The sequence below is a fragment of the Flavobacterium faecale genome (assembly GCF_048320115.1).
GTDB lineage: Bacteria > Bacteroidota > Bacteroidia > Flavobacteriales > Flavobacteriaceae > Flavobacterium > Flavobacterium faecale_A.
The window spans coordinates 749,728-807,398 of sequence record NZ_CP182943.1; the positions used below are offsets into that span (position 1 = coordinate 749,728).

The 57,671-nt window shown below is 34.9% G+C and carries 48 protein-coding genes, 1 pseudogene and 1 riboswitch (2 of these 50 only partly in view); of the genes and pseudogenes, 11 read left to right on the forward strand and 38 right to left on the reverse strand.

The genetic code is table 11. The annotated features are described in order from the left end of the window. Positions 1-373: the start of a MotA/TolQ/ExbB proton channel family protein gene (locus ACNH59_RS03175; RefSeq protein WP_418263988.1), read on the reverse strand. 455 nt of this gene lie to the left of the window's left edge; 373 of the gene's 828 nt are visible here — the first part of the coding sequence; it begins with the start codon at positions 371-373; its stop codon lies off the left edge, out of view. A gap of 372 nt (positions 374-745) precedes the next feature. Here ACNH59_RS03175 and ACNH59_RS03180 point away from each other — a divergent pair, with 372 nt between their 5' ends. Continuing rightward, on the forward strand, positions 746-2,269 hold the full coding sequence (locus ACNH59_RS03180; protein WP_418263989.1) for a helicase HerA-like domain-containing protein: 1,524 nt from the start codon (positions 746-748) through the stop codon (positions 2,267-2,269). A gap of 70 nt (positions 2,270-2,339) precedes the next feature. Here the strand turns inward: ACNH59_RS03180 and ACNH59_RS03185 are convergent, their stop codons facing one another. The 14 genes from ACNH59_RS03185 to ACNH59_RS03250 all read right to left on the reverse strand — a co-directional run bounded on the left by ACNH59_RS03185 (position 2,340) and on the right by ACNH59_RS03250 (position 16,370). Further along, positions 2,340-3,677 carry an FAD-dependent oxidoreductase gene (locus ACNH59_RS03185; protein WP_418264870.1) on the reverse strand — a complete coding sequence of 446 codons (1,338 nt, stop codon included), beginning with the start codon at positions 3,675-3,677 and terminating at the stop codon, positions 2,340-2,342. 138 nt (positions 3,678-3,815) lie between these two features. Beyond that, complete coding sequence (locus tag ACNH59_RS03190; protein ID WP_418263990.1) at positions 3,816-4,229, reverse strand: YMGG-like glycine zipper-containing protein; 414 nt, start codon at positions 4,227-4,229, stop codon at positions 3,816-3,818. Positions 4,230-4,330: 101 nt separating this feature from the next. Beyond that, complete coding sequence (gene kynU / locus ACNH59_RS03195) at positions 4,331-5,605, reverse strand: kynureninase (protein ID WP_418264871.1); 1,275 nt, start codon at positions 5,603-5,605, stop codon at positions 4,331-4,333. A 320-nt stretch (positions 5,606-5,925) separates the two neighbouring features. Next, entirely contained in the window at positions 5,926-6,975 is a 1,050-nt protein-coding gene (queA, locus tag ACNH59_RS03200; RefSeq protein ID WP_418263991.1) for a tRNA preQ1(34) S-adenosylmethionine ribosyltransferase-isomerase QueA, read from the reverse strand. Positions 6,976-7,164: 189 nt separating this feature from the next. Continuing rightward, positions 7,165-8,388 carry a 3-phosphoshikimate 1-carboxyvinyltransferase gene (gene aroA / locus ACNH59_RS03205; protein ID WP_418263992.1) on the reverse strand — a complete coding sequence of 408 codons (1,224 nt, stop codon included), beginning with the start codon at positions 8,386-8,388 and terminating at the stop codon, positions 7,165-7,167. A 151-nt stretch (positions 8,389-8,539) separates the two neighbouring features. After that, positions 8,540-8,866, reverse strand: a complete 327-nt coding sequence (locus ACNH59_RS03210; protein ID WP_012022600.1) for a nucleotide pyrophosphohydrolase — start codon at positions 8,864-8,866, stop codon at positions 8,540-8,542. Between the two features lie 145 nt (positions 8,867-9,011). Further along, positions 9,012-10,070 carry a sensor histidine kinase gene (locus ACNH59_RS03215; RefSeq protein WP_418263993.1) on the reverse strand — a complete coding sequence of 353 codons (1,059 nt, stop codon included), beginning with the start codon at positions 10,068-10,070 and terminating at the stop codon, positions 9,012-9,014. A gap of 226 nt (positions 10,071-10,296) precedes the next feature. Next, positions 10,297-10,683, reverse strand: a complete 387-nt coding sequence (locus ACNH59_RS03220; RefSeq protein WP_418263994.1) for a hypothetical protein — start codon at positions 10,681-10,683, stop codon at positions 10,297-10,299. A 20-nt stretch (positions 10,684-10,703) separates the two neighbouring features. Continuing rightward, on the reverse strand, positions 10,704-11,156 hold the full coding sequence (dtd, locus tag ACNH59_RS03225; protein ID WP_418263995.1) for a D-aminoacyl-tRNA deacylase: 453 nt from the start codon (positions 11,154-11,156) through the stop codon (positions 10,704-10,706). Beyond that, positions 11,156-12,133 carry a ribosome small subunit-dependent GTPase A gene (gene rsgA, locus ACNH59_RS03230; RefSeq protein WP_418263996.1) on the reverse strand — a complete coding sequence of 326 codons (978 nt, stop codon included), beginning with the start codon at positions 12,131-12,133 and terminating at the stop codon, positions 11,156-11,158. The genes dtd and rsgA overlap by 1 nt, the downstream gene beginning before the upstream one ends. 120 nt (positions 12,134-12,253) lie before the next feature. After that, positions 12,254-13,333: a chorismate mutase gene (locus tag ACNH59_RS03235; RefSeq protein WP_418263997.1), complete on the reverse strand. Its 1,080-nt coding sequence runs from the start codon at positions 13,331-13,333 to the stop codon at positions 12,254-12,256. 39 nt (positions 13,334-13,372) lie between these two features. Next, a complete protein-coding gene (locus ACNH59_RS03240; protein ID WP_418263998.1) occupies positions 13,373-14,224 on the reverse strand; it encodes a prephenate dehydrogenase in 852 nt (283 codons plus the stop codon). 72 nt (positions 14,225-14,296) lie between these two features. After that, positions 14,297-15,442: an aminotransferase class I/II-fold pyridoxal phosphate-dependent enzyme gene (locus ACNH59_RS03245; RefSeq protein ID WP_418263999.1), complete on the reverse strand. Its 1,146-nt coding sequence runs from the start codon at positions 15,440-15,442 to the stop codon at positions 14,297-14,299. A gap of 97 nt (positions 15,443-15,539) precedes the next feature. Then, on the reverse strand, positions 15,540-16,370 hold the full coding sequence (locus ACNH59_RS03250; protein WP_418264000.1) for a prephenate dehydratase: 831 nt from the start codon (positions 16,368-16,370) through the stop codon (positions 15,540-15,542). 448 nt (positions 16,371-16,818) lie between these two features. On the opposite strand from ACNH59_RS03250, the gene gldA reads away from it, so the two are divergent. From gldA to ACNH59_RS03265, 3 genes are all read left to right on the forward strand, one after another. Beyond that, a complete protein-coding gene (gene gldA, locus ACNH59_RS03255; protein ID WP_418264001.1) occupies positions 16,819-17,715 on the forward strand; it encodes a gliding motility-associated ABC transporter ATP-binding subunit GldA in 897 nt (298 codons plus the stop codon). A 161-nt stretch (positions 17,716-17,876) separates the two neighbouring features. Further along, positions 17,877-18,461 carry a phage tail protein gene (locus ACNH59_RS03260; RefSeq protein ID WP_418264002.1) on the forward strand — a complete coding sequence of 195 codons (585 nt, stop codon included), beginning with the start codon at positions 17,877-17,879 and terminating at the stop codon, positions 18,459-18,461. 4 nt (positions 18,462-18,465) lie between these two features. Beyond that, the gene (locus ACNH59_RS03265; RefSeq protein WP_418264003.1) at positions 18,466-19,164 is read left to right on the forward strand and encodes a T9SS type A sorting domain-containing protein; all 699 of its coding nucleotides are present in this window, start codon (positions 18,466-18,468) and stop codon (positions 19,162-19,164) included. 204 nt (positions 19,165-19,368) lie between these two features. Here ACNH59_RS03265 and metF read toward each other — a convergent pair whose 3' ends face one another. From metF to ACNH59_RS03320, 11 genes are all read right to left on the reverse strand, one after another. Further along, positions 19,369-20,322 (reverse strand): methylenetetrahydrofolate reductase [NAD(P)H], encoded by a 954-nt coding sequence (metF, locus tag ACNH59_RS03270; protein WP_320891065.1) that lies wholly within the window; start codon positions 20,320-20,322, stop codon positions 19,369-19,371. Positions 20,323-20,461: 139 nt separating this feature from the next. Next, the gene (locus ACNH59_RS03275) at positions 20,462-23,548 is read right to left on the reverse strand and encodes a vitamin B12 dependent-methionine synthase activation domain-containing protein (protein WP_418264004.1); all 3,087 of its coding nucleotides are present in this window, start codon (positions 23,546-23,548) and stop codon (positions 20,462-20,464) included. Between the two features lie 256 nt (positions 23,549-23,804). Next, positions 23,805-24,938: a PDDEXK nuclease domain-containing protein gene (locus tag ACNH59_RS03280; RefSeq protein ID WP_418264005.1), complete on the reverse strand. Its 1,134-nt coding sequence runs from the start codon at positions 24,936-24,938 to the stop codon at positions 23,805-23,807. Between the two features lie 322 nt (positions 24,939-25,260). Then, complete coding sequence (locus tag ACNH59_RS03285; protein WP_418264006.1) at positions 25,261-26,016, reverse strand: hypothetical protein; 756 nt, start codon at positions 26,014-26,016, stop codon at positions 25,261-25,263. Between the two features lie 36 nt (positions 26,017-26,052). Then, positions 26,053-27,054 carry a homocysteine S-methyltransferase family protein gene (locus ACNH59_RS03290; protein ID WP_418264007.1) on the reverse strand — a complete coding sequence of 334 codons (1,002 nt, stop codon included), beginning with the start codon at positions 27,052-27,054 and terminating at the stop codon, positions 26,053-26,055. A 355-nt stretch (positions 27,055-27,409) separates the two neighbouring features. After that, positions 27,410-28,462 carry an NAD(P)/FAD-dependent oxidoreductase gene (locus ACNH59_RS03295; protein WP_418264008.1) on the reverse strand — a complete coding sequence of 351 codons (1,053 nt, stop codon included), beginning with the start codon at positions 28,460-28,462 and terminating at the stop codon, positions 27,410-27,412. Positions 28,463-28,519: 57 nt separating this feature from the next. Continuing rightward, positions 28,520-29,149, reverse strand: coding sequence for a precorrin-2 dehydrogenase/sirohydrochlorin ferrochelatase family protein (locus tag ACNH59_RS03300; RefSeq protein ID WP_418264009.1), 630 nt, complete (start codon positions 29,147-29,149; stop codon positions 28,520-28,522). A gap of 10 nt (positions 29,150-29,159) precedes the next feature. After that, positions 29,160-31,250 (reverse strand): HEPN domain-containing protein, encoded by a 2,091-nt coding sequence (locus tag ACNH59_RS03305; RefSeq protein WP_418264010.1) that lies wholly within the window; start codon positions 31,248-31,250, stop codon positions 29,160-29,162. 75 nt (positions 31,251-31,325) lie between these two features. Continuing rightward, positions 31,326-32,570, reverse strand: a complete 1,245-nt coding sequence (locus ACNH59_RS03310) for a sulfate adenylyltransferase subunit 1 (RefSeq protein ID WP_418264011.1) — start codon at positions 32,568-32,570, stop codon at positions 31,326-31,328. A gap of 105 nt (positions 32,571-32,675) precedes the next feature. After that, positions 32,676-33,575: a sulfate adenylyltransferase subunit CysD gene (cysD, locus tag ACNH59_RS03315; protein ID WP_418264012.1), complete on the reverse strand. Its 900-nt coding sequence runs from the start codon at positions 33,573-33,575 to the stop codon at positions 32,676-32,678. A gap of 137 nt (positions 33,576-33,712) precedes the next feature. Beyond that, complete coding sequence (locus ACNH59_RS03320; protein ID WP_418264872.1) at positions 33,713-34,414, reverse strand: phosphoadenylyl-sulfate reductase; 702 nt, start codon at positions 34,412-34,414, stop codon at positions 33,713-33,715. Positions 34,415-34,706: 292 nt separating this feature from the next. Between ACNH59_RS03320 and ACNH59_RS03325 the strand changes: the two genes are divergently transcribed. Then, positions 34,707-35,489, forward strand: coding sequence for a sulfite exporter TauE/SafE family protein (locus ACNH59_RS03325; RefSeq protein WP_418264013.1), 783 nt, complete (start codon positions 34,707-34,709; stop codon positions 35,487-35,489). A gap of 191 nt (positions 35,490-35,680) precedes the next feature. Further along, complete coding sequence (locus ACNH59_RS03330; RefSeq protein WP_418264014.1) at positions 35,681-36,160, forward strand: hypothetical protein; 480 nt, start codon at positions 35,681-35,683, stop codon at positions 36,158-36,160. Positions 36,161-36,227: 67 nt separating this feature from the next. Here the strand turns inward: ACNH59_RS03330 and ACNH59_RS03335 are convergent, their stop codons facing one another. From ACNH59_RS03335 to ACNH59_RS03365, 7 genes are all read right to left on the reverse strand, one after another. After that, on the reverse strand, positions 36,228-36,638 hold the full coding sequence (locus ACNH59_RS03335) for an RrF2 family transcriptional regulator (protein WP_418264015.1): 411 nt from the start codon (positions 36,636-36,638) through the stop codon (positions 36,228-36,230). Positions 36,639-36,805: 167 nt separating this feature from the next. Continuing rightward, positions 36,806-37,978, reverse strand: coding sequence for a trans-sulfuration enzyme family protein (locus tag ACNH59_RS03340; RefSeq protein ID WP_418264016.1), 1,173 nt, complete (start codon positions 37,976-37,978; stop codon positions 36,806-36,808). A 102-nt stretch (positions 37,979-38,080) separates the two neighbouring features. After that, positions 38,081-38,512, reverse strand: a complete 432-nt coding sequence (locus tag ACNH59_RS03345; RefSeq protein ID WP_418264017.1) for an OsmC family protein — start codon at positions 38,510-38,512, stop codon at positions 38,081-38,083. Positions 38,513-38,604: 92 nt separating this feature from the next. Further along, complete coding sequence (thrA, locus tag ACNH59_RS03350) at positions 38,605-41,016, reverse strand: bifunctional aspartate kinase/homoserine dehydrogenase I (protein ID WP_418264018.1); 2,412 nt, start codon at positions 41,014-41,016, stop codon at positions 38,605-38,607. Between the two features lie 20 nt (positions 41,017-41,036). Beyond that, entirely contained in the window at positions 41,037-41,999 is a 963-nt protein-coding gene (locus tag ACNH59_RS03355) for an alpha/beta fold hydrolase (RefSeq protein ID WP_418264019.1), read from the reverse strand. Between the two features lie 78 nt (positions 42,000-42,077). Continuing rightward, positions 42,078-42,199: riboswitch (SAM riboswitch) on the reverse strand. Positions 42,200-42,374: 175 nt separating this feature from the next. After that, positions 42,375-42,575: a hypothetical protein gene (locus ACNH59_RS03360; protein ID WP_418264020.1), complete on the reverse strand. Its 201-nt coding sequence runs from the start codon at positions 42,573-42,575 to the stop codon at positions 42,375-42,377. A gap of 656 nt (positions 42,576-43,231) precedes the next feature. Next, positions 43,232-44,506 carry an O-acetylhomoserine aminocarboxypropyltransferase/cysteine synthase family protein gene (locus ACNH59_RS03365; protein ID WP_418264021.1) on the reverse strand — a complete coding sequence of 425 codons (1,275 nt, stop codon included), beginning with the start codon at positions 44,504-44,506 and terminating at the stop codon, positions 43,232-43,234. A gap of 630 nt (positions 44,507-45,136) precedes the next feature. Between ACNH59_RS03365 and metK the strand changes: the two genes are divergently transcribed. From metK to ACNH59_RS03380, 3 genes are all read left to right on the forward strand, one after another. Beyond that, positions 45,137-46,387, forward strand: a complete 1,251-nt coding sequence (gene metK, locus ACNH59_RS03370) for a methionine adenosyltransferase (protein WP_418264022.1) — start codon at positions 45,137-45,139, stop codon at positions 46,385-46,387. A gap of 96 nt (positions 46,388-46,483) precedes the next feature. Continuing rightward, positions 46,484-47,752, forward strand: a complete 1,269-nt coding sequence (locus ACNH59_RS03375; RefSeq protein ID WP_418264023.1) for a DUF4153 domain-containing protein — start codon at positions 46,484-46,486, stop codon at positions 47,750-47,752. Continuing rightward, complete coding sequence (locus ACNH59_RS03380; RefSeq protein ID WP_418264024.1) at positions 47,749-48,243, forward strand: hypothetical protein; 495 nt, start codon at positions 47,749-47,751, stop codon at positions 48,241-48,243. Before ACNH59_RS03375 ends, ACNH59_RS03380 begins: the two co-directional genes overlap by 4 nt. A gap of 73 nt (positions 48,244-48,316) precedes the next feature. Here ACNH59_RS03380 and ACNH59_RS03385 read toward each other — a convergent pair whose 3' ends face one another. Both ACNH59_RS03385 and ACNH59_RS03390 read right to left on the reverse strand, forming a co-directional pair. Then, positions 48,317-51,004 carry a carboxypeptidase regulatory-like domain-containing protein gene (locus ACNH59_RS03385; protein WP_418264025.1) on the reverse strand — a complete coding sequence of 896 codons (2,688 nt, stop codon included), beginning with the start codon at positions 51,002-51,004 and terminating at the stop codon, positions 48,317-48,319. 47 nt (positions 51,005-51,051) lie between these two features. Then, positions 51,052-51,942, reverse strand: a complete 891-nt coding sequence (locus ACNH59_RS03390) for a GLPGLI family protein (protein ID WP_418264026.1) — start codon at positions 51,940-51,942, stop codon at positions 51,052-51,054. Positions 51,943-52,057: 115 nt separating this feature from the next. Here ACNH59_RS03390 and ACNH59_RS03395 point away from each other — a divergent pair, with 115 nt between their 5' ends. Both ACNH59_RS03395 and ACNH59_RS03400 read left to right on the forward strand, forming a co-directional pair. Continuing rightward, positions 52,058-52,846 carry a hypothetical protein gene (locus ACNH59_RS03395; RefSeq protein ID WP_418264027.1) on the forward strand — a complete coding sequence of 263 codons (789 nt, stop codon included), beginning with the start codon at positions 52,058-52,060 and terminating at the stop codon, positions 52,844-52,846. Continuing rightward, the gene (locus tag ACNH59_RS03400; protein WP_418264028.1) at positions 52,846-53,460 is read left to right on the forward strand and encodes a deoxynucleoside kinase; all 615 of its coding nucleotides are present in this window, start codon (positions 52,846-52,848) and stop codon (positions 53,458-53,460) included. Before ACNH59_RS03395 ends, ACNH59_RS03400 begins: the two co-directional genes overlap by 1 nt. A gap of 78 nt (positions 53,461-53,538) precedes the next feature. On the opposite strand, the gene ACNH59_RS03405 is transcribed toward ACNH59_RS03400, so the two are convergent. From ACNH59_RS03405 to ACNH59_RS03415, 3 genes and pseudogenes are all read right to left on the reverse strand, one after another. Next, positions 53,539-54,318: a polysaccharide lyase family 7 protein gene (locus ACNH59_RS03405; protein WP_418264029.1), complete on the reverse strand. Its 780-nt coding sequence runs from the start codon at positions 54,316-54,318 to the stop codon at positions 53,539-53,541. A gap of 227 nt (positions 54,319-54,545) precedes the next feature. Next, positions 54,546-57,035 carry a sodium-translocating pyrophosphatase gene (locus ACNH59_RS03410; protein ID WP_418264030.1) on the reverse strand — a complete coding sequence of 830 codons (2,490 nt, stop codon included), beginning with the start codon at positions 57,033-57,035 and terminating at the stop codon, positions 54,546-54,548. A 110-nt stretch (positions 57,036-57,145) separates the two neighbouring features. Beyond that, a pseudogene (locus ACNH59_RS03415) lies at positions 57,146-57,671 on the reverse strand (inorganic diphosphatase) (it continues 9 nt past the right edge of the window).

Consider the following 57,671-nt stretch of genomic DNA (forward strand, 5'->3'; position numbering starts at 1 on the left):
GTTTATCACAACTAGCGATTGCCTCATCAATATTTCCTGCTTTGATACTTTTTTGAACTGCATCCATAAACTTATCTAAGTTACCTTTTCCTGCAGCTTTAGTAATCACAAAATATCTTTCGAATGAAAAAACAATAGTCATCAATAATAATCCCATCAAAACAGGTACAATTGGACCTCCTTTGTATACCATTGCTAAGTAGTTTCCTGGTAGCGGGTGACCTGTATTAACACCACCTTCAAAGTTTGCTCCATTACCCATTATAAAGTTCCAAATTAACCATCCTACAAATACACATGCTACAATGATAATACCTGAAACCATTCCTCCACCTTTTGAAGTGCTTTCCTTTTTAACTTTAACGTTTGCCATTTTTTTTTAATTTTAATGTTTTAAATAATTTATTTTAGTTGTAATTAACTTGTCGTGAAGCAAATTTATACGTTTCATTGAAATAAAAAAACTTTTTTTTGTCTAAATCGATTTTTTTTACCCTTAAAAAAAAAGTTTTTATTTTTTTTTGCCTTTTTTTAAACATTATTCATACTTTCATCATGAAAAAACAAAACAAACATCACAAATAAACTCATTATTCAATATATTTCATAAAAAACACTTATACTATTTTTTAAGCCTAATCTTTTATTATTAATAATAAAAAAGAAGAAAAATTACAGTAAGCATTAAAAAATGGCTATTTTTAAAAAATCAAGACCTAGGTAAATACAACGTTAAATTAAAGTTATGAATAAAATAGAGGATTTCTCAAAACACATAAATGAAGGCTATTTTTGCAAGGGAGACAGTATAACAATAGGAGGAGGCATACTTTACAATGAGCCCATAAAAAACACATATGTCAAAATTCCTTTAAAAACTTTAAATCGTCACGGTTTAATTGCCGGGGCAACTGGAACTGGAAAAACAAAAACGATTCAAGTACTTTCAGAACAATTGTCAGAGGCTGGTATTCCAGTTCTTATGATGGACATCAAAGGTGACTTTAGTGGAATCGCAAAAGAAGGTGAAGAAAAAAGCTTTATTACAGAACGACATGCTAAAATTGACTTACCTTACAAAGCTTCACAATTCCCAGTTGAACTACTAACACTATCACAACAAAACGGAGTAAGACTTCGTGCCACCATATCTGAATTTGGACCTGTCCTGTTTTCAAGAATACTTGATTTAAATGACACACAATCGGGCGTAATCTCCATCATTTTCAAATATTGTGACGACAACAAAATGCCTCTCTTAGATCTCAAAGACATCAAAAAAGTCATCAATTACATCACAGAAGAAGGCAAAGACGAGATTACCAAATTGTATGGAAAAATTTCAACTTCAACTACAGGAACTATTTTAAGAAAAATTATCGAACTAGAACAACAAGGAGCAGATCTCTTTTTTGGAGAAATGTCATTTGATATCGATGATTTAATGCGAATAGACCAAAATGGAAAAGGATACATTAATATCATTAGACTAACTGACATCCAGGACAAACCTAAGCTATTCTCTACCTTCATGTTGAGTTTGATGGCAGAAATTTACCAACAAATGCCTGAACAAGGCGACTCTGGACGTCCAGAATTAATCATCTTTATTGACGAAGCTCACCTTATATTTAAAGAAGCCAGCAAAGCCCTACTGGAACAAATTGAAACCATTGTCAAATTAATTCGCTCTAAAGGCATCGGCATTTACTTCATCACTCAAAACCCAATGGATGTTCCTAGTGGTATTTTAGCACAGTTAGGATTAAAAATTCAACACGCTTTGAGAGCATTTACTGCTAATGATCGAAAAGCCATTAAACAAACAGCCGACAATTACCCAAGTTCTAAATATTACAATACCAGTGAAGTTTTGACCAGTCTAGGTATCGGAGAAGCTTTGGTAACAGCTCTTAACGAAAAAGGAATCCCTACACCATTAGTGGCCACTATGCTACGCGCCCCAATGAGTCGAATGGATGTCTTGACTGAAAGTGAAATACAAGAAATAAACAATAATTCAAAACTCGTTAAAAAATACAGTGAGCTCATAGATCGAGAAAGTGCGTATGAGATGCTAAATAAAAAAATTAGCCAATCTGAAAAAGAAGAAGAACAACTAGCACAAGAAAAAGCCAAAAGCAAGGAAACAACTAGAAAATCTTCTACAACAACCGCAACAGTAAGCAAGTCAGTATTAAAAGTCCTAACTAGCGCTACATTTATCAGAGGTGTTTTCGGTGTACTATCGAAAGTATTAAAAAAATAGATTTCAATTAAGCAAAAAAACAAACCCCAATCGGTTCAAAGAAGCCGATTGGGGTTATTTTTATATGTTTTTATTCCAATAATTCTAGAATCTTAGACTCCACCAACTTGCTATTCCAATTGTTTTCGATATTTTTAATTTCTAATATTTCTTTCATTATTTCGTCTTGCTTGTCTCCGATTGCCAAAGCTTCTGAATAAGGCCTGTCGCTAAATGTCACCCTACTATATAGAGGAACCCATTTTTCAGGGTATTTATCAGAAAACCATTTTTCAATTTTTTTCTGTAAAAGAAATTTTTCATCAGCCGTTTTAGTACCCATTTCGATAAAATTACGATAAGACAATTCGGCGATGGCATCAGCATCAGGTTTTCTAACTGTCTGGTACTCTGAAAAAATAGCGTCCCAATCATCACCATACTTCTTCATGATTTCAAATAAAACAGAAATATCCTCAAAACCAGCGTTCATCCCTTGACCATAAAAAGGGACAATAGCATGACAAGCATCCCCTATAAGCGCTACTTTATCTTGATACGTCCATGGAAAACATTTCATGGTAACCAAAGTACTTGTTGGGTTCTTAAAAAAATCCTCGGTTAACCTAGGTATTACTTCAATAGAATCTGGGAAATTAGTCGTAAAAAACCTTTCGACATCCTCTTTCGTTTCAAGGAGGTCAAAAGAGTTCTCCCCTTCAAAAGGCATAAACAAGGTGCATGTAAAACTACCATCTAAATTAGGCAAAGCAATCAACATATAATCTCCTCTAGGCCAGATATGAAATGATTTGGAATCTAATTTATGTGACCCATCAGGATTTGCTGGAATATTTAATTCTTTGTAGCCTAAATTTAAAAACTCTTGAGAATAATTAAACATACTTTGACGTTGCATGCGATGGCGAATTCTTGAAAAAGCACCATCGGCACCAAAAACAATATCGTATTCCAATTCATCCCAAACGCCTCGTTCAGTTTCTCCAACATGCAAGGTTGCCTCTTTTAAGGTAACGTCCCATATTTTTTGTTCAAAGAAAAATGTAGCTCCAGCTTCTTCAGCAAGGTCAATCATTTTCCTATTCAATATCCCTCTAGAAATAGAATAAATAGCTTCGCCTTCTTGTCCGTAATTTTGAAAATTGAGCTTATCTACCAAGTGAATTGCCCTTTTATCCATAGGCAAAGCTATTTCTCGAACCGCATCACCAACACCTACAGCATCTAAAGCTTTCCACCCACGATTAGACATTGCTAAATTTATGGATCGACCTGAAAATACTATTTGCCTAATATCAGGACTCCTATCATAGACATGTACAGTGTGACCTGCTTTTCGTAAATATATAGCCAATAAGGAACCGACTAAACCTGAACCTACAACGGCTATTTTCTTAGGAGTTTGCATTAATTTAATATGAAAGTTAGGCAAAATTACTAATTTAATTTTTAACCCTAAAAGAAAGCGTAAGATATTGACAATTTCAAATTGCAACACTTACGCTTTTAGACATTATAAAAAATATATCAGCTGTATATACCTCTATTATTTCTTCGAATCAATTATCGCTCCTGTACCAGCACCTACACCTGCTCCTGCTAATCCACCTATAATAGCACCTTCACCTTTTTTCTTGCTAATTATGGCACCTGTCGCCGCTCCAACACCTGCTCCAATTACAGCTCCTTTAGCAGTAGAACTCCATCCTTTTTTTTCAGTAGTTGTAGTTTGTGTAGGTGTGCTGGTGGTTGTAGATTGCGTCACTATAACTTCCTTTTCAGGTTTTTGTTTTTCCATTTCTATTTTCATAGAATCGATTATCCTTTGTTTTTCCATCACAACCTTCATGGAATCAATAGTTTGCTGCGAAACATCATCGTTAGTTACTCCTGCACTATCTACATTTTGCTTACAAGACAAAAAGAATACAGAAATTACAAATACATATAAAATTTTCATGATTATTACATTTAAAGTTAATGTACAAAGTAACAACAGATAGCATTTTTTTTCTTTATATAATCTCAGTATTAATTTATATAATTCCCACTGAGGATAAATCACTCCAAAATTCCCTTCTTCAATATTTGCCCAAACTGATACATATCTTCGTAAGAACAATAGAGAGGAACGGGTGCCAATCTAATCACATTAGGCTCGCGCCAATCTACTATCACCCCGTTTTTTATTAAATACTCAAACAAACTTCTCCCTTCACCATGTAGAAAAACAGATAACTGACAAGCTCGCTCCTCAGGATTAGCAGGTGTTATAATTTCGAAACTACTGTCGACTTCTTTATCAATTTCTTTCAAGATAAATTCTAAATAAGCCGTTATATTATTTCTTTTATGGACGAGTTGCTCCATTCCTATTTCGTCAAACATTTCGACTGAGGCTAAATAGGGTGCTAATGAAAGCACTGGCAGATTGCTGATTTGCCATCCATCTACTCCCTGTATGGGGTCAAACTCAGATTCCATTTTAAAGCGTCTTTCCTTATTATGCCCCCACCAACCTGCAAAACGTGGTAATTCTTTATTAGCGTGGTGTTTTTCATGAACAAAACATCCTGAAACATTTCCGGGCCCTGAATTCATATATTTATAGCTACACCAAGCAGCAAAATCTACATTCCAATTGTGCAATTCTAATTTTACATTCCCAGCAGCATGTGCTAAATCCCATCCTACCTTAGCACCTACTTGATGACCCGCAGCAGTAATTAATTTCATATCAAAAACCTGACCTGTATAGTAATTCACGCCACCAATCAAGACTAAAGCAAGCGCATCACCAACTTCATTGATTTTAGCAATTACATCTTCGGTTCGGATGTTGTGTTCTCCATCTCGTCTTTTTATTTCAACAATAGCATCCTCTGCCTTATACCCATGAAAACGAACTTGGCTTTGCAGCATATATTGATCCGAAGGAAAGGCTTTCTCTTCGCATATAATTTTAAATCGGGACGGGGTGGGACAATAAAAAGAAACCATCAATAAGTGAAGATTAACCGTTAAGGTATTCATAACCGTAACTTCACTAGGTAAACAACCTACAATTTTACTGAGTGGCTCTGCAAATCGTTCTTGATAATCCCACCAAGGTTTTTGAGCATAAAAATGTCCTTCTACACCTAATTCAGCCCAATCGTTCATGATTTCATCTACGTATGACTTGGTTCTTTTAGGCTGTAATCCCAACGAGTTTCCTGTAAAATAAATTACATTTTTCCCATTTACGGTTGGAAAAATAAACTCCTCTTTGTATTTACGAAGCGAATCTTGAGCATCTAATTGCCGGGCAAAGTCTTTTGTATTTTGAAAAATCATCATGGTGCGTTTGTTAGGTAAAAATAGAAAAAAATAGGCAGAGCTCAAGGTTAATGTTTTGATACTTTCGTAAAGAAGCACATTTATGCTTTACTACAATGCGGCATTACTAACCCCAATTTGCGTTAGGAATGGTAATGGAAAGCTTTATCATTTTATGACTTAGTAATACCGCAAGGAGGAAGCGACCGAAGGAAGCTCCCGGACTGCGAGTATTAGTTGTCATAAAATGATAAACTTGAAATGTACAGTCCGCAAACGCCCATAAAAAAATCTCGCCATAACTGACGAGATTTAGTGAATTAACCTTTATGTGTTGATTAGATGATTAACATCGCGTCTCCATAAGAATAGAATTTATATTTTTCCTTGATGGCTTCATCGTAAGCTTTACGCATTAAATCATGTCCACAGAAAGCTGAAATCATCATCAATAATGTAGATTTTGGGGTATGAAAATTAGTAATCATACATGTAGCTATACTAAAATCATGAGGAGGGAAAATAAATTTATTAGTCCATCCATCGTAAGGATTTAAAGTTTCTTGAGAAGACACAGAACTTTCAATAGCTCTCATTGAAGTCGTTCCTACGGCACAAATACGTTTCTTTTTAACTTTTGCTTGATTGACAACATCACAAGCTTCTTGCGAAATTTTCAATTCCTCAGAATCCATTTTATGTTTAGATAAATCTTCAACCTCAACTGGATTAAAGGTTCCTAGACCGACGTGAAGTGTTACCTCTGCAAAATTCACACCTTTGATTTCTAATCTTTTCAACAAATGTCTTGAGAAGTGTAAACCAGCAGTTGGCGCTGCTACAGCACCTTCTTCTTTTGCATAGATGGTTTGGTAACGATCAGCATCCTCAGGTGTTACTTCTCTGTTGATGTATTTCGGAATTGGAGTTTCTCCAAGTTCTGTCAATTTATTTCTAAATTCTTCATAAGAACCGTCGTAAAGAAAACGCAAGGTTCTTCCACGAGAAGTAGTATTATCAATAACCTCAGCCACCAATGAATCATCGTCACCAAAGTATAATTTGTTTCCGATACGAATTTTACGAGCTGGATCTACTAAAACATCCCAAAGGCGTTGTTCAGCATTTAACTCACGAAGTAAAAATACTTCAATTCTTGCACCTGTTTTTTCCTTATTTCCATACAAACGAGCTGGAAAAACCTTGGTGTTATTTAAAATCATTACATCGCCATCATCAAAATAATCGATAACATCTTTGAACATTTTATGCTCAATAGTTTGTTTTTTACGATCAATAACCATTAGACGAGCTTCGTCTCTGTTTTCAGCTGGAAATTCGGCTAGAAGTTCTTTGGGTAAATCAAAATTGAAATGAGATAATTTCATTTAAAAAAATTTAAAAGTTTAAGAGTTTAAAAGCTTAAGGTTGTTCCTTAATAGTTATAAAATCTTTCGGTTGCAAATATACTATTGTGAGATAGGCGTTGTCAAGTGTTTTAGTGTTTATTTTTATTAAATGACAGTTAACCAATGGAAAACTTTCCACAAACAGCCCAAAACTCGAATAAACTACTATTATAATTCTGTTTCGCTGAAGCCTAGTTTTTTCATATCTTCCCAAAAATCAGGATACGATTTCGAAACTACTTCGGCATTTTCGATAATAATTGGCACTTTTAATGCTAATGGTGCAAAGGCCATGGCCATACGGTGGTCATTATAAGTTGCAATTTTAACATTTTGATTAATTTCAGTTGAAGCAACCAATGTTAAGGTTTCATTAGTAACCGAAATATTAGCTCCCAATTTGGTAAGCTCAATACGCAATGCTTCTAAACGGTCTGTTTCTTTAATTTTTAAAGTGTGAAGACCTGTTAAATGACATCCAATTCCCAAACCTAAACAAGTAACCACGATTGTTTGTGCAATATCAGGTGTATTGTTCAAGTCAAAAGTAACATCTACAGGAGTGAAATTAGCTTTTTTAGTTAATGTTAATTGGTTATTTTCAAATTTAGAATCTACACCCATTTCAGCATATAGCTGCACTAGTGCCGAATCTCCTTGTAAACTATTCTCCTTATAACTTGAAATAGTGATAGAAGCCGTTTCAGCCAAAGCGACCAAACTAAAAAAGTAAGATGCCGAGCTCCAGTCTGACTCAACTACCATTTCCTTGGAAGCCACCTCGGAAGCTGGATATACTCTAATCGTATTTCCTTCAAAACTGGTTTTAATATCTAAATCATTCAACAAAGCAAGCGTCATTTTGATATATGGCACAGATGTTATCTCTCCTACCAAATTCAATTCGATTCCGTTTTTCAATTTAGAAGCTACTAATGAAAGTGCTGAAATATATTGACTACTTACATTAGCCGGAATATCCACTTTTGAAGCAGTAATTTTTTGACCTTTAATTCTAATAGGCGGGTATCCTTCTTCCTTTTCATAAGTAATCACCGCACCTAATTGTTTCAAAGCATCAACCAAAACTTTGATTGGTCTTTCTTGCATGCGCTGAGAACCGGTCAAAACCACTTCACGCCCTTCGTTTACGGCAAAAAAAGCCGTTAAAAATCGCATTGCTGTACCTGCATGATGTATATCAACAATTTCATCATCCCCTTTTAAAGCCTTCTCCATTACTTCACTATCATCAGAGTTTGAAGTATTGGCCAACGTTATATTAGGGAACAAAGCTTGTAACAATAACAAACGATTGGTTTCACTTTTTGATCCCGTTACAGCAATTGTTGCCTGTAAATTAGAATGGGTAGTTTGTAACAGTAAATTCATCTTTTAAGTTGTGAGTTATGAATTATAAGTTATAAGTTTTGCGAATTGATTAAAAAAAACATCCGTTTTTCAGACAACGCAAAACATAGAACTTCTAAGAAGGGCGCAATTTACTACTCCTACTTTATAATTCATAATTTATATTTTGAAATTATTTTAGTTTGTCATTGTTCTTGTGACGGTCTTTGTCTCTTACCGATTTCAAGTCCATTTTTTTATCAAAAGCAGCTTGTAAGTCAATACCCGTTTGATTCGCTAAACAAAGCACTACAAATACAACATCGGCCAATTCTTCTCCTAGGTCTTTGTTTTTATCACTTTCCTTTTCTGATTGTTCTCCGTAACGACGTGCTATTATACGAGCAACCTCTCCTACTTCTTCAGTGAGTTGTGCCATATTGGTCAATTCGTTAAAATAACGAACACCGTGTTCTTTTATCCATGTATCAACATCAAGTTGGGCATTTTTTAAATCCATTTTATTATTTTTTTATCTATCTATTTTTGAAGATTTGCTTTTATTAGAAACTTCAGCATTCTAAATGATTTCTTTGGCTAATGCTAATAACTGGGTTATAAAATATTTTCACTTTTTATAAATTTTCTGACGCCAAAACACAATCCTATTTTGCAAAAGGAAGTATCAATGATATACTCGATGGCACGTCTATTTTATTGACTATTTTGATTTCACCATTCAAAGCGTCTACAATTTTTTTAGAGATAGCAAAACCTTCCCCTATCCCTTCTTGGCGTCTTGATGAATCATCATTTATTGCGACAAAAGGATTAAAGACCCCAGCTGTTTGAGCTATTGAAATACCTTTCCCTGAATGCTGTAGTTCTATCTTTATTTTACACTTCTGGCGATCATCTTCAGCTAACTCAATATTTATTTGTAACTCCCCTTTTTCTTGGGTTAACTCAACTGCGCTATTAACTAAATTAAGAAGAACCTGTGAAACCAGAACAGCGTCACCTGATAAAATATCTGGAACATTCTTATCTATGGAAATTATAAATTTCACATCCTTTTTACGAATTTTAACTAAAAAAGTATCCTGAATCATTTGTGTCAGTTTTACCAAGCTAAAAGGTCGAACTGATAAAGTTATTTCAGCAGAATTAATTTTAGCCAAATCTATGACGTCATTAACTATAAACTTAAGAATAGCTGCAGATAATTTAATGTATTCAAGTTGGTTTTTACTCTCCGCATCTAAGGAGTGATTACTCAACAACAAATCTGCAAATCCTAAAATACCATTGAGAGGCGTTCGTATTTCGTGTCTAATGTTAGACAAAACAATCTCTTTTTCTAATGCCAATTTTTCCGAATGCTCTCTTTCTTTAACCAGTTTTTGATTACTACTTTCCAATACATTCTTAGAAACCAATACAGCCTTCAACTCTTCTATATAAGTATTAAAGCCCATACAAAAAACATCTAATTCATCTTGCTCTTCAGAAATTGGTAAAAAATCAAAAAAATTACCCGCAAAACAATTTGAAATATGTTCGATGATAACCGTAATCCTTTTCTTTTTAGCCTCTATTTTTTTAGCCAAAAAAAGTAATTCCTCATAGACATCATCTAAACTATCACCAACGGTGAGTTGACTTTGAAATTCATCCGCATTTATCGAACGAACTAGTTTCAAGATTTCTTCTAACTTAGACATTTTACGAGATTATATATTTTCTTTTTCATAAAGCAAAACTAAGACGCTTTTCCCTAGATAAAGATTTTAGCAAGGGATTATCGTTTAAAAACATCATTATCAATACTAAACTAGTAGGATTTACAGATTATTTTTAAAAATGAAATATTTTAATACTGTAAACCGTAATTTTATTAACACAAACAACCATCATAACAATCGTTTTTTAGACTTCTAGTCAAATCGATTAATGATTATTAACTTTTTTTAATTCATTCAACCAATGGATAGCATCTTCTTTCTTTGTAAACCCTTTGACTGGGACAGTAGGTTTTTTCAATTTCATAAAGGTATTAAGAATAAATTTTGCAATATGAGAATTTAACAAAACAGCACATCCAAAGAGATGTTCTTGCCCGTACTGATCAGCATAGTCACGACCTTCTTTATCGTATGATCTAATTCCATTAAAATCATAAAGCCAATATTGTTTCTCACCATTTGATATTTCAGTGCGCAAATCAATTATAGCTTTTGTATTTTCGAAATTACCAATGGTTGGTTTTTTAAATCTAGAATACAAAATATCATCTTCTATCCAGAATTTAATAAATTCATTTTCAAGTTCTTTCATAGTCTTCAACTTAGACTTTCTTATTCTCTATTCTTACTATCAATAACAATCGTGACGGGACCATCATTTACAAGAGCCACTTTCATATCGGCCCCAAAAATTCCAGTTTGAACCTTTTTTCCCAATTCGACTTCCATTTTTCTAACAAAGTTCTCATATAACGGAATTGCGATTTCAGGCTTAGACGCTTTAATATACGAAGGTCGATTTCCTTTTTTGGTTGCTGCATGAAGCGTAAATTGACTGACAACAATCATTTCACCACCAACCTCTTGAATCGAACAATTCATCACACCGTTTTCATCATCAAAAATGCGTATTTTGGATATCTTGGCTGTTAGCCAATCAATATCCTCTTGTATGTCGGCGTCTTCGATTCCAAGAAGCACTAGTAACCCCTTGTCAATGGAAGACACTACTTTATCATCAACAGTTACTGAAGCTAAGGAAACTCTTTGAATTACTACTCGCATTAGGCACGTCCTTTATCGCTATTCTTACGCTCATCATCATAAATATCTGCGCGATAATGTTCTTCGTCACCTTCTAATATTTTAAGATAACTATTATAGCGTGACCATGATATTTCTTCTTTTTCTAAGGCTTCCTTAATAGCGCATTTGGGTTCGTCTTTATGAATGCAATTATTGAATTTGCAGTTTTCCTTCAATTTAAAAAACTCTGGAAAGTAATCACTTATTTCTTCTTTTTCCATATCAACAACTCCAAAACCTCGAATACCTGGCGTATCAATGATTTTAGCACCAATCGACAAGTCAAACATTTCGGCAAAAGTAGTAGTGTGTTGCCCCTGTGAATGCGATTGCGAGATTTGTTTGGTTTTTAAATTCAATGAAGGCTCAATGGCATTAACCAAAGTCGATTTTCCTACTCCAGAATGTCCAGAAAACATACTCACCTTACCTTTCATCAAAGTCGTTAGTTTATCTAATCCTTTTTGATCTTTGGCAGAGATTCGCAAACATTGATATCCTATGCTTTCATAGATGTACTGCATATATAATTGTTCATCGAGAACAGCTTCATCAAAAGTATCGATTTTATTAAACACCAAAACAGCTTCAATTCCATAGGCTTCTGCAGTAACCAAAAAACGATCTATAAAACTGGTGGTTGTAGGAGGGTTATTGATGGTGACTAACAAGAATACTATATCAATATTAGAAGCAATAATATGCGTTTGTTTCGAAAGATTAACAGATTTACGGACAATATAATTTTTCCTGTCGTGAATAGTATTGATCACTCCAGTTACTTGAGCATTATTTTCCTCGATTTCAAAATCTACACGATCGCCTACAGCAATAGGATTGGTACTTTTGATATCTTTCATCCTAAACTTTCCTTTGATTCTACACTCTACAAAATCTCCTTGATCAGATTTAACGGTGTACCAGCTTCCTGTTGATTTATAAACGATTCCTGTCATAGGACAAAGGTAATTTTTTTGTTTCAGGTTTGAAATTTTTGTTTCAGGTTTCAAGTGAATAAAAAAATCCCTTCAACTAAAAAAGTCAAAGGGATTTCATATTTTGAATCAAAACAGAGATTACCCGTTAATGATTTTTTCTTGGTGTTCGATACTTTCTTGGTGAATTGATTTGAACAATTTAGTAATAAATTCTTCAGACAATCCTTTTTTAGCACCTGCAGCTACCATCTTCTCTTGGATTTCATTCCAACGTGAATGTTGAAGAACAGCCACATTGTTTTCTTTTTTCACTTGTCCAATTTCGTCAGCTACAGCCATACGTTTCCCTAACAAATCCAAAAGATTTTGATCCAATACATCAATATTAGCTCTTAATTTTGTCATTTTGTTTTCGAAATCGCTATCACCACTTACTTTTCTCACTTTCAAATCTTTGAAAATTTGTTTCAAAGTATCAGGAGTTACTTGTTGAGCAGCATCAGACCAAGCGTTATCTGGATCAATATGTGTTTCGATGATCATACCATCATAGTTCAAATCCAAAGCTTCTTGAGTTACTTCAAGAATCATTTCACGGTTTCCAGTGATGTGAGATGGGTCAATGATTAATGGTAAATCAGGGAATTTATTTTGCAATTCGATAGCAATTTGCCATTCTGGAATGTTTCTGTATTTCGTTTTTTGGTAAGTAGAAAAACCTCTGTGGATTACTCCTAAGTTTTTAATACCTGCCATATACAAACGCTCAACACCACCTAACCATAAAGCCATATCTGGATTTACAGGGTTTTTGATCAAAACGATTTTATCAGTACCTTTCAAAGTGTCAGCAATTTCTTGAACTGCAAAAGGATTTGCTGTTGTACGAGCACCAACCCATAAAACATCAATATCATGTTCCAAAGCTAATTTACAGTGCGCTGCAGTAGCAACCTCAGTTCCCATCAACAATCCTGTTTCAGCTTTCGCTTTTTGCAACCATTTCAATCCAATTTCTCCAACACCTTCAAATCCTCCTGGACGTGTTCTTGGTTTCCAGATACCAGCTCTAAACACACTAACATCTGAATCTTTCAATTCGTGAGCGATTTTCAAAACCTGATCTTCAGTTTCAGCACTACATGGTCCTGCGATTACAAACGGATGATCCAATTTGAATGCTTCTAACCAATTTCTCATTTCTTTACTATTTTCCATCTTCTCCTTTTTTTTTATTTTATACTATTAATTAATTATCTATTTTTTTAACCCATTTAGGATTGTCTTTATTTTATTTACACTTTGCATTTCGTCGTGAATGGCTTGGTAATCGTCATTTTGCAACAATTCTTTAAACTGCGTTAAATTCGAAATATATTCTTCCAAGGTTTCAATTACCTGTTCTTTATTTTGTTTAAAAATTGGCGTCCACATTGCCGGCGAACTTTTAGCCAAACGAACTGTACTTTCAAAACCAGAACCCGCCATATCAAAAATATCCTGCTCGTGTTTCTCTTTCTCAATCACCGTTTTTCCTAACATAAACGAACTAATATGCGATAAATGCGATACATAGGCTATATGTTTATCATGCGACTTTGGATCCATATATCGAATGCGCATCCCGATTGCTCTAAACAAATCCAAGGCTTTTTCTTGCAACTTAAAAGTTGTTTTTTCAACCTCACAAATAATATTCGTTTTCCCTTGATACAACCCTTTTATAGCTGCCGAAGGTCCTGAAAACTCCGTTCCTGCAATAGGATGTGCGGCGATAAAATTGCGACGCTTTGGGTGATTTGCAACCGCTTCACAAATTGGATATTTAGTCGAACCTACATCAAAAACAATCGTTTCTTCGCCTGCATAATCCAAAACCTGCGGTACCACTTTCAACGAAACATCCACTGGAACCGATACTATCACAAAATCAGCATCGGCAACATCTTCTAATTTAGCCGCTTGGTCTATAACTCCAAGCTCCAACGCTTCTTCTAGGTGATTTTCATTTGTATCCACTCCATATACCGTAGCCAATGGGTACAAACCTTTGATGTCCAAAACCATCGAACCTCCAATCAATCCAATTCCTACTACGTATACTTTCATTTTACTTAATGTTGTTGGTTATTTGTTGATTGTTGTTGGTTCAAACAATTAACCAACAATATCAACAAGCAACTAAAATCTGTCTATTGCTTCTTGTATTTTCTCTTCTTTCACACACAATGCAAATCGAATGTATCCTTCACCATTACTTCCAAAAATAGTTCCTGGCGTGATGAAAATATATTTTTCATGCAAAATCTGATCGATAAACGCCTCTGCAGAACTGATTCCTTCTGGCAATTTTGCCCAAACAAACAATCCTACACCCTCCTTATATACTTTACAATTTAGCTTTTCTGCCAATTGCTCTGTCAAAACTCTTCTTTTAGCATAAATAGCATTCATAGAATCAAACCAACTTTGGTCACTTTTTAAAGCGGCAATCGCCCCTTTTTGAATCCCAAAGAACATTCCGCTATCCATATTGCTTTTTACTTTCAAAACGGCATCGATACAAGCTGCACTTCCTAAAACCATTCCTACACGCCATCCTGCCATGTTGAAAGTTTTACTCAAGGAATTCAATTCCATTGCCACTTCTTTAGCACCTTCCACTTGCAACAAACTCATCGGATTGTCATTCAAAACAAAACTATACGGATTGTCGTTTACCAACAAAATGTTGTGTTTTTTAGCAAAAGCAATCAATTTTTCAAATAACGCTAAACTTCCTCTTGCTCCCGTAGGCATGTGAGGATAACCAATCCACATGATTTTCACTTTCGACAAATCCAATTGTTCCAAAGCTTCAAAATCAGGCTCCCAATTATTAGCTTCTTTCAAATCATAGTACACTGGCACTGCCCCAACCAAATTCGTCACCGATGTATAGGTAGGATATCCTGGGTTAGGTATCAATACATGATCGCCTTCGTTCAAAAACGCTAGTGAAATATGCATAATTCCTTCCTTCGAACCCATCAAGGGTAAAATCTCAGTAGTAGAATTCAAACTTACCCCAAAGTTGTTTTGATAAAAATCAGCGATACTTGTTCGTAACTCTGGCAATCCTTGGTAACTTTGGTATTGATGTGCATTTTCATCTTGCATTCCTTCTACCACCGCTTCAATCACTTCTTGCGACGGACTCAAATCCGGACTTCCAATTCCCATATTGATAATCGGATTTCCTTCTGCAGCTAATTGTCTTACCTCTCTCAATTTTGAAGAGAAATAATATTCTTCAACTGTATTCAACCTATTGGCTAGTGTAATCATTTTTTATATAAAATTTTGCCTATACAATTGTTCTCGACTTCGCTCGAACTGACAAGCTATATACTAACTATTCTTCACTAATTACTAGTCACTTTCATTAAAGTGGTTTCGTATTTTTATACTCTCCTAATACTTTAAAATATTCTGCCATGATTGAAATCAATGCCTTTGCTTTGGCAAAATCATTATAATCTTCAAAAGTGACATCCACAAAAAAAGAATATTTCCAAGGTGTTTCTATTTTTGGCAAAGACTGAATTTTGGTTAAATTCATCTTGCAATCACTCATCACATTTAAAACAGCTGCTAAACTTCCTCTTTTGTGATCCAATTCAAACTTGATGGAAGCACGGTTGATTTCATTTTGCGGTACAAACGAATTTTCTTTATTGATAATAACAAAACGCGTCATGTTGTTTTTTATCGTTTGTATTTCTGGTGCTAAAATCTCCAATCCATACATTTCAGATGCGACTCTACTTCCTATCGCAGCAATTCCTGTCAATTGTTTTTCCTGAATCCTGCGCGCGGTCTCAGCCGTATCTTTATCCTCCACAATCTTAATATGGGGATAGGTTTTCAAAAACTCCATACATTGCAACAATGCCATTGGATGGGAATATACCTCCTGAATATTTTCAATTTTCTGACCTGGTAAAGCCATTAAATTTTGATGAATATTCAAATAATGCTCTCCTATGATATGCAAGTTATTCTTGTCTATCAAGGCATAATTTGGAATAATAGGTCCCGCAATCGAATTCTCAATAGCCATTACCGCTTGTGTCGATTTTCCAGACAACAAACTATCCACCAATTCTTCAAAAGACAAACATTCGTCAATAGCAACATCTTGAGTGTAGTACTCCTTCACTACTTGATGATGAAAAGAACCTTTTATTCCTTGTATTGCAATTTTTGCCTCCATAAACTCAAAAAAAAATCCTGATTTTCATCAGGATTGTATATTAGTTTTATTTGTTTTTTAATCTTTCAAATAACCATAGCACAACCCTACTTCCCGCTAAAGAAGAAAAAAGTGTTGCTAAAATAAAATCGGTTATTAGACATGCTGTATGCTTTATTTTTAATTTCGAGTTGCAAATGTAAAACTTATTTTAAAACCATACAAAAAAAAATCGAAATTTTTTACACAAATACACAAACTTAATAATCACGCGCTTGTAACTATAAAACCCTCAGAGAAAGTACAAAAAACCCACGCTTTCTAAATATTCAAAAAACGATTATTGTATTTCTCCAAAACACTTAGCAACCTAAAAAAAACATCTTGACAATTTTCTACTAATGGAATTCTAATTTGTAATACTAAATTCAATGATTTTCTGTTTACTTTTGCAACAAATAAATAATCTATGTCCATAGCAGTTACAAATATTTCAAAAAGTTACGGTGCTCAAAAAGCATTGGATAGTATTTCTTTTTCGGTCAACAAAGGAGAGATCGTTGGATTCCTTGGCCCTAACGGAGCTGGAAAATCGACTTTGATGAAAATATTGACTACCTATTTGGTAGCCGACCAAGGCACTGCAATGGTAAACGGCCATGATGTCAATAAAGAACCAAAAGCAGTTCAACTGTCCATTGGCTACTTACCAGAACACAATCCACTCTATTTAGATTTATACGTTCGAGAATATCTAGAATTTAATGCTGATGTTTACAAAGTTTCCAAATCCCGAATCGAAGAAGTAATTCAATTAACCGGTTTAAATCCTGAAAGCCATAAAAAAATAGGTCAACTCTCTAAAGGTTATCGCCAACGTGTAGGTTTAGCCAATGCTTTGTTACACAATCCCGATGTTTTGATTCTGGACGAACCTACCACAGGTCTTGACCCTAATCAATTAATCGAAATTCGAAATGTGATTAAAAATGCAGGTAAGGACAAAACTGTTTTTCTATCCACGCACATCATGCAAGAAGTAGAAGCGATTTGCGATCGCGTAATTATTATTGACAAAGGAAAAATCGTTGCCGATAAAAAATTAGACCACCTCATCTCCACAGACAAGCAACAAATCATCGAAGTCGAATTTGATTATAAAATCGAAGAACAAGCGATTGCTAAAATTGAAAATTTGGTTTCATACAAAAACACCCACGACATGACTTGGGAACTGACTTTTCAATCTGAAAAAGACATGCGTCCAGCTGTTTTTGACTTTGCTACCGAAAATGGACTTAAAACCTTGCAATTGAACCAGAAAAATAAAAATTTGGAAGCTATTTTTAGAGAAATCACGAAATAAGACCAAAATCTACATCCTAAATCATTACTAAAAAAGCATCGTTCTTAAAGAAACGATGCTTTTTTATGACTAGTAATTGGATATCCTCAATTATGCCCTGTAACTTTTGATTCCTAATAATTTATTCAGAAATTTGGTATAAATCAATAAAAGAATATATCATGAAAAAAATTACTTTATTATTTTTAATCGTTTTTTTAGGATTTTCAAATCTTAAAGCACATGCGCAAGAAGGTTTCATCGGGGAAATAAGAATGTTTGGTGGAAATTTCGCCCCAAGGTCTTGGGCATTATGTAATGGACAACTATTACCAATTGCACAAAATTCAGCTTTATTTAGCATTTTAGGAACAACCTATGGCGGTGACGGAAGGACTACTTTTGGCCTTCCTGATTTAAGAGGACGAGTACCTATGCATCCAGGAAACGGACCAGGTCTTAGCTCAAGAAGACTAGGTGAAAAAGGAGGCTCAGAAACAAATACGATTACTGTCGCACAAATGCCAGCACATACACATACTGTAAATGCCGTTAGTGTTGATGGCGACACAAATATCCCCACAAACGCATTACCAGCTAATACCAAAGTATTAGACAAAGAATATTCAACTGAGAATACTGATGTTATGATGAAGGGAACTATGATTAACAATACAGGTGGAGGACAATCAGTTAATAACATCCAACCTTATAACAATGTGAATTTCATTATTTGTATACAAGGTACATTCCCATCAAGAAATTAAAAACATGAAAAAACTAAAAATAATAATATTTAACATTGTAATGTTGTCCTTTTCGCTTATGCAGGGACAAACCATTACATTCAATGGATGTCATGCATTATTTGAAGACCAAGACTATGTTTTCAATTATGCAGGGACTGATGGAACCGGAAGAAACTTCTATACTACTACTCCTGTAAATGGGGATCAACCTTGCGGAGGAATAGGAACATGTGAATTTATGATTAAATGGAACACAACTAATTCCAGTTGGGAATTTATTGCTGATACAGGAAACGGAGATTTTGTAAACACCTACTTGATTTACTCAAATACATCTACCTCAACTCCTAACCCTCCTAGTTTGACTTTAGGAACTTGGACTGAAAACACATCTATAACTGCATCTGAATGTGGTGGCAACTTGAGTTCTTCAAATGCAACACTAACAGGTGCTGTTCAAAATTCAACACTTGGAATCTCCACTATTAATAATAAGAATCCTTTTATGGTTTATCCTAATCCTGTAAAAGAGGTATTATTTTTCGAAAGTGAGAATACTACCATTGAACGCGTTTCAATTATGAATACACAGGGTCAAAGAGTAATAAACAAAACTGGAGACAGCAAACAACTGAATGTGTCAAGCCTTGATAAAGGTGTGTATTTCCTTAATTTGAAATCGAAAGAAGGTAATTCTGTCTATAAATTTACAAAGGAATAAGATAATCCTAAAACTAAAAAAAGCATCGTCTCTCATATAGAAACGATGCTTTTTTTATGCGGTTTAAAACCAAATATTCTTATAAATTCAAATCCCTAGCCCAGATAGTAGTGGAAATCCTTTTTATATCGCCATCGGCGAATATAAAAAGATTGTAACGAATAGCTGGACACGAGCGAAGCGAACTGACGAAGTAAATAGCTCCTAAAAAACCTCTTTAGCAATATTATAAATATTATCAGATTTTCCCATTGAGTAATAATGCACGCAAGGCACACCAAACTCAATCAATTCCTTAGATTGTTGAATGGCAAACTCTACCCCTATTTGGCGAACAGCTGTATTATCTTTGGCTTGTTCGATTGAAGTTATCAAACTCTCAGGCATGTCTAACCAAAATACTTGTGGTAATAATTGCAAATGGCGTTTCACCGCAACGGGTTTAATTCCTGGAATAATCGGCACTGTGATTCCGATGGCGCGAGCTGCTTCGACAAATTTAAAATAACGTTGGTTATCAAAAAACATTTGCGTCACCACATAATCGGCACCCGCATCTACTTTTTCCTTTAAGCGTTTCAAATCGGCTTCCAAGCTAGGTGCTTCGATATGTTTTTCTGGATAACCTGCTACACCCACACAAAAATCAGGGGCACTCGCCATAGGCAAAGTATCATGCAAAAACTTCCCGTTATTCATCGCTTTGATTTGTTTCACCAATTCAGAGGCATAGGCATGACCCCCTTTTGCAGGTTCAAAATATTTTTCGCCTTTCATTGGGTCTCCACGAAGGGCAACCAAATTGTCAATTCCTAAGTAGTGACAATCCACTAATAAATATTCTGTTTCTTCTTTAGTAAATCCACCACACAACACGTGCGGAATAGCATCTACACCATACTTATGCTGAATAGAAGCGCAAATTCCCACCGTACCCGGACGCATACGCGTAATGCGACGATCAAAAAGTCCATCCTTTTCGATATAAACAAACTCTTCTCTCGAAGTTGTGACATCAATAAAAGGAGGTTTAAAATCCATCAAAGGATCGATATTGGCATACAAATCATTGATATTGCTGCCTTTTTGTGGTGGTACTATTTCAAAAGAGAACAACGGCTTCCCTTTGGCGTTTTCTATGTGTTGTGTTACTTTCATAAGTCAAGCCCCCTAGCCCCCAAAGGGGGAATTCCTGAAGGGGTTGTCAGGATTATTTTTATATAATTTCAACTATTCTGTTTTTGCCCACCCCAATTTTATACAAAGATTGGAGTTCCCCCTTCGGGGGCTAGGGGGGCTAATCCGCTATATTAGGACTCAACCATTTTGTGGCTTTGTCAGTCGAGATGCTTCTACGTTTGGCGTAATCAATTACTTGGTCTTCTTTTATCTTTCCAAGTCCAAAATACCTACTTTCTGGATTTGCAAAATAATATCCTGAAACCGCTGCCGCTGGCCACATCGCCATACTCTCGGTCAAAGTTACACCAATTTCTTCTTCTACTTTTAATAATTTCCAAATCGTTGGTTTCTCCAAGTGATCCGGACAAGCTGGGTATCCTGGTGCAGGACGAATTCCAGCATAAGTCTCTTCAATCATCGCCTCAGTTGTCAAAGCTTCATCAGGAGCGTAACCCCAAATTTCTTTACGAATTTGTTCGTGTAAATATTCCGCAAAAGCTTCGGCTAAACGGTCTCCTAAGGCTTTCACCATAATCGAGTTGTAATCGTCTAAGTTATCTCTATATTCATCCGCCCATTCATCAACCCCAAAACCTGTTGTTACACAGAAAGCTCCCATATAATCGGTTACACCATTGTCTTTTGGTGCGATAAAATCGGCCAACGCTATATTTGGTGCTCCTTTTGTTTTTTGTGCTTGCTGACGTAGGGTCAAGAATTTCTCTAATTCTTTTCCGTTTTCGTCATATAATTGAATATCGTCATCATTCACCTGATTCGCAGGGAAGATTCCGTAGATTCCTTTGGCTACGAATTTCTTTTCTTTTAAGATAACTTCCAACATCGCTTTAGCATCTGCAAAAACAGATGTCGCTTGTTCACCCACAACTTCATCCGTCAAAATCGCTGGGTATTTCCCAAACAATTCCCAAGTTCTAAAAAACGGAGTCCAGTCTATATACGGCACTAATACATCTAATTCCACTTCAAAACTTTTTGTCCCAATGAAATTTGGTTTTTTAGGTGTATAGTTAGCCCAATCCAACTGTAATTTGTTCTTACGAGCATCTTCAATTGTCAAGAAATTTTTATCTCTCGAACGGTTCAAGAACGACTCTCTAAAAGCATCATAATCGGCACGAATTCCTGCGGTATAGGTTTCTTTATTGTCATCCAATAAATTCCCCGCTACTGTCACCGCTCTCGAGGCATCGTTTACGTGTACTACTGTCGCTTTGTATTGCGGTGCAATTTTCACGGCGGTATGCGCGCGCGAAGTCGTTGCTCCACCTATCATTACCGGAATATTCATTCCTCTTTTGTCTAATTCTTTAGCCAAAAACACCATTTCGTCCAGCGATGGCGTAATCAAACCACTTAAACCAATAATATCTACATCATGTTCAATAGCTGCTGCAATAATTTTCTCAGGTGCTACCATCACACCCAAATCAACAATCTCATAATTATTACAAGCCAATACCACCGAAACAATATTTTTCCCAATATCGTGTACATCCCCTTTTACGGTTGCCATTAATATTTTTCCAGCCCCCCTAGCCCCCGGAGGGGGAGCCGTTAGAGCGGAATTTATTTTGCTTAAAACTTTATCCATATCAAACAAAACCTCATCATTTGAAAAACGAATAACTTGATACCCTTCGGCATTCAGCCAAGCAGTTCTTTCAGCATCACTTACTTGATTTTCTGGCAACTGATGAATTAAACCATCAACTTCAACAATTACATTTTCTTTTAAACATATAAAATCGGCAATATAATCTCCAATAATATGTTGTCTTCTAAATTTATAATTCTCTAGTTGTTTACCGCTTAATTCCTGCCACAACCTCCTTTCAGCATCTGTTGGTTGATTACGCATTTTTTTAGCATGCTCTTTTAACAAACCGTAATTTGCTCTATTTGCAGTTTCCCAATGTTTTGAGTCCTTAACTCCCCCTTTGGGGGCTGGGGGGCGTTTACCTGCTTCAATAAATGGCAACAAATACGCCACGGCTTTTTTCATTACCCTTGCTGATTTTACTACCTGTGGCAAAAACATTTTTCCCGATCCAAACAAATCTCCCACGACATTCATTCCTGCCATCAAGTTGATTTCGATTACCTCGATTGGTTTGGTAGCTGCTTGTCTTGCTTCTTCAACATCTTCTTCAATAAAGGCATCTACTCCTTTTACAAGTGAATGTGTGATTCTTTCTTGAACCGTTCCCAATCGCCATTCTTGTACTTCCTTTTCAGTAGCTTTTGGACCGCCTTTTACGTTTTCAGCAAAATCTAATAAACGTTCTGTAGCATCATCACGACGATTTAGAATCACATCTTCCACATGCTCTAATAAATCCTTTGGAATGTCGTCATAAATCGTCAACATCTCTGGATTCACAATTCCCATTGTCATACCTGCCTTAATAGCATGATACAAGAAAACCGAGTGCATCGCCTCACGTACAACATCATTTCCTCTAAACGAGAACGACACATTACTCACACCACCACTAATGTGTGCGTGTGGTAAATTTTCGCGAACCCATTTGGTCCCTCTAAAGAAATCCAAAGCGTTCAAACGGTGCTCTTCCATTCCTGTTGCTACTGGAAATATATTCAAATCGAAAATAATATCCTGTGGTGGAAAATTAACTTTGTTTACCAAAATATCATACGAACGCTGACATATTTCTACCCTACGCTCGTAATTATCGGCCTGACCTACTTCGTCAAAAGCCATGATAATCGCCGCAGCTCCATAGCGTTTTATCAATTTGGCATGATGGATAAACTGCTCTTCGCCTTCTTTCAACGAAATCGAGTTTACCACACATTTTCCTTGTGCTACTTTCAATCCCGCTTCAATAATATGCCATTTCGAACTGTCAATCATAATTGGCACACGAGCAATATCCGGTTCGGCAGCGATTAAGTTCAGGAATTTTACCATCGCATATTCGCCATCAAGCATCCCTTCATCCATATTGATATCGATGATTTGTGCTCCACCTTCAACTTGCTCCTTCGCGATACTCAACGCTTCATCGTATTTTTCTTCCTTGATTAATCGAAGGAATTTTCTAGAACCCGTAACATTCGTACGCTCTCCAACGTTCACAAAAACACTGTCCGGCGTAATAATCAACGGTTCTAATCCCGATAAAACTAAATTTCTTCTTGGTTCTACTGCTGCCATTTTTTTTATTTTTTTACATCAACGGATTAATCCCGAAACTTCGGGACCGTTGCTACAATATGAGTCGTTCCTACGGAACTTTTATTTTATCCTGCAAGGTTTCCAAAACACTACAGTATACATTCTATTCTTATTTTTGGGCGTGTCCCTCCCAAAAAAGGTCGGGTCGGGCTATCCGCTACAAGTCCTCGCTCTTCCTTCGTCAGGCTGTGGGCTTTTCGCTTCTATCCCTCACGCGGTTTGGTGGTTACAACCACTAAAGTAATCCTTTCAACATTTCTGTATTCGGTAATATATTTTTATATGCCTCAGGTAAATCATTGTACGTTTTATAAGTTACAACTCCCATAGGTTTAGAGGTGTCCCTAAAAGCAAATTCTACTATTTTATTGTTTTTCTCTTTACAAAGTATAATTCCAATCGAAGGATTTTCATGTGGCTGCTTTACCATTTCATCCAAAGCCGAAAGATACAAATTCATCTTCCCTACATACTCTGCTTTAAATTTACCTTTCTTTAATTCGATAGCAACCAAACTCTGAATTTGTCGATTAAAAAACAACAAATCTATAAAATACTCTTCGTCTTCAATAATCAATCGGTGTTGATTACCTATAAAACTATATTCTGCCCCCAAAGCCATTATAAACTTTTTAATATTCTGAACAATTGCTTGTTCTAAAACACGTTCGTTTGGCTCCTCGTCAGCGTCTTCAATATTTATAAAATCCAACAACATTTCATCCTTAAAAGCCATTATTGCTTTTTCTTTAAAATGCCTTTCTGACAAAGTCGATTGAAAATTATGCGCCAATTTCCCTTGTCTTTGATACAAATTAGATTTCAAATGGTGTTTTAGAGTCGTAGTATTCCAAAATTCCATTGCTGTTTTTTGTATATAAAACATACGCTCTTCTATGTTTTCCGTATTGTTCAATATTGTAATATGATGGGTAAATCCATTCTTTAGAAAAAGACCAAAAAACTCATTTTGTAATTCGTCAGTTGGCAACTGACGAATTACAAAACTACCATCCAATTCGTCAGTTGACAACTGGCGATTTGTATTTTTCAATTCGGCAGACGGCAACTGCTGATATAATTCCTCCTCCGAAAACTGAAAAAGGGGTTCTTTTTCATCTATCAAAAAAGGTTGCATAAATTCCCAGCCTTCATAAAAAAGACGCATATTCTTGATATTGGTTGCCGAAAAACCTCTTACCCCGTGAAGCTCTTGTTGCAACAAATTCGAAATCGAATTAATAGCTCCGTTTCCCCAATTTTTATTACGACTATGAAAAGACACGTATTGACCAATCCCAAAATACAACTTGAGCAATTCCTTATTTGCAAGCGCAGCAGCTTCGTAACGACTTCGTAAAATCGCCATTTTTATTTGCTGTACTGCCTGTAAAAAATTATTTTCTCCTTGCATTTACTTTATATATCGACGGAATGAATTCCGTTTAATTTTATTCCAATTCATTTATACCAACGGAATAAATTCTGTTGCTACAAAATGGGTCGTTCCTACTGTCTGTCAAACGGGTTAAAACCCGTTGCTACAAAATGTATCGTTCCTACGGAACTATTATATTTATTTTATTCACTAGTGCGAGCGTCACGCTCGTACACATTCCTATTATTAATATTAAAAAATAACGCCAATCATTCTTTGCGGGCACGAGCGAAACGCTCGCGCTAGATGGGGGTTATACAACTTCTTTGGGTAATACACAAATCCTAAAATTCAATGTGTCTTCATTTTTATAATCAGCTTCAGGTGTTCTCGCCTGTATACCAAGCACAGTATTTCTGCCTACCAATTTTGAATCCAAAGTAAAATTAAACTTACTGGATTTTTGAACTATATTTAAACTAAGACCTAACGAAAATATCCAGTATTCTATTTCTCTATCTTTCGGATCATTTGCTTCAATATTAATTTCATATTCATCTCCTTCTCTTAAAACAGGAGTTTTACTTCTATTAAAAACTGAACGACTCCAAGAATTACCCAAATTATCAGAAACACGAATTATTTCAATAAAAAAATCCTCTTTCATATTATTCTTATTATGAAAAATTGTGATATTATTTTTCAAATCCATTACTATTCCTGACAATAAATCTTCTTGACTTTTAACCAATTGTCTACCGTGAGCAATAGTATTTCTATATTTTTCAACTTCTTGAAAAAAAACTAACCATCTTTTTTTATCATTTAAAACAGGTAAAAAACTTTCCCAATTTTTATCTATAATCGTTTGCAAATCATAAAAATCAGAATAAAAAATTATCCTATTTTCAAAAAGAATTCCATTATTTTTTTTCTGCTCAATATTTCTCTTTTCAATCCATTGATTAATTCTATTATCAGTAACCTTATACTTTGCTACATCCTTATCCTCTCCTCCAAGTATATTAATAATCAATCTTCTTAGTGTATTTTCATACTCATTTATCATATAAATAAATTTAGAAATGATTAATAAAATGACACATTACAACGTAGCCTCCGAAACCCTAGGCTTATATTGCGCCGCAGCCTCAGCAATCAAACGGATATGATCTGGAGTCGTTCCGCAACAACCACCAATGATGTTTACCAAATTATCATCTAAATATTCTTTGATAAAAGCTTGCATTTGCTCTGGTGTTTCGTCGTATTCTCCAAAGGCATTTGGCAATCCTGCATTAGGATGTGCGGAAACATTGAAAGACGTATTTTGAGACAATGTCTGTAAATACGGTTTCAACAAATCGGCTCCTAAAGCGCAATTGAAACCAACACTTAACAATGGAATATGCGATACCGAAATTAAGAAAGCCTCTACCGTTTGTCCTGAAAGGGTTCTTCCTGATGCATCGGTAATCGTTCCTGAAACCATGATGGGAATATCAATGCCGCGTTCTTCTTTTACTTCTTCAATCGCGAAAAGAGCTGCTTTAGCATTTAAGGTATCAAAAATGGTTTCTACCAACAACAAATCACTTCCTCCATCCATCAAGGCTTCCACTTGTTGTTTGTAGGCAATGCGCAAATCATCAAAAGTTACCGCTCTGTATCCTGGGTCGTTTACATCAGGTGACATACTTGCTGTTCTGTTTGTTGGTCCTATTGAACCCGCAACAAAACGTGGTTTCTCTGGATTTTTGGCGGTGAATTCATCAGCTACTTGACGGGCAATTTTTGCCGACTCGTAGTTCAACTCATACACCAAATCTTCCATGTGGTAATCCGCCATACCGATAGTGGTTCCTGAGAAGGTATTGGTTTCTACAATATCTGCTCCTGCTTCAAAATAAGCAGCGTGAACCTCAGCAATCGCTTTGGGCTGTGTTAACGACAATAAATCGTTGTTCCCTTTTAGAGAATGAGGAAAATCCTTGAAGCGTTCGCCTCTAAAATCTTCTTCTGAAAAATTGTAGCGTTGCAACATGGTTCCCATGGCGCCATCGAGAACGAGGATTCTTTTTTTGATTTCTTCTTGAATGCTTGGCATAAGTTTCTATTTACCGCTAAGACGCTAAGGCGTGAAAGCTTTTTTTATATTCTATTTTTTTAAACCGCTAAGGCACGAAGGCGCAAAGAGGTTTTCTTCTTTTTTTGTAATTTTCCTAAAAAGCACTTTCGTGGCTCTATAGCCCCGATTGTAGCGGAAATCCTTTTTATTTTGTCATACTGAGCTTGTCGAAGTACAAAATAAAAAGATTGCAGCGAAAAGCGGGAACTGACTTCCCTAAAAATGCCTAATGCTGTGCTCCTTATCTTTCGTTTTTTAGGAAATGCAAAGTAAAGCAATAGCCTTACCACTTGCAAGTAGTAAGGCTATTTATAATTGTAAACAACTGTGTGTTTTAGTTTATCGCTTTTACGACTGCTTTTGGCGCTTCTTTACGAGTACCATCGAATCCGTCAACTCCTGATACAGTTGTGTATTTCAATACATAACGTTTTCCTGGGTTGATGATTTGGTACGCTGCTTGACACATCAAAGTCGCTTCGTGGAAACCACAAAGAATCAACTTCAATTTCCCTGGATAGGTATTGATATCCCCAATAGCAAAAATTCCAGGAATGTTAGTTTGATAGTCTAAAGCATTGTTCACTTTGATCGCATTTTTCTCGATTTCTAATCCCCAGTTTCCGATAGGACCTAATTTAGGAGTCAATCCGAAAAGTGGAATGAAATAGTCACAAGGAATGTTACGGTGCGCTCCGTTTTCGTCCAAATCGATAGACTCCACGTGCTCCGCTCCTTTGATTCCAACTACCTCAGCAGGAGTAATCATGTGGATTTTTCCAGCGTCTTTTAATTCCTGTACTTTTTCAACAGAATCCAAAGCACCACGGAATTCATTACGACGGTGTACTAATGTTACCTCAGAAGCAACATCAGCCAAGAAGATACTCCAATCCAAAGCAGAATCCCCACCACCTGCAATAACCACACGTTTATCTCTAAAATCTTCTGGGTTTTTGATGAAGTATTTTACTCCTTTATTTTCGTAAAACTCGATATCTTCGATTAATGGTTTTCTTGGCTCAAAACTTCCTAAACCACCAGCAATAGCGATTACTTTGGCATGAAATTCAGTTCCTTCGTTTGAAGTCACGATAAAAGTACCATCTTCCTGTTTTACGATCGTTTCAGCACGCTCACCTAAGGTAAAACCTGGTTCGAACTGCTTGATTTGCTCCATCAAGTTATCTACCAAATCTCCTGCTAATACTTCTGGAAATCCAGGAATATCGTAGATTGGTTTTTTTGGATATAATTCAGCTAATTGCCCTCCTGGTTGCGGTAAAGCATCCAAGATATGACATTTTAATTTCAATAATCCTGCTTCAAAAACGGCAAATAAACCAGTTGGACCGGCTCCTATTATAAGGATATCTGTTTCAATCATTTTTACTTACTTTGAGCTCTGGGCATTTAGCTTTGAGTCTGTTATATATTACTTTTATTATTCTTTATTTTTTAGAGTTTGCGTGATTTCATTCATTTTTTGAACTTTCACTTCAAAATCTCCTTTGAGTGTGTTGCGATAATCATTTAGGTTTTGCACCATTTGATTGATGTTTTCTGGAATTACTTCTTCGAAAAATTCTCGCAATCGCTTAGCCGTTGTAGGTGATTTTCCGTTGGTCGAAATCGCAATCTTGACATTGCCTTTGGTTACAATTCCTCCTAAGTAATAATCACATAAATCAGGTGTATCAGCGATGTTGCAAATCAAATATCTTTTTCGAGATAATTCATACACTCTTTTATTGACCTTCAAAACATCTGTACAAGCAATGACCATGTTGCGTTTTTTCAACATTTTTTTCTTGAATCTTTTTTTTGTCAATTTTACTGTGGGATGAGCCTCAGCAAGAGTAACCAATTCAGGAATAAAACGTGGCGCTACCACTTCAACATTCGCATTAGGACTTGATTTGAGTAAAAAAGATAGCTTTTCTAAACCTACATTCCCTCCACCTACAATAAGTACACTAAGGTTGTGTAATTTTAAAAATATAGGATACAACTCGTTGCGCTCTTGCGTTTCGACTTCTACACTATTGTTGTTTATCTCTTTGTTTTCACTCATGATTTTATGATTATGCTTTAGCTAAATCTGCTGCTCTGTATGCTTCTAATTTTTCGAAAAATGAAATCGCTTCTTGAATGTATTGTTTAGCAAACGCTTCTGTTGGTTCGTTTTTGTTGATTTGGTACACTAATTCACTAAAAGTAGTTCCTAAATCAATTTTGTTTCCTTCAACAAAAACAGTATCAAATGAATCAATGATTCCTGCATGCGTATTTGTTTTTTGCTTATCTGCTAACAATAATGCTTTAGCAGCATTTACAAATCCAGCGTATGCTAAGTAAATAGCATCAGACCATTTTTGCTCTTCGAAAAGTTCTTCAGCAGAAGTAATTTTATCTTTAGCCTCATACAATAAAGTCGCCACCAAGTCAATTACCACACCAGCACATTCACCAACACCTACTGCTTTCACATAGTTATCAGCATTACCCCAGTCGATAAAATCTTCTTCGGTAAGATTGGTAACATCAGCCAATGGCTTCAAGAATTCGTAGAAATACTTTTCTCCTTGAGCATCGTAATAGTCTAAGAATTTCGCTCCGTTAGCATTTGCTTCAAAATCATTTAAGATCAAACGCAAAGCTTCAGGTCCTCTACGGCTAGGGATTTTGATAACTTTATCAGCAAAACGACCGTTTCCGTTTCCTAAAATTCCACCACCTAGCAATACTTGTAATGCAGGTGCGACTAATTTTCCAGCATTGATTGACATTCCTTGGAATCCAATTTCAGCCATATTGTGTTGTCCACAAGCATTCATACAACCACTTATTTTGATTGCAATTTCTTGGTTGTTTACAAACTGTGGGTATTCTGCTTTGATTACTCTTTCTAATTCGTCAGCGATACCAGTACTAGAGGCAATTCCTAAGTTACAAGTATCAGTACCTGGACAAGCCGTGATATCACCAATGGTATTATATCCTAGAGAAACCATATCTAATTTGGCTAACTCTTGATAGAAGAAAGGTAAATTTTCTTCTTTAATATTACGGATTACAATGTTTTGACGTAATGAAAAACGCAATTCATTGGCTCCGTAATTTTTAATCAAGTCGGCTAATAATCTTGCTTTATCCGTATAAAAATCTCCTAAAAGTACTTTTACACCAATCGCTACATATCCAGCTTGTTTTTGAGCAATCACATTAGCTGCTTTCCAAGCTTCGTAAGCTGCAGTATCATCAATAGTAACGCTTGGCACTTCTAATAAAGGCTCAGCAATTGGCCCTTCAAAAGCAGTGGTATCAATTTCATAGCTATGAAAAGGCAATGCTTTTTTCTCTTCATCAACCAAACGCAAGAATTCTTCACGTCCTAAATCTTTGATTAAGAATTTCAAACGCGCTTTTAGTCTTTTTGCTCTTTCACCATAACGATCAAAAACTCTAATTACTCCTTCAGCAGTTGGGATAATTTGGTTTACCGGTACAAATTCAGACAGCAATTCAGCATGAGCTGGTTGCGATCCTAATCCACCACCCAACATGATTTTGAAACCTTTTTGTCCATCTACAATTTTAGGAATAAATCCTAAATCGTGTAAATAACTCAAGGCAGTATCTTTTTCAGAAGACGAGAATGAAATTTTGAATTTACGCCCCATTTCTTGACAGATTGGGTTACGCAAAAGGTACTGGAACAATCCATGTGCGTAAGGTGTAACATCAAATGGCTCATCTACATCAACCCCAGCTAATTCACTACCTGTAATATTACGTACTGTATTTCCACAAGCTTCTCTCAAAGTAATATCATCTTTAGCTAAGTCTGCCCATAGTTCAGGTGTTCTGTCTAAACTCACATAGTGAATTTGGATATCCTGACGCGTTGTAATGTGCAAACGTCCTGTTGAATATTTATCAGAAACTTGCGTAATTCTTTTCAATTGTTCACTCGTTACCTTACCATAAGGTATTTTGATACGAATCATTTGAACTCCTTCTTGGCGTTGCCCATAGATACCACGAGCTAAACGTAACGAACGAAAACGTTCGTCATCAATTTTTCCACCTTGGAATAAATGTATCTTTTTTTCTAAATCGATAATCTCTTTTTGGACAATCGGATTTTCTATTTCTGTTCTAAAACTTTCCATCTTGTTTCGTTTATGGTTGGTTGTTTATGGTTTCGTTGTTGGATTTAACTAACAATTAAAACCATCAACTCTCAACTATTTAATGAATCCTACTCCTGCTGTTGTATTGGTTGAAGCGTCAATTAAAATAAAAGCTCCATTTGATTTATTATCGTTGTAAGCATCAAAATACAAAGGCTTGCTCAATTTGATTGATACTTCTCCTATTTCATTAATTGCTAACTGAGACGCTGGAGTTGTACCAGAATAATCTGTTGCAATTACATTTTTAATGCTATCTACTTTAGCCAATACTCTATTGGTATTGTGTTGGATTAAATATTTCGTTCCAGGAACTAATTTCTTACTATCCATCCAACATACTGTAGTAGTAATATCTTTTTCTATTCGAGGCAATTCATTTGATTTTACAATCATATCACCTCTGGTCACATTGATGTCATTTTCTAACTCAATTGTAATAGAAGAACCTGCATTTGCCTCATCAAATTGTTGGTCGAAAAAGTGAATCTTCGATACTACAGATTCAGTCAAAGAAGGCAAAACCGTTACAGCATCTCCCACTTTAATGTTGTTTCCGTATAATTTACCAGCATACCCTCTAAAATCATGGTATTGCTCTGTTTTAGGGCGAATCACTGTTTGAACTGGGAAACGTGTTTGCCCTTTTTCGTAAACGTCAGCTGGCTCTAAAGCTTCTAAGTGCTCTAAAATTGTTTGTCCTTGGTACCAAGGCATTCCTCCTAAAGATTCTACTACATTATCTCCAGTCAAAGCACTTAACGGAATATAACTTACGTTTTGCTCTTTGAAAGTACTTTTTTCATTCAATGCCTCAAAATCAGCTTTGATTTTATTGAAAACCTCTTCTGAATAATCAACCAAATCCATTTTGTTGATAGCTACAATCACTTCTTTTACTCTCAATAAATTATTGATAAAAAAGTGACGGTATGTTTGCTCAATTACACCTTTACGAGCATCAATCAAAATGATAGACACTTGTGAAGTTGAAGCTCCTGTTACCATGTTACGCGTATATTCTACGTGACCTGGAGTATCAGCAATAATATAACTTTTCTTAGCAGTAGAAAAATAGATGTGCGCCACATCAATAGTAATTCCTTGCTCTCTCTCAGCTACTAATCCGTCAGTAGCTAAAGAAAAATCTAAATAATCATATCCTTTTAGTTTACTACTTCTTTCAATTGCTTCTAATTTATCTGTAGTCAAGGATTGTGTATCATACAATAATCTCCCGATTAACGTACTTTTTCCGTCATCTACACTTCCTGCTGTTGCTATTTTTAAAACTTCCATTCTTGTTCTTTTGTTTCAGGTATAAAGTTCCAGCTTGACTTTGAAACTTATAATTCTGTATGTGTTTTTGAATCTTCTAACTCTTTACTTTTAAACTCTAACCAATTAAAAGTATCCTTGTTGTTTTCTTTTTTCCATGGCTGCCTCAGATCGCTTATCATCAATCCTAGCACCTCTTTCTGAAATTGTAGAAGCTCTAATCTCTCCAACTACTTCTGAAATTGTAGCTGCATAAGAATCAACTGCTGCTGTACAACTCATATCTCCAACCGTTCTAAAACGAACAATTCTTTCTTCGATTACCTCGTCTTCTTCTTGGTAAACGTGTGGAGAATGTGACCAAATCATACCGTCTCTCAAAAACACTTTACGCTTGTGTGAAAAGTAAATTGATGGAATCTCAATTTGCTCTTGTTCGATATAACTCCAAACATCTAATTCAGTCCAGTTTGAAATAGGGAACACACGTACATTTTGTCCGTTTTCAATTTTTCCATTCAACAAATCAAACAACTCTGGACGTTGGTTTTTTTCATCCCATTGACCAAAATCATCACGAACTGAAAAAATACGCTCTTTAGCTCTAGCTTTTTCTTCATCACGACGAGCACCACCAATACAAGCATCAAACTTAAATTCGTCAATTGCATCTAATAAAGTTGTTGTTTGCAAGCTGTTTCTACTAGAATACTTTCCAGTTTCTTCTACCACTTTACCTTCGTCAATCGCATCTTGTACATTACGAACAATTAACTCTAATCCCAATTCTTTCACCAATCTATCTCTAAATTCGATCGTCTCAGGAAAGTTATGCCCTGTATCAACGTGCAATAATGGAAATGGAATTTTAGCAGGAAAGAACGCTTTTTGCGCTAACCTTACTAATGTAATTGAATCTTTTCCACCTGAAAAAAGCAATACAGGCTTATCAAATTGAGAAATTACTTCTCTAAATATGTAAATCGCTTCACTTTCTAAAGCATTTGTTTTTAAAACTGAACTCATTTTTTAAGTTTAAAAAAGTTTAAAGTTTAAAGTTTAAAGTTGTTTCACTTTAACTTAAAATCTCTTAACTGTTAATTATTTCTATTCTCTCTCTCTTCTTTTTTTCATATAATCGACTAAACAAATAACCGATTAAACTATTTTCCGTGTAATCCACATTCCTTATGGCTTTGTTCCCAGTACCATCTTCCTGCTCTAATATCTTCTCCTTCTACAATGGCTCTAGTACAAGGCGCACAGCCAATACTTACAAATCCTTTTTTATGCAAACTGTTTTGTGGCACATTATTATCGTCAATGTATTTTTGAACCTCTTCTAATGACCATTTTAACAAAGGATTGAATTTGATGATTTTAAAATTATCATCATATTCAAACAAGTGCAAATCACTTCTATTCTCTGATTGCTCAGCTCGTAAACCTGTAATCCAGACTGCATTTCCAGCCAAAGCTTTCTTAAGTGGCACTACTTTACGAATGAAACAACATTCTTTTCTATTCTCAACTGATTCGTAAAAGCTGTTCGGCCCCTTTTTCTCTAATAATTCCTCTACAGCTTTCGCTTCAGGGAAATATACCTTAATAGGCGTTTTGTATTTCTTTTGAGTTCTATGAAAAACATCATAAGTCTCTTGAAACAAACGACCTGTATCTAAAGTAAAAATAGTTACTGGCGCACCACTTTTTTCAATCAGGTCAGTAATCACTTGATCTTCCTGTCCAAAAGAAGTAGAAAAAACCACTTTGTCTTTATATTCAGCCGACAAAAGTACAAAGGTTTCTTCAATAGAAAAATCTTTTGTCTTCTCTATTAATGTATTAATTATTGCTGCACTCATTTCTTTATCATTTTTATCAAATCCCATTACCCTATCGGTTTAGTAGATTACTGCGCAAAATTACTACTTATTTCCAAATTACAAAACAATATTTAATTTTTTTATCCACCCATTGACTCGAAAAATAAATGGCAGCAAAATTAACAACCACCCAAATTAGTCTACAAACCAACAGTTTACAAATCAAAAAACCCTTATCAAAACACTTTTTCAAATATTTCTATTTTAAATTCTATCAATTCTATAGGATTATAATGAAATAGTTTTATCTTTGCCAAAAAATATTTAAAAAATGGATTTTCACATAGGATTTGTTATTGCCGGATTAGTAGTTGGCTTTGTAGTAGGATTAACAGGTGTAGGTGGCGGCTCACTAATGACACCTATTTTATTATGGTTTGGAATCCCCCCCACCACAGCAGTAGGAACCGATTTATTATACGCTGCCTTTACTAAAATGGGAGGAATATTTGTTCATAACAAAAAAAGCAACATTAATTGGACCATCACTGGCTGGCTCTCTTTAGGAAGTGTTCCTGCAGCTCTAGCAACCTTATGGATCCTTCACAGCATTAAAACTGACATCAGTCATATTAATGCAGTTATCAAATACAGTTTAGGCTGGGCATTGCTTTTCACATCTATTGCTGTTATCTTCAAAAATAAAATCATGAAGTTTTCGCAAAAACATGCTGGAGATAAATTCCACAGCGAAAGCACCACTCAAAACATGTTGACTATTGCCATTGGAGTTTTGCTTGGAGCTACAGTAACCTTAACTTCCATCGGAGCTGGAGCACTTGGAACAGTAACTTTATTTTTCCTTTACCCGCTTTTGCCTACTCCAAGATTAGTAGGAACCGAAATAGCACACGCGGTACCTTTAACATTAGTTGCAGGTTTAGGACATGCTACTATGGGAAATCTAGACCTAGGATTATTAAGTCAATTAATGATGGGGTCTTTACCTGGTATTTTTGCGGGAAGTCTTTTAAGCGGAAAAGTTCCTGATTTAATATTAAGAAATGCTATCGCAGGAATGCTGTTTTTTGTTGGATACAAATTGATCTTTTAATTAAAAAACAAAAAAACTTTTTCATCATTTCAAAAGCAATATTACCCTAAGCAAGAACTGACTTTACTATAAAGCCAATGATAAAGTAAAACTACTGTATCCAAGGTGGCAATTATGTAACTTCTACATAAAATAGTATAAATACTCTTTTGCAACTTGCTTTACATTTGTAGTATTAAAAAAAATGAAATATGAAAAAAATAATTTTATCTGCTATAATTGCAATGGGTTTTGTATTTAGCACTCAAGCTCAGGATATTTCCAAAAATGCTTTAGGACTTCGTTTTGGTGACAATGATGGTTTTGGCGCTGAAATTTCGTATCAAGCAAGATTATCATCAAATACGAGACTTGAATTAGACCTCGGGTTTAGAAACAGTAACAATGTAGATGCATTCAAACTAACAGGTTTACATCAATGGGTATGGAATATTGATGGCGGATTTAATTGGTTTGCAGGTATAGGAGCAGGTGTCGGTTCTTATTCTATAAAAAATTCTGACAATGATAGAACTTTTGCTTTTGCTGCAGGTGATATTGGTATCGAATACGCTTTTAGAGAAGCACCAATTCAATTAGCATTAGACTTCCGACCTGAATTTGGTGGTAACGGTTATTACAATAACAATTACGGATCTGATATTGCTTTAGCAGTCCGTTATAGATTTTAATAATTTTACTTCTAATAAAAAAAACAGCCTTAAAAAAATCAATTGATTTTTAAGGCTGTTTTTTTTATTAGAATGCTATATCAGCAAGCGAATTATTTTCTAAAATTTTCAAAGTATTGTCCCGAACTTCAGTCATTAATTTTCGAACTGCACAAGTGGCCTCATCTGTGCAATCATCACAAGGCTCATAAAAGTTATGACTAGCACATGGTAATAAGGCTATTGGCCCTTCAAGAATGCGATATACCTTGGCCATGTTAATATCCTTAGGTTCTTTGATTAAATAATAACCTCCACCTTTTCCTTTTTTGGCACCCAAAAATCCCGAATGTCGTAACAACAACAAAATGCTTTCTAAAAACTTAATCGAAATATTTTCACTCTTTGCAATATCAGCAATAGCCACAGGTGTTTGATCTTCTTGGCGTGCCAAAAAAGTCAAAGCTTTGATTCCGTATTTTGTTTTTTTAGATAACATTACTTATTAAGGATTTTTGATTTTGGAATGAGGATTACACAAAAACCAACAATCTATTTTGTTCAACAATAACAAAAATATGTTTTTTGAACTAATAAACACAAAAAAACGATTTTTGATTTACAGAAATCTGCAATCAAAAATCGTTCATCAGCTCTCAGTATTTTTTATGCAAGCGCTTGCTCTAAATCGGCAATCACATCTTTCACTGTTTCTAAACCTACAGAAACACGTACCAAGCCTTCAGAAATTCCAACTGCTAGTTTTTCTTCTACAGATAATTTACTGTGTGTTGTTGATGCTGGATGCGTTACAATTGTTTTAGCATCACCAATATTAGCCGAAAGCGAACACAATTTTATTTTATCCAAAAAGGCTCTTCCCGCTTCCAATCCACCTTTGATTTCAAAAGCGATAATATTACCTCCTAAAAGCATTTGCTTTTTGGCGATTTCATATTTAGGATGCGATTTCAAGAAAGGGTATTTCACGCTATTTACTTTAGGGTGACTTTCTAAAAATTCAGCTACTTTCATTGCGTTCTCACAATGTCTTTCCACACGAATAGCTAGGGTTTCAACACTTTTAGACAATACCCAAGCATTAAAAGGAGACAAAGCAGGACCTGTATTTCTTGAAAAAAGATAGATTTGACGAATTAAATCGGCTCTACCCACTGTAATTCCACCCAAAACACGTCCTTGTCCGTCCATCAACTTCGTTGCCGAATGAATAACCAAATGCGTTCCAAATTTAATCGGCTGCTGTATATACGGTGTTGCAAAACAGTTGTCTATTATCAAAATCAAATTGTGCTTTTCAGCAATTTGCCCTAACAATTCTAAATCTACTACATCAACACCTGGATTAGTTGGTGTTTCAGCGTATAAGATTTTAGTATTTGGCTTGATCAAACCTTCAATCGTTTCCGGCTGATTGATATCAAAATACGAAGTTGTAATGTTCCATTTTGGAAAATAAGTCATAAACAACGCATGAGTGGAACCAAATACACTGCCTGCAGACACGATATGATCACCCGCATTCAATAAAGCTGCAAAAGTCGAATAGATCGCAGCCATACCTGTTGCAAAAGCATAACCTGCTTCAGCACCTTCCATAGCACACACTTTATCCACAAACTCAGTGGTGTTTGGGTTAGAAAAACGGCTGTAAATATTGCGTTCTTTTTCTTCCGTAAAAGAGGCTCTCATGTCTTCAGCATCGTCAAAAACAAAACTAGACGACAAATACAAAGGCGTAGAATGCTCTTGAAATTGTGATCTTTCTATATGGGTACGGATGGCTTGGGTTTCAAAACCAAATTCTTGTTCGTTCATTTTTTATTATAGTTTAAATGTTTAAAGTTTAAATATTTAAGATTGTACTATCATAAACATTTTTCTTCAACTATTTTTTCACTTTATTCTAATAACTTTTCACTATTTTGCTAATTCAACTCCATTCAAAATTACTTTGTAATGTACCGTTGCAGTAGGCTCTACTGTTTTAGAAACTGAGCAATATTTCTCAAAAGACAATTGCGCCGCTTTAGCCGCTTTTTCTTCTTTGATATTTCCTTCTAAAGAAAAAACCACATAGATATTTTTAAAAGGTTTTGCGTCACCTACTTGTTCTCTTACTCCCTCTACTTCTGCTTTGAAAGAAGTGATTTCCTGACGTTGTTTTTTCAAGATTGAAATCATATCAATAGCGCTACATCCTGCAACTCCCATTAATACTAATTCCATTGGACTTGGCCCCATATCATTACCTCCAAAATCAGGTCTTGCATCTACATTTACTATATGTCCACGATCGTTTTTCAATTCGAAGTGGAAGTTCTCGTTTACTCTGTTTAATGTAATTTTCATAATCTATTTTTTTTGTACGCAGATGAAACTGATTTTCAAAAGCGGATTTTTTATTTTTACTGAATAATCAAAACCGAATACTGCTTACTTTCTTAACCTTTATCCGAGATTCTCAAAATATCTCCAAAAACACCTCTTGCTGTAACAGCCGAACCTGCTCCTGCTCCTTGGATGACGATTGGTCGGTCTCCATAAGATTCCGTATAAATTTCAAAGAAAGAATCAGAACCTTTCAATCCACCCAATGCAGTATCCATTGGCACTGAAACTAATTTAACTTCAAGGTTACCTTTGTCATTTTGCAAATCTCCAGACAATTCCCCTATGTAACGTAATACGTGATTTGGTTTTTGCTCTGATTTAATTTTATTATATATCGGGTCAAATTCTTTTAATTTTGTCAAGAAATCAGCTGCACTTCCATCTCGCAAATGCTCTGGAATTAAATTTTGAATTTGCACTTCTTCAAACTCGTTTTGCAAGTCTAATTCTCTAGCCAAAATCAATAATTTTCTACCTACATCATTTCCACACAAATCTTCTCTTGGATCTGGTTCTGTATAACCATTATCAATCGCTTCTTGCAAAACCGCACTGAAAGGTTCGTCAACTGCTGAGAACTTATTAAACAAATAGCTTAATGTTCCAGAGAAAACCCCTTTAATCTTGGTGATATTTTCACCTGAAAGATGTAATAATTTAATCGTATCAATCAATGGCAATCCAGCTCCTACATTCGTTTCGTATAAATAACTTTTTTGATTTCTCTCTAAAGTCTCTCGCAATTCTTTATAAAAACTATAGCTCAAGGTATTGGCTACTTTATTTGATGATATCAAATCAAAACCATTTTCAGCTAATGAGAGGTAATTCTCTACAAAAGCCGCACTGGCCGTATTATCTACCGCAATTAAATTGGCTAGATGGTGTTCATTAGCGTATTCGATAATATCCTTCATCGAATAAATCACACCACTATTTTGAATTTCGTTTTTCCAGTTTGGAGAAATCCCGTTTTTGTTAAGCAATACACTGCTCGAATTCGCAATCGCAAAAATATTCAATTTCACTCCTTTTCTCTTCTCAATAGCCGCTGCTGATTCAAGTATTTGGTTGATCAAAGTACCTCCTACTAATCCATGTCCAAAAATAGCAATGTTGATTTTCTTGGCTACGCCAAAAATTTCTCCATGAATTACGTTCAACGCTTTTGTCAATTCTGTTTTAGCAACCACCAAACTCACGTTCTTACCTGTTACCGTATTATTGAATAAAATAGGCACAATCTTATTTCGAATCAAAGCGGTATAAGGCTTGTGAAACGTACTCAAATCTTGACCAATAATCGAAATTACTGATACATTATCTGTTACTGAAATCTTATTGACATCCTTAGAATAAAAATCATTCTCAAACTCTTTTTCTAATTCGATCATTGCTTTAGTAGCCTTGTCAGCATCCACCACAAGACCAATTCCTCTTTCAGATGAACCTTGAGAAATAATACTCACACTGATATCATTATCTCCCATCACTCTAAAAATACGGGCATCAACACCTGTTTTTCCAAGCAATCCACGCCCCTCAAGATTGACCAAAGCCACATTCTCTAAAACAGAAAGTGTCTTAATCCCTTCCTTACTAGGATTAGAAGTGATTAAAGTTCCGTTGTTGTCGTGATTAAACGTATTTAATATACGAAGCGGAATGTTTTTTTCTAATAGTGGAATAATGGTTTTGGCATGTAAAATTGTAGCTCCAAAGTTTGCCAACTCATTTGCTTCATTAAAAGTCAAATGGTCAATTTTTTTAGCATCTGAAACCAAATCAGGATTTGCAGTATAAATACCATCAACATGGGTATAGTTTTGCAACTCGGTAGCATTTAAATAATTTGCTAATAATGAAGCGGTATAGTTACTACCGTTTCTACCTAAAGTTGTCGTTTCATTTTTACTATTGGACCCTATAAATCCTGTAATAATATTGACAATTCCTTGGTGTTCTTTAAAATACTGAATTACATTTTTCTTAGAAAGTTGGTCCAAAGGTTGTGCATCACCAAATTTAGAATCCGTTTTTAATAAGTTTCTAGTATCGGTAAACTGTGCTGTTATTCCCTTTTTTACCAAAATTGCAGTCAACAATTTAGCTGACAACAATTCTCCTTGTGAAAAAATCTGGTCTTTAATCTTAGCGCTATAGTCACCTATTAAGCTCACACCTTCAAATAATTTTTCCAGAATTGTGAACTCTGCTGATAAATCTACCTCTGTATAAATAGATTGTTGGTAGGTTTTGAATTTTTCCAACAAAGGTTTGTACTCCCCATTAACAGCAGCCACACCTAATATTTCTTCTAAATCATCTGTCGCATTCCCACGAGCTGAAACTACAACAGCAATTTCTTCTCCTTGATTTACTTTATCTTCAATAATTGAAACTACTTTAGCTAAACCGTCACCATTAGACAGGGATTTACCTCCAAACTTTAATATCTTCATTTCCTTTTTATGTTTTTAAATTAAAAAATTGGCGCTAGCAAATTATTTAATTGTTCGTATTCTATTAAAAAAGCATCATGACCATGTACCGAAATTATCTCACTATAGGAAGCTGTGACGTTATGTTTTATCAACTCATCATAAGTTTCCTTATTTTCTTTGGCAGTAAAAAACAAATCCGAATTGATGCCTACAATATGGATATTGGCTTCTACTTTATCAAGCAAACTATCAAAATTACCTCTGCCTCTAGTGACGTCTATGGTTTTCAACAATTGATTCATCAATTTATAGGAACTCAATTGAAACCGTTTTTGCAATTTATTCCCATGATGTTGCAACCAACTTTCGATGTTAAAAATAGCCAATTCTTCGTTAGTAGTTCGTTGAAATTTCACTTTAAACGACTCTGGCGTTCGGTAACACAACATGGCGTGAATTCGAGCGTCTTCAATTGGTCTTGAAGAATTATTTAAAATTTGTTCTTGCAAAAAACAATTTGCTATCAACCAATCTGTAGATTTCCAGTCTGTCGCTATTGGAACCAGATGATGGGTAATTTTTGGAGCTAGCATTAGCATTTCCCACGCAATTCCTCCACCTACTGAACCTCCTACAATAGCATATAATTTCTCGATATTGAGCTCAGCAACTCCTTGTACAAACAACCTTGCAACATCTCTAGCATTAAAATCCAAATAGTTATCCAACAACACTCCATCATATCCATTTCCTGGAACATTAAAAGCCAGAATCGAATATTTGTCAGTATCAATCGTTTTCTGTTCTCCAACTAGATCATTCCACCAACCATTTTCTCCAATAATATTAGAGTTTCCAGTCAAGGCATGATTAATCAACACAATAGGAGCGGTATGCAATTCTTGTCCAAAAACTTGAAATGACAAGTTTATGAAAGGATAATTGGCACCGCTTTCTGTGGTGAAATTATTAATGGTAATGATGGTTGGTTTACTTTCCAATTTCAAATCTTGTATTATTGTTGATTCGTGCTGGAAATATTATTAAGAGTGGGGTTACATAAACTAGAAGAATTAGCGTTGTTATCTTTCCTAGGGACTGAATCAATTCAGTTCAAGGTAGAATGCAGCACCTTCTTCGATGAATCGAAGGGTTGCTAAGGCATCATCGGGTCTAATCCCTCGTCCTTTCTTTATAACATTTCAGTACGTTTATGAACATTTAAGATGCAAAGAAACCATTAATTTTTCAAACAAACAAATTTTGCCCAATCAGATTAACACCTAAATAAAGAGCAAATAAAAACGCAAGTACTAACTGAACTAAATTTCATTCAGCAATTACTTGCGTTACAATCTAAATTTTCAAAAAAACTTTTAAATAAATAGTGTTTCATTTTCCTTAGAGTACATTAATAATAATGTGTTTAGCACATTTTTTTGTTTTTTCAATTTAGCATTGGTTTCAACTCCAACCCTAGTATTTGTTAACTCTTCAGTTGTTCTTACTCCTAGACGGTCACTTCGCCTGCCCCTTAAAAGATTGATTGCCCCCGTGATAATTCTTCTTGTTCTCATAATTTTTGATGTTTGCTGTTTGACTTAATTATTGTTTGTTTCTTATTCTTTGTTCTTTAATCTTCCCCATTTACGTAAAAAAAACCCTTTTGGATCTGATACCAAAAGGGTTTTTTATATAAAATAAATTTAACTTTTGGATATCAATAGACCAGCTTCTGTGCACAAAACACAGTAACCGAAAATTGTTTCTTTTGTTTATTACTTACTACAAGCATTTTTTTCTTTGGTTGAATTCGTATTATTTGATTTTTTACAAAAAAAGCCTCCCAATTTCTTAGGAGGCTTTACTATATTTTAGTCTTATTTGAATAAAAAAATTAAGCTATCGCACTCCTGCCGATTTCTTTAGATTGTACCATAGTTTTTTTACAAATAATAAAATTCATCTTCCTCTTATTTTGAGCCACAAAGATATAAAATATTCTTTATTGTCCTCTATATATTTAATAAATTTTTAGCTAAATATTCTAATTAACAGTTAATTATGATTTTTAACAAAAAATTCAAATTTGATTCTTTTAAAAAACAAATCAATAAAGAGCTTTTTCTTCAAGTTCCTTTTAAAACTTCTCTATTCCACTCCCTTGATTTGACATTTCAAATGTACAACCTAAATCTAGATTAAAGGTTAAGACTAGTTTACGGAATGATTATTATAAAGTATCAAAAACCGCTTTCAAGTCAGCTTTCAAATCCTCTACGTTTTCTAATCCAACTGATAGACGAATTAAATCTTTAGAAACACCCGAACTTAACTGCTGCTCTTCAGACAATTGTTGGTGTGTCGTACTTGATGGATGAATGATTAGTGATTTGGTATCCCCAATATTCGCCAACAAAGAAAACAACTTTGTTTCATCTGCTACTTTTTTAGCAGCATCAAAACCGCCTTTTAATCCAAAAGTCACCAATCCGTTTTGACCGTTTGGCAAATATTCTTTGGCCAAGTCATAATATTTACTTGATTTCAATCCCGGATAGTTTACCCAAGCCACTTGATCTTGTCCTTCTAACCATTGGGCTAATGCCAAACCGTTTTCACTGTGTCTTTGCACACGTACCGACAAAGTTTCCAATCCTTGAATAATTTGAAACGCGTTCAAAGGACTCAAAGCCGCACCATAATCACGTAATCCTTCGATACGTACTTTGGCAATAAAAGCCGCCGCTCCAAGCGCTTCGTGATATACTAAACCGTGGTATCCTGGATTAGGCTCTGTAAATTCAGGGAAACGACCACTACTCCAGTCAAACGTACCTGCATCTATGATAGCTCCTCCTAAAGAAGTTCCATTACCGCAAATGTATTTTGTCAAAGAGTGAATCACGATGTTCGCACCATGAGCAATTGGATTCAATAAAGCAGGAGAAGCCACCGTATTATCCACTACAAAAGGAACTTTCAGAGCCTTTGCCACCTTAGCAATGGCTTTTAAGTCCAATACATCTAATTTTGGATTACCTAAGCTTTCTACAAAAATCACTTTGGTATTGTCATTCGCAGCTTTTTCAAAATTGGCTGCATCAGATGGATCTACGAAAGTCGTAGTGATTCCCAGACGTGGCAAAGTCGAGTTCAACAAATTAAATGTTCCTCCATACAAACTGCTAGACGCCACGATGTGATCTCCTGTTTTCAACATCGTCAATAAGGAGGTAGCAATTGCCGCCGTTCCAGATGCTGTAACCACCGCTGCAATTCCGCCCTCTAAAGCTGCCAAACGTTGTTCTAAAATATCATTGGTTGGGTTATTCAAACGGGTATAAATGTATCCTGACTCTGCTAGACCAAATAAATTAGCCGCATGCTCTGAATTGTTAAACACATACGAAGATGTTTGGTAAATAGGCACCGCTCTGGTTCCTGCGTGTTGGGTAACATCGTGTCCTGCGTGCAGGGCATTGGTTTCAAATTTTAAAGTGCTCATGTTTATTGTTTTATTTGTTACAATTAGGGTTAAAAAAAAGCCTTCCAATTTCTCGGGAGGCTTTGCTATAGTGATGAATTTCAGTTTAAGCAATAGAGAACCCGCAGAAAAATTTCTGTTTGGTCAAGCACATGTTAAACTGGATTGATTTCATTTTTTAAATTTTGAAAACCAAATTTCCTAAACTATTTTGGATTTTCCTAATGATTATAGATTAATTAACATTTATTCATTAGGACTTTAAGTTCATTAAAATATTTTTTTAGTGCACACAGATTTAGTTGATTGGGCAGGTTAATTTTAAGAACAGTAAGATTTTGTTTTACCAAACCTCCTACCATTATAACTCCTGGAGAACCTAAAAATTGAAATTCCACTCTAAAATCACACACATATTATTAATTTAAAAAATTAGTTAAGATTAATTTACAATTCAAAATGGTTTCATACCTTTGCACCTCAAAATACAAGAGGAAAAATTTGAACTGATTGCAACCTCTTCATAATGAACCTAGTTGATTATGAATACCAAAGACTATTTGGTAGAAAAAAAATGCTAAAGCAGATACTCTCCTTTAGTCCGTTTTTTGCAATTATTTTTCCTCGCTTAATTTTAAAAAAACATTTACTATGGCTTATTTATTTACGTCAGAATCTGTGAGCGAAGGACATCCAGATAAGATTGCAGACCAAATTTCAGATGCGTTAATCGACAACTTTTTGGCTTTTGATGCGGACTCAAAAGTAGCTTGTGAAACTTTAGTTACTACAGGTCAGGTGATTCTTGCTGGTGAAGTAAAATCAGATACCTATCTTGATGTTCAACAAATTACACGTGATGTAATTCGCAAAATTGGCTACACGAAAAGCGAATACATGTTTGAAGCGAATTCTTGTGGTATCTTATCAGCGATTCATGAGCAATCAGCAGAAATCAACCAAGGTGTAGAGCGTTCTAGCCCAGAGGAGCAAGGTGCAGGTGACCAAGGAATGATGTTTGGATATGCTACTAACGAAACCGAAAACTTCATGCCTTTGGCATTGGATTTATCTCATAAATTATTACTAGAGTTAGCTGAATTAAGACGTGAGAATAAGGAGATTCCTTATTTACGTCCTGATGCTAAATCTCAAGTAACTTTAGAATACAGTGATGACAACGTGCCAGTACGCATTGACACGATTGTAATCTCGACTCAACACGATGATTTTGACGAAGAAGTAGCGATGCTTGCTAAAATCAAAAAAGATATTGTAGAAATTTTGATTCCGAGAATCATTGCTAAAAACCCAAAACACGCTCATTTATTTAATGACAAAATCCAATATCACATTAACCCAACCGGGAAATTTGTGATTGGAGGGCCTCACGGTGATACTGGTTTAACGGGTAGAAAAATCATTGTGGATACTTACGGTGGTAAAGGAGCTCACGGTGGTGGTGCTTTCTCTGGAAAAGACCCGTCCAAAGTAGACAGAAGTGCGGCTTATGCAACTCGTCATATTGCTAAAAATTTAGTAGCTGCTGGTGTAGCTGACGAGATTTTGGTTCAGGTTTCTTACGCTATTGGAGTTGCACAACCTATGGGAATCTTTATTGAAACTTATGGTAAATCAAAAGTCAACCTAACGGATGGTGAAATCGCTAAAAAAGTAGAAGCTATCTTTGATATGCGTCCTTACTTTATCGAACAACGTTTGAAATTAAGAAACCCGATCTACAGCGAAACTGCGGCTTACGGACACATGGGACGTAAACCAGAAACGGTTACTAAAACGTTCTCTGCTCCAGGTGGTTTGACAAAAACTGTTGAAGTAGAATTATTTACCTGGGAAAAATTAGATTATGTAGACCAAGTTAAAGCGGCTTTTGGATTGTAAGATTCCAAGCCACTATATAGTTACAAAGGCTGTCTTGTTTTAAAGACAGCCTTTTTTTGTAGGATAATATTTTGTTACTTCGTAAAAAAATACGCTATGCCTTCTTTTCCCTCCTTCCAGAAAATTATTGAAGAAACTCGTGGGACACTATTGAGATTTCCACTCGAAATTCTCATTGCTGTAATTGGAACACTTTGTGCTATTTATGCCATCGACGAGAACGACCATGAAATTCAACGTATTTATGGTAAAATTATCATGAGCTGTTCTTTGTGCTTGGTTTTATTTTTGTCTATCAGTTTGTATTTTTCAAAAGATTTAAAAAACAATTCAATTCGATTTATCAGTAGTTTGATTTTGGGTGGCTTGTCATTTGCCTTTGTATTTCAATTTTCTGACCAAATTAAGACCTTTGAAATATATCAATTTTTGGCGCTTAATTTAGCATTACATTTATTGGTGTCTTTTACGGCATTTATCAATAAAAAATATGATGAAAATGCGTTTTGGGAATTCAACAAACAGCTTTTTCTTCGAATTTTGACTTCTGGATTGTATAGCGTTGTTATTTTTGCAGGATTATCGTTTGCCTTGCTAGCTACGCATCATTTATTTGAGATTGACTATTACGATACTATTTACCTTGATTTATTTTATCTAGTCTTCGGGATTTTTAACACCGTATTCTTTCTGGCTGGCGTTCCAGAAACCAATAATTCTAATATCGCTCTTCATTTACGATACCCAATAGGTCTTAAGAAATTTACGCAGTTTGTATTGATTCCGTTAATCAGTATTTACCTCGTGATTTTATTGTCGTATGAAATTAAAATCATTGCACAATTCTCTTTACCTGTAGGTTGGGTTTCGAATTTGATTTTAGTGTTTGCCGTTTTCGGAATTCTATCCTTATTACTAATTCATCCTATAGCGAATGAGCAAGGAAATGTATGGATGCGCACGTTTCACAAATGGTTTTACTTTTTACTGGTACCATTATTAGGACTTTTGTTTTGGGCTATTTTATACCGAATTAATCTATACGGATTCACACACGAGCGTTATTATGTGTTGGCATTGTCAATCTGGCTTAGCTTGTTGACGGTTTATTTTATTTTCAAAAAAAAACCGCAAATCAAGTTTATCCCTATCAGTATGTGTGTGATTGCATTGTTGACTATTTTAGGTCCACAAAGTGCCGATTCCATTTCAAAAAAAAGTCAGCTAAATCGTTTTGAAAATTATGTTGTAAACAATAAAAAAGCCCAATTAACCATCGAAGAAGAAAAGGATTTAAGCAGTATTGTTTCTTTTATCAATGACAATTATGGAGTTGAAGCATTGCTCCTTTTTCTGAAAAATTGAAACAATTATCCAAAAAAGACAAAGAACCTGGAAATTCTCAAATCATGGAAACGCTTGGTTATACGTATCGAGGAAGTTACTACAACACAAACAATAAAAACCAAAGTTTTCACTATGATTATTCAAATACAAAAGGCATAATAATTAACAAAATACATGGTTATGATTTTGCTTTTGAAATCACAAATAACCAAAATAATGAGTGTAAAGATTGCTTCACATTCGATGGTAAATCATACAGTATCAATTACAAGGAAACAGATTACGGCATCGAACTAAAAATCAACGATGAGATTATTCCGCTCAAGACTCATGATTTTGTATTAAAAAACAAAACTTCATTAGACAAAAATCATGAAAAAATAGTTGAAACCATTAGTACTGACCATTATGATATTTTGTTGAACTATCAATCGTTGAATGGAGAAATAAAAGAAACCGAAATAAAACTCAATTGGTTTACAATAAATGTTTTACTGAAAATTAAGTAGTTATTTCCAAACTTAAAAAGCCGTCATTCCTAACCTTAGAAATGACGGCTTTTAAAAAAAATTGTTTACTGTTTTACAAATTATACTTCATAGAAAAAATAATATAACGCGGCTGAACCGTGTATTGTGAAGTTCTAGTAGCAAATTCAGTAAAACTATCATCATTAAGAGAAGTAGTGTTCAAAATATTAGTTGCCGATAATTTGTATTCCATTTTGGCATTTTTCTTTTGATAAATCAAACTGGCACTCAAGAAATCGTATTCATTTTTAATGGTTCCAGAATCATTTCGATAATTATAAAATTCATATTCAGACACAAAAGAAAAAGCTTTAAGAAAATAATAATCTAATTTAACAGAAGGTCTATCCGTATAAAAAGTGGCTCCATTATATTCATTGATAGTATAATTATACCCAAATTCTAAGTTGGGCATATTCTTGTAATTTGTGGAGGTCTTTACAGAATACCTTTGCGTAAAACTTTCGGTAGTTGTAGGCGTATTATTTTGAAAGTTATTAAACTTAGACCAATTTACACTCGCTCCTATACTCGCTTTATAATTTTTCAGAAAGGAACGCCCGTAATTACCAGAACCTGAAAAAGTCTCATCCGCTAAATCTGAATTATAAGGAGTTGATTCTTGATTTATTCCCGTAAAAATAGAACGATTTTTTACTGCATCTACCTTTTTAGAATAAGAAGCATTAGCAAAAATATTTTCTAAATTATACATATTATATTTGTAATAACGTAACGAGTGGACTTGCGAGATAGCATTTTCCAATGTCCTATTTCCTTTCGAAAGACTATTAAAATTAGAAAAAATATATCCTTCAACTAACTTATTAATATCAGTAAAATTATTAGTCAAAGAGTAATTATAAGTTAAACTTTCGGACTTTTTGATTTGGTACAAAGCAAAAACATCTGGTAAAACTCTATAAAAACTCTGTTGATAAGCAGTCCCTAATTGTCTATTATTCATATCGTAATAATGCAAACTCACCCCTGGATTAAAAGTAAACTTCCCTGTCAAGATTTTGTAATGCAAACCTAAATAGACATCGTTAAAAGCATAATTAACTCGATTATTATTCTCAATTGCATTCAAATCGTTTGTAGTTTGATTATCTAATATTTGAAAAATATGCGAATTAAAATTTTGATACGAATAAGTTTCGCCTAAGGTCAAATTAACATTACTTGTTGGGGTCAACATATAATAATAATCTATTTTGGCATCAATTTTATTGGTTTTCACGAATCGATCTTGATTTAAATCATTTCGATTTTGCCCCGAAACATACCCTATCAAATCAAAAGGTTGTGTTTGTAAATTGGCATTATAAAAAGGATTTTCATCTTGATAAAGATGTTGTGCTTCAAAAGCAAAAATATTTTTATCGTTTAAGGTATAATACAAATTCAAATTTTGATTGAAAGAGGTAGGATCTTGCTTTTTACCCGTATAAATATCCTCATCTGTGGAAACTGAATTTACAATAGATTCTCTAAAAAGAGAAGCAACTTCATCTTGTTTTGAAAATTTTCCTAAAACATCATAATCAAATTGCAATTTCGTATTAGGCTTGTAGCTGGAACTTAACTTCACCATTCCAAAATTACTTTTTTGGACTGATGTTTGTTCGCTTTTTTGTTGGTCGCCAGACCTTAAAATAGTCATTTGTGATTTGGTTTCCATTTCGGTTCCAGAGGAAGAAATAATCCCGAAACCACTTAAATTCCATGCTTTGTTGACGCTATATGAAAAATTGGTCGCACCAAATTTAGTATTGATTTCTTTGGCTCTATTGTTACGCATGGTAGAAATCCCTAAATCATTCGAGGACACATCAAAACTACTTCCCCCTTTTCGGGATACGCCTCTAAACCCTCCAGTCATCTTAAAATAATCTTGAGTGGTAAGGGGTAATTCTCCAATGTTATTAAAATTAGTAATTACATTTACACTATATTTTGGATTGTAATAAAACAATTTAGGGTTAATCAAATACCGATCTTCCTCATGCCCCACACCTATTCCAGCAGTTAAATCTCCAAACCAAAAGTTCTTCTTTCCCGATTTTAGCTTGATATTCATGGCAATGTTATCCTGATTATTTTCGACACCTTTGAGCGCACCTACTTCACTAAAGTTTCTTAAAACTTGAATCTTATCAATGGCATCTGCAGGAATATTTTTAACTCCAAGCTTCGTATCTCCATCAAAAAAGTCCTTTCCTTCGACCATTAATTTAGACACTTTTTTCCCTTCTACCTCAACTTCACCATCTTCGTTCACCTCAACTCCTGGTAGTTTTTTCAAAACATCTTCTAGTTTTCGTTCCGTTCCTGATTTGAAAGAATCAGCATTATAGACTATGGTATCTCCTTTGATAGAAACGGGCATTTCACGCACAATTTCAACACCTTCCAATTCAATTCCGCCTGCTTCCATCGTAATGGTTTTAACAATGTTTTCTTGAGCAGTTACAATTTCGACAATCTTGCTTTTCATTCCTAAAAAACTAAGATGGATACTATATTCTGTATTCATTTTCAAGTTAAGATTGAACTTCCCTTTATCATTTGTAATTGCATAAGAATCCATTGCATTTGTATTCCGATTTACAGCCATGATGTTTGCCATTTCGAGTACCTGACCAGAGCCATCTTTTACAACACCATCTAAGCGAATCGTTTGTGCCATAGAAATCCAAGAACAGAAAAACAAAACAAGCAAGAGTGCTTTTTTCATAAGTTTTTTTTTATTTAAATAATAATTGTTTTTTTATTTTTAGCCAATTAAGGACGCCCGCCACCTGAACCTCTTCCTCCACCACCACGTTGATTGGATTCCATAAATTCTTTAGTTTTCTTAATTACCGTTTCATCATAATCCTTTTGTGATATTACTTTTCCTGTAGAAGATGGTTTTATCACCGCCTTTTCTTTTGGATTTAAAACAATTTTTGAACATAAAATCACCGTCTTTCCATCGTTAATTTCTAAAATCAATCCTGGTAACCCCCAATATTTATCTGGACCTTGATTCACTGGAATTTCAGGTGTGTACCATGCTGTAATTAGCTTTTCTGTAGGAACAACTAGGTTGTCTAACAAATTTGATTTCCCTTTTTTAGCCTCATCCTCTTTCTTTTTTTCTTCGTTAGATTTTGGTCTTAAAGCATTAAAGTCTGGTTCTGCCACAGTAAGTGCAGCCGTTGCTTTATAACAAGTGTAGCCACCTATCAAACGACTTTCTCCTTCCATTTTCCATTGTAGCTTTGGAAGAGAATCTTTCACTAAGAATTGTTTGCTCATAAATTCCTTATCTATTGTATAAGTTTTTTGTTTAATGTTTTTATAATAGGTTCCACCTGTTCCCATCATTGAACTCATCATTCTCAACCTACTCTCACTTTGTCCAGGAGCATCTAATTTTACTTCTTCTTTATATATAGATGCTGTTTTATCAAAATAAAGTATAAATGTTTTTTCAAACATGGACTTCATTCTGTCCTCCATTCTTTTTTGCATCTCGGGAGTAACCTCACGATTACCCATCATTCTTTCCTTTAATTCAGCGGAGCTAGTTTTAGACTGATAAACCGCCATTCCTTGAAACTCCTGAGCTTGTGTGTTCAAGAAAAACACAAGTCCTAAAACTGCCAACAAACTTTTTCTATTATTCATTATTTTATATTTTTTAATTTTTATTCCTTTTATCTTATAAACTATCTAAAGAGCGTTTAATCGTTTATGGTGTTACAGTAATTATGATACCGATTTTTTTGTATTTTGCACTACTATGAAAAACGCTATAGCATTCTTATTCTTTTCATTTATTTTTCTTCAAGCCCAAAATTCTAAAATTGTGGCCACAAAAATTAATTTCGTTCCCACTGAAACCAAAATATTCTCAGGCCGAGATTCATATGGCTATAACTACTATATAAACAATGCCGTATTTTACAAGATAAAAGAAAAAGAACATTGGGAATACAAGAATGTTTCTTTAGGAAATTTGACTAAAATTGACATCAATAATCCCTTAAAAATTGTTCTTTTTTACCAAGATTTCAATGCCGTTATCCTTTTAGACAATCAACTAAACGAAACCCAAAGAATCTTTTTCTTTCAATCTGAAAATCCAATAAATGTAATTGCCACAGGAATTGCTGCTCAAAATCAATTATGGATTTACAATAATCTGAACCAACAAATAGGACTGTACAATTACCTCAACAATACCTACAAGACCATTTCAATCCCATTTCCAGACAACATACAATGGTATCAAACTGATTTCAATCACTTCTATTGGGTAGACGACAAAAACAATGCGTTCGTGTGCAATCTGTTTGGAAAAGTTTCAAATCTAGGAAAAACCCCTTTGTTTGACTGGATTGAATTTACTGACAACCAACAATTTATCTACTCCAAAGAGGGTCGATTATTTTTTGAAAACACTTTGAAAAAGGAAAGATTTGAAATTGAAATTTTAGAAAAAACGTTTCAAAAATGCTATTACAAAGACCAAATTTTATCTATTTTTACAACGGAAGGAATTACAAATTATAAAATCATAACACCGTAATGCACATAGCAGTAGCAGGAAATATAGGCTCAGGAAAAACAACATTAACCGAATTGCTCTCCAAACACTTCAAATGGGAACCTCATTATGAAGATGTGGTTGATAACCCTTACTTGGATGATTTTTATCACCAAATGGAACGTTGGTCATTTAACTTGCAGATATATTTCTTGAACAGTCGTTTTCGACAAGTGATGCAAATTAGAGAAAGCGGAAAAAAAGTGATTCAAGACCGAACAATCTATGAAGATGCTCATATTTTTGCTCCAAACTTATTTGCTATGGGGCTGATGACACATCGTGATTTTGAAAATTATTCTTCCTTATTTGAATTGATGGAATCTACGGTTAAAGCACCCGACTTATTGATTTATTTAAGAAGTTCCATCCCCAATTTAGTAGGTCAAATTCACAAACGAGGACGTGAATACGAGACCTCTATTTCAATTGATTATTTAAGCCGTTTGAACGAACGCTATGAGGCCTGGATACATACTTATGATAGAGGAAAACTTTTGATTATTGATGTTGATAAAATCAACTTTGTAGACAATCCTGAAGATTTAGGTAATATCATTAATAAAATTGATGCCGACCTAAACGGATTATTTTAAAGACAATTACAACATACAAAAAAGGCTAATTTAGTATTATTACTCTATCAGCCTTTTTAATTTAGATTTTATTTGTGATTAGTTATCCCAAACCAGACTATTGTAGGCTAATTTAGCCGTTCCCGTAGATTGACAATACACCCCTGTCTTAAAATAATAAGCATTATCGAATGCAGATCCCCAAGCGTTTTCAATAAAAAAAGTACGTTTTTCACCATTTACAGTCGCACTAATATATTTGTTACCTGTAAGTTCCAAAACGATTTCTAAAGATTTATCAGCTGGCAATGTCGTTGTAAAAGCACCATTGTTAGTTAACGATGTTCCTTTTACAGGCTCTTTATTTACTTTATAATAAATGGTATTCCCTGTTACAGAAACTCGCAATACTGGTAACGCTGCATTTTGATTGTGTAACTGTGCTAATGTAACTTCTCCAGCAGGTTGACTTTCAAGTTTAGCACTAATAGCCATTTTTCTAACCGAAGTTTTATCAAAATTATCATTTCTCCTCAGCTCGGTTCTCGTGGAAGCCCCATTATTGTTATACAACACCATCTTATTAGTACTTTCCCTTAGATAAAAGAAAGAGGAAGCATAATTAGAAAGATTCGTTACATCTGAGCTAAGATAATCACTTTGTAATTTGCATTTTGTTAGAGCACTAGCAAAAATACTGCTGGACCCTGGAGCAACATAGGTTTTTGCTGTTAAATTTGTTCCCAAAGTCACTTCTGAATTCTGTTCAGCAACCTCTGTTTGTATTGCTTCATCGCTGGAACAAGCAAAAATTGAAAATAATACTGAACAAGTCAATGTCATAGACAAAGGCATAGGTAAACAAGACTTTTTAATCATCGTAAAATAGGTTAAGGTTAGTTAATTGGAAAACCATTTTGGTTTACCAGTAATATTAACAAACATAAAATATTTTCAATACCAAAACAATTTTGCATATAAAAAATCGATTAACGGACTAAATCCTGTTTTTTTAAACGTGTTTTCTTATTTATTTAGATATAAAGCAAAAAAATAGCCTCGAAAATACGAGGCTACTTTAAAATAAAACTTTTAAACAAGTTCTTTTATTTCTTTTTGTCTTTGACTGAGCAACATGATTGAATACTGTGGTTCGTTCTAAATTTTCCGTCAGCGTCAAAATGTGACAGACACATTTCCTTTTCTTGTTCAGTACATCCCAATGAATCACACATTTTAGCACATTCTTCTTTAGTCATTTGACTAGCTTTGCTCATATCACATTTCCCCACCATACCAATCATCTTTTCATTAGCACAACATCTCATTGTACAACCTTTTTCTCTGCATTCTACTTTAGACATTGAAATGCATTTGCCGGAAGCATCACAACAAGAAGCAATGTCAGAAGGAATTGTATGCGAACCATTCCCTAAAATAGGTGCCATCACTAACCCAATTAAACAAGTTAATTTAATCAAAATATTCATTGAAGGACCTGAAGTATCTTTAAAAGGATCACCAACAGTATCACCCGTTACAGCTGCTTTATGTGCATCAGAGCCCTTGTAAGTCATCTCCCCATTAATCATTACTCCAGCTTCAAAAGATTTCTTGGCGTTGTCCCAAGCTCCTCCAGCATTATTTTGAAAAACAGCCCAAAGAACTCCTGAAACCGTTACTCCAGCCATATACCCTCCTAACATTTCAGCAATCAATTGATTGTTACCACCGTACACTAATTTCCCTAAAATCAAAATTGCTATCGGAAAACCTATAGTTAAAGCTCCTGGCAACATCATTTCGCGCAAAGCTGCTTTGGTCGAAATATCAACACATTTAGCATATTCGGGTTTTCCTGTCCCTTCCATGATACCTGGGATTTCTTTAAACTGACGTCTAACTTCATATACCATATCCATTGCCGCTTTTCCAACAGAATTCATTGCCAATGCTGAAAAAACTACTGGAATCATTCCACCTACAAACAGCATTGCCAATACGGGAGCTTTAAAAATATTAATTCCGTCAATTCCTGTAAAAGTAACATAAGCCGCAAATAGTGCTAAGGAAGTCAAGGCAGCCGAAGCAATTGCAAATCCTTTTCCTGTAGCCGCAGTTGTATTTCCGACAGAGTCCAAAATATCTGTACGCGTACGGACTTCTTTAGGCAATTCACTCATTTCAGCAATTCCTCCAGCATTATCAGAAATAGGACCAAAAGCATCAATAGCTAATTGCATGGCTGTAGTAGCCATCATTGCAGATGCCGCCAAAGCAACACCATAAAATCCTGCCAAAGCGTAGGTAGACCAAATAGCAGCAGCAAAAAGTAAAATTGTTGGAAAAGTAGAAATCATTCCAGTAGCAAGCCCAGCGATTACATTAGTACCTGCACCTGTACTTGATTTTTGCACAATTGCCATAACAGGTTTGGTTCCTAAGCCAGTATAATATTCCGTAACTGAAGAAATTGCTCCTCCTACAAAAAGTCCAATTAAGGTAGCATAAAACACCCTCATCGAAGGAATGTTTTGTATTCCTTCACCAAAAAATTCCATCTTCATCGTTTCTGGCAGCATGTATTGCACCAGAAAATAGCATGAAATCGCCGTTAAAAGAATGGAAACCCAATTTCCTTTATTTAGTGCGTTTTGCACCTGAGCCTCTTTAGCATTATCATCCGTTATTTTCACCAACATCGTACCAATAATAGAAAATAAAATTCCAAAACCTGCGATTGACATTGGCAACAATACGGGACCAATTCCTCCGAAATCATCAACAATTGCACCACCCATATCTTTAATCACATAGTTCCCTAAAACCATAGCTGCCAAAACAGTCGCTACATAGGAGCCAAACAAATCGGCTCCCATACCTGCAACATCACCCACATTATCACCCACATTATCAGCAATCGTAGCTGGATTTCGAGGATCGTCTTCTGGAATACCGGCCTCCACTTTCCCCACCAAATCAGCTCCAACATCAGCGGCCTTGGTATAAATACCACCTCCTACTCGGGCAAACAAAGCAATTGATTCTGCTCCCAAAGAAAAACCAGCTAGCGTTTCTAAAACAATGGTCATGTCTTCTGTAGAAGTCCAAGTCCCGTTCATAAAAAACTGAAAGAAGAAAATAAAGAATCCTGTTAGTCCTAAAACCGCAAGTCCTGCAACACCCAATCCCATTACCGTTCCACCACTAAAAGAAACATTTAAAGCTTGAGGCAAACTGGTACGTGCTGCTTGAGTGGTTCTCACATTGGTTTTTGTTGCGATTTTCATTCCCATATTTCCAGCTAGCGCAGAAAAAAAAGCACCAAAAATAAAAGCAACTACAATTAGAATATGTGTGGTTGGCACTATAACTGAAATACCCGCCAAAGCAAGACTAGCACCAATTACAAAAAAAGTTAACAACTTATATTCTGCTTTTAGAAAAGCCAATGCGCCTTCATAAATATAATCTGAAATAGCGGCCATCTTTCCATCACCAGCATCTTGTTTTAATACCCAAGCTCTTTTGACTCCCATAAACAGAAGTCCTATAATTGCCATTACTATTGGCAAATAAATCATAAATGCATTCATAAATTGGTTCGGTTATTTGTTAATATTAAATTGTGTCCCGAACGAATTTAACGAAAAAAGCAATACTCTATTAAGAATATTGCTTTTTTATTTATAGTTTAAAGAGAAATTTACAATTTTAAAGAAAATAACCCCTCTGGTTTGTTTTCAATATTATTGAAACGATCTTGACATTCTTTGATAATTGCAAATGCCTCATTTACATCTCCCCAACCCTCAACATCAACTTTTTTATTCTCCAAATCTTTATAAACTTGGAAGAAATGCTCGATTTCCTTTACTAAGTGTGGATTGATATCTGACAAGTTTTCCAATGAATTCCATATAGGATCAGAAACTGGTACACAGATTACTTTTTCGTCTGGTCCTTTGTCATCAGCCATGTGAAAAACACCAATAGGCTTCAGCTTCCATAACACAACCTGGAAATGTAGGCTCGTTTACCAAAACCAATACATCTAATGGATCACCATCAAGTGCTAATGTTTCTGGAATAAAACCATAATCAGCTGGATACATCATTGAAGAGAACAACATTCTATCAAAACGCATTCTTTTCAACTCGAAATCATATTCGTATTTATTTCTACTTCCTCTAGGAATTTCGATCAACACATCGAAAGTGGTTATTTTGTC

What these genes read in the sequence shown, in the direction of transcription:
- ACNH59_RS03180 (WP_418263989.1), top strand. Translation starts at nt 746, where the DNA reads ATGAATAAAATAGAGGATTTCTCAAAACACATAAATGAAGGCTATTTT.
- ACNH59_RS03185 (WP_418264870.1), bottom strand. Translation starts at nt 3,677, where the DNA reads ATGCAAACTCCTAAGAAAATAGCCGTTGTAGGTTCAGGTTTAGTCGGT.
- ACNH59_RS03190 (WP_418263990.1), bottom strand. Translation starts at nt 4,229, where the DNA reads ATGAAAATTTTATATGTATTTGTAATTTCTGTATTCTTTTTGTCTTGT.
- kynU (WP_418264871.1), bottom strand. Translation starts at nt 5,605, where the DNA reads ATGATTTTTCAAAATACAAAAGACTTTGCCCGGCAATTAGATGCTCAA.
- queA (WP_418263991.1), bottom strand. Translation starts at nt 6,975, where the DNA reads ATGAAATTATCTCATTTCAATTTTGATTTACCCAAAGAACTTCTAGCC.
- aroA (WP_418263992.1), bottom strand. Translation starts at nt 8,388, where the DNA reads ATGAATTTACTGTTACAAACTACCCATTCTAATTTACAGGCAACAATT.
- ACNH59_RS03210 (WP_012022600.1), bottom strand. Translation starts at nt 8,866, where the DNA reads ATGGATTTAAAAAATGCCCAACTTGATGTTGATACATGGATAAAAGAA.
- ACNH59_RS03215 (WP_418263993.1), bottom strand. Translation starts at nt 10,070, where the DNA reads ATGTCTAAGTTAGAAGAAATCTTGAAACTAGTTCGTTCGATAAATGCG.
- ACNH59_RS03220 (WP_418263994.1), bottom strand. Translation starts at nt 10,683, where the DNA reads ATGAAAGAACTTGAAAATGAATTTATTAAATTCTGGATAGAAGATGAT.
- dtd (WP_418263995.1), bottom strand. Translation starts at nt 11,156, where the DNA reads ATGCGAGTAGTAATTCAAAGAGTTTCCTTAGCTTCAGTAACTGTTGAT.
- rsgA (WP_418263996.1), bottom strand. Translation starts at nt 12,133, where the DNA reads ATGACAGGAATCGTTTATAAATCAACAGGAAGCTGGTACACCGTTAAA.
- ACNH59_RS03235 (WP_418263997.1), bottom strand. Translation starts at nt 13,333, where the DNA reads ATGGAAAATAGTAAAGAAATGAGAAATTGGTTAGAAGCATTCAAATTG.
- ACNH59_RS03240 (WP_418263998.1), bottom strand. Translation starts at nt 14,224, where the DNA reads ATGAAAGTATACGTAGTAGGAATTGGATTGATTGGAGGTTCGATGGTT.
- ACNH59_RS03245 (WP_418263999.1), bottom strand. Translation starts at nt 15,442, where the DNA reads ATGATTACACTAGCCAATAGGTTGAATACAGTTGAAGAATATTATTTC.
- ACNH59_RS03250 (WP_418264000.1), bottom strand. Translation starts at nt 16,370, where the DNA reads ATGGAGGCAAAAATTGCAATACAAGGAATAAAAGGTTCTTTTCATCAT.
- gldA (WP_418264001.1), top strand. Translation starts at nt 16,819, where the DNA reads ATGTCCATAGCAGTTACAAATATTTCAAAAAGTTACGGTGCTCAAAAA.
- ACNH59_RS03260 (WP_418264002.1), top strand. Translation starts at nt 17,877, where the DNA reads ATGAAAAAAATTACTTTATTATTTTTAATCGTTTTTTTAGGATTTTCA.
- ACNH59_RS03265 (WP_418264003.1), top strand. Translation starts at nt 18,466, where the DNA reads ATGAAAAAACTAAAAATAATAATATTTAACATTGTAATGTTGTCCTTT.
- metF (WP_320891065.1), bottom strand. Translation starts at nt 20,322, where the DNA reads ATGAAAGTAACACAACACATAGAAAACGCCAAAGGGAAGCCGTTGTTC.
- ACNH59_RS03275 (WP_418264004.1), bottom strand. Translation starts at nt 23,548, where the DNA reads ATGGCAGCAGTAGAACCAAGAAGAAATTTAGTTTTATCGGGATTAGAA.
- ACNH59_RS03280 (WP_418264005.1), bottom strand. Translation starts at nt 24,938, where the DNA reads ATGGCGATTTTACGAAGTCGTTACGAAGCTGCTGCGCTTGCAAATAAG.
- ACNH59_RS03285 (WP_418264006.1), bottom strand. Translation starts at nt 26,016, where the DNA reads ATGATAAATGAGTATGAAAATACACTAAGAAGATTGATTATTAATATA.
- ACNH59_RS03290 (WP_418264007.1), bottom strand. Translation starts at nt 27,054, where the DNA reads ATGCCAAGCATTCAAGAAGAAATCAAAAAAAGAATCCTCGTTCTCGAT.
- ACNH59_RS03295 (WP_418264008.1), bottom strand. Translation starts at nt 28,462, where the DNA reads ATGATTGAAACAGATATCCTTATAATAGGAGCCGGTCCAACTGGTTTA.
- ACNH59_RS03300 (WP_418264009.1), bottom strand. Translation starts at nt 29,149, where the DNA reads ATGAGTGAAAACAAAGAGATAAACAACAATAGTGTAGAAGTCGAAACG.
- ACNH59_RS03305 (WP_418264010.1), bottom strand. Translation starts at nt 31,250, where the DNA reads ATGGAAAGTTTTAGAACAGAAATAGAAAATCCGATTGTCCAAAAAGAG.
- ACNH59_RS03310 (WP_418264011.1), bottom strand. Translation starts at nt 32,570, where the DNA reads ATGGAAGTTTTAAAAATAGCAACAGCAGGAAGTGTAGATGACGGAAAA.
- cysD (WP_418264012.1), bottom strand. Translation starts at nt 33,575, where the DNA reads ATGAGTTCAGTTTTAAAAACAAATGCTTTAGAAAGTGAAGCGATTTAC.
- ACNH59_RS03320 (WP_418264872.1), bottom strand. Translation starts at nt 34,414, where the DNA reads ATGAGTGCAGCAATAATTAATACATTAATAGAGAAGACAAAAGATTTT.
- ACNH59_RS03325 (WP_418264013.1), top strand. Translation starts at nt 34,707, where the DNA reads ATGGATTTTCACATAGGATTTGTTATTGCCGGATTAGTAGTTGGCTTT.
- ACNH59_RS03330 (WP_418264014.1), top strand. Translation starts at nt 35,681, where the DNA reads ATGAAAAAAATAATTTTATCTGCTATAATTGCAATGGGTTTTGTATTT.
- ACNH59_RS03335 (WP_418264015.1), bottom strand. Translation starts at nt 36,638, where the DNA reads ATGTTATCTAAAAAAACAAAATACGGAATCAAAGCTTTGACTTTTTTG.
- ACNH59_RS03340 (WP_418264016.1), bottom strand. Translation starts at nt 37,978, where the DNA reads ATGAACGAACAAGAATTTGGTTTTGAAACCCAAGCCATCCGTACCCAT.
- ACNH59_RS03345 (WP_418264017.1), bottom strand. Translation starts at nt 38,512, where the DNA reads ATGAAAATTACATTAAACAGAGTAAACGAGAACTTCCACTTCGAATTG.
- thrA (WP_418264018.1), bottom strand. Translation starts at nt 41,016, where the DNA reads ATGAAGATATTAAAGTTTGGAGGTAAATCCCTGTCTAATGGTGACGGT.
- ACNH59_RS03360 (WP_418264020.1), bottom strand. Translation starts at nt 42,575, where the DNA reads ATGAGAACAAGAAGAATTATCACGGGGGCAATCAATCTTTTAAGGGGC.
- ACNH59_RS03365 (WP_418264021.1), bottom strand. Translation starts at nt 44,506, where the DNA reads ATGAGCACTTTAAAATTTGAAACCAATGCCCTGCACGCAGGACACGAT.
- metK (WP_418264022.1), top strand. Translation starts at nt 45,137, where the DNA reads ATGGCTTATTTATTTACGTCAGAATCTGTGAGCGAAGGACATCCAGAT.
- ACNH59_RS03375 (WP_418264023.1), top strand. Translation starts at nt 46,484, where the DNA reads ATGCCTTCTTTTCCCTCCTTCCAGAAAATTATTGAAGAAACTCGTGGG.
- ACNH59_RS03385 (WP_418264025.1), bottom strand. Translation starts at nt 51,004, where the DNA reads ATGAAAAAAGCACTCTTGCTTGTTTTGTTTTTCTGTTCTTGGATTTCT.
- ACNH59_RS03390 (WP_418264026.1), bottom strand. Translation starts at nt 51,942, where the DNA reads ATGAATAATAGAAAAAGTTTGTTGGCAGTTTTAGGACTTGTGTTTTTC.
- ACNH59_RS03395 (WP_418264027.1), top strand. Translation starts at nt 52,058, where the DNA reads ATGAAAAACGCTATAGCATTCTTATTCTTTTCATTTATTTTTCTTCAA.
- ACNH59_RS03400 (WP_418264028.1), top strand. Translation starts at nt 52,846, where the DNA reads ATGCACATAGCAGTAGCAGGAAATATAGGCTCAGGAAAAACAACATTA.
- ACNH59_RS03405 (WP_418264029.1), bottom strand. Translation starts at nt 54,318, where the DNA reads ATGATTAAAAAGTCTTGTTTACCTATGCCTTTGTCTATGACATTGACT.
- ACNH59_RS03410 (WP_418264030.1), bottom strand. Translation starts at nt 57,035, where the DNA reads ATGAATGCATTTATGATTTATTTGCCAATAGTAATGGCAATTATAGGA.